The organism is Mesorhizobium sp. WSM4808 (assembly GCF_055811675.1).
The window spans coordinates 301,813-354,904 of record NZ_JBVVQX010000006.1; the positions used below are offsets into that span (position 1 = coordinate 301,813).

Annotated in this window: 55 protein-coding genes and 1 tRNA gene (1 of these 56 cut by a window edge); 20 read left to right on the top strand and 36 right to left on the bottom strand. The window is 62.6% G+C overall.

Translation table 11 applies throughout. The annotated features are described in order from the left end of the window. A protein-coding gene (locus tag AC0L2U_RS13865) for an NmrA family NAD(P)-binding protein (protein WP_127809327.1) crosses the window boundary here: on the bottom strand, positions 1-453 show its 5' portion. The gene continues 429 nt to the left of window position 1, outside the view; the window shows 453 of its 882 coding nt (coding positions 1-453); its start codon is at positions 451-453; its stop codon lies off the left edge, out of view. A 36-nt stretch (positions 454-489) separates the two neighbouring features. Next, positions 490-1,770, bottom strand: a complete 1,281-nt coding sequence (locus AC0L2U_RS13870) for a serine hydrolase domain-containing protein (protein ID WP_473602043.1) — start codon at positions 1,768-1,770, stop codon at positions 490-492. A gap of 170 nt (positions 1,771-1,940) precedes the next feature. Between AC0L2U_RS13870 and AC0L2U_RS13875 the strand changes: the two genes are divergently transcribed. Beyond that, on the top strand, positions 1,941-2,843 hold the full coding sequence (locus tag AC0L2U_RS13875) for a LysR family transcriptional regulator (protein WP_127809329.1): 903 nt from the start codon (positions 1,941-1,943) through the stop codon (positions 2,841-2,843). A 30-nt stretch (positions 2,844-2,873) separates the two neighbouring features. Here AC0L2U_RS13875 and AC0L2U_RS13880 read toward each other — a convergent pair whose 3' ends face one another. Next, the gene (locus AC0L2U_RS13880) at positions 2,874-3,329 is read right to left on the bottom strand and encodes a DUF2214 family protein (RefSeq protein WP_127809330.1); all 456 of its coding nucleotides are present in this window, start codon (positions 3,327-3,329) and stop codon (positions 2,874-2,876) included. Positions 3,330-3,528: 199 nt separating this feature from the next. Between AC0L2U_RS13880 and AC0L2U_RS13885 the strand changes: the two genes are divergently transcribed. Beyond that, on the top strand, positions 3,529-4,062 hold the full coding sequence (locus tag AC0L2U_RS13885) for a GNAT family N-acetyltransferase (protein WP_127379946.1): 534 nt from the start codon (positions 3,529-3,531) through the stop codon (positions 4,060-4,062). Between the two features lie 137 nt (positions 4,063-4,199). On the opposite strand, the gene AC0L2U_RS13890 is transcribed toward AC0L2U_RS13885, so the two are convergent. Next, positions 4,200-4,970, bottom strand: a complete 771-nt coding sequence (locus AC0L2U_RS13890) for an IclR family transcriptional regulator (protein WP_127397554.1) — start codon at positions 4,968-4,970, stop codon at positions 4,200-4,202. A 183-nt stretch (positions 4,971-5,153) separates the two neighbouring features. Here AC0L2U_RS13890 and AC0L2U_RS13895 point away from each other — a divergent pair, with 183 nt between their 5' ends. The 5 genes from AC0L2U_RS13895 to AC0L2U_RS13915 all read left to right on the top strand — a co-directional run bounded on the left by AC0L2U_RS13895 (position 5,154) and on the right by AC0L2U_RS13915 (position 10,361). Then, entirely contained in the window at positions 5,154-6,128 is a 975-nt protein-coding gene (locus tag AC0L2U_RS13895; RefSeq protein ID WP_352580998.1) for a Bug family tripartite tricarboxylate transporter substrate binding protein, read from the top strand. A 122-nt stretch (positions 6,129-6,250) separates the two neighbouring features. Further along, on the top strand, positions 6,251-6,787 hold the full coding sequence (locus tag AC0L2U_RS13900; RefSeq protein ID WP_473602044.1) for a tripartite tricarboxylate transporter TctB family protein: 537 nt from the start codon (positions 6,251-6,253) through the stop codon (positions 6,785-6,787). 4 nt (positions 6,788-6,791) lie between these two features. Further along, positions 6,792-8,315, top strand: coding sequence for a tripartite tricarboxylate transporter permease (locus AC0L2U_RS13905; RefSeq protein WP_128363061.1), 1,524 nt, complete (start codon positions 6,792-6,794; stop codon positions 8,313-8,315). A 16-nt stretch (positions 8,316-8,331) separates the two neighbouring features. After that, entirely contained in the window at positions 8,332-9,516 is a 1,185-nt protein-coding gene (locus tag AC0L2U_RS13910; protein ID WP_127396746.1) for a CaiB/BaiF CoA transferase family protein, read from the top strand. Next, complete coding sequence (locus AC0L2U_RS13915; RefSeq protein WP_128363060.1) at positions 9,513-10,361, top strand: citryl-CoA lyase; 849 nt, start codon at positions 9,513-9,515, stop codon at positions 10,359-10,361. The genes AC0L2U_RS13910 and AC0L2U_RS13915 overlap by 4 nt, the downstream gene beginning before the upstream one ends. A 4-nt stretch (positions 10,362-10,365) precedes the next feature. Here AC0L2U_RS13915 and AC0L2U_RS13920 read toward each other — a convergent pair whose 3' ends face one another. Further along, positions 10,366-10,842, bottom strand: a complete 477-nt coding sequence (locus tag AC0L2U_RS13920) for an NUDIX hydrolase (protein WP_127396748.1) — start codon at positions 10,840-10,842, stop codon at positions 10,366-10,368. A 127-nt stretch (positions 10,843-10,969) separates the two neighbouring features. Then, positions 10,970-11,278 (bottom strand): hypothetical protein, encoded by a 309-nt coding sequence (locus AC0L2U_RS13925; RefSeq protein ID WP_127270866.1) that lies wholly within the window; start codon positions 11,276-11,278, stop codon positions 10,970-10,972. A gap of 655 nt (positions 11,279-11,933) precedes the next feature. Here AC0L2U_RS13925 and AC0L2U_RS13930 point away from each other — a divergent pair. Both AC0L2U_RS13930 and AC0L2U_RS13935 read left to right on the top strand, forming a co-directional pair. Then, positions 11,934-20,009: an autotransporter outer membrane beta-barrel domain-containing protein gene (locus AC0L2U_RS13930; protein WP_473602045.1), complete on the top strand. Its 8,076-nt coding sequence runs from the start codon at positions 11,934-11,936 to the stop codon at positions 20,007-20,009. A 35-nt stretch (positions 20,010-20,044) separates the two neighbouring features. Next, positions 20,045-20,623: an invasion associated locus B family protein gene (locus AC0L2U_RS13935; RefSeq protein WP_127379941.1), complete on the top strand. Its 579-nt coding sequence runs from the start codon at positions 20,045-20,047 to the stop codon at positions 20,621-20,623. A gap of 87 nt (positions 20,624-20,710) precedes the next feature. On the opposite strand, the gene coaBC is transcribed toward AC0L2U_RS13935, so the two are convergent. The 6 genes from coaBC to ubiE all read right to left on the bottom strand — a co-directional run bounded on the left by coaBC (position 20,711) and on the right by ubiE (position 25,335). After that, a complete protein-coding gene (gene coaBC / locus AC0L2U_RS13940; protein WP_128288353.1) occupies positions 20,711-21,943 on the bottom strand; it encodes a bifunctional phosphopantothenoylcysteine decarboxylase/phosphopantothenate--cysteine ligase CoaBC in 1,233 nt (410 codons plus the stop codon). Between the two features lie 25 nt (positions 21,944-21,968). Beyond that, positions 21,969-22,370, bottom strand: coding sequence for a type II toxin-antitoxin system VapC family toxin (locus tag AC0L2U_RS13945; RefSeq protein WP_128288352.1), 402 nt, complete (start codon positions 22,368-22,370; stop codon positions 21,969-21,971). Between the two features lie 2 nt (positions 22,371-22,372). Next, complete coding sequence (locus AC0L2U_RS13950; protein WP_473602046.1) at positions 22,373-22,627, bottom strand: FitA-like ribbon-helix-helix domain-containing protein; 255 nt, start codon at positions 22,625-22,627, stop codon at positions 22,373-22,375. Positions 22,628-22,629: 2 nt separating this feature from the next. After that, the gene (locus tag AC0L2U_RS13955; protein WP_127270485.1) at positions 22,630-22,839 is read right to left on the bottom strand and encodes a FitA-like ribbon-helix-helix domain-containing protein; all 210 of its coding nucleotides are present in this window, start codon (positions 22,837-22,839) and stop codon (positions 22,630-22,632) included. Positions 22,840-22,913: 74 nt separating this feature from the next. Then, positions 22,914-24,488, bottom strand: a complete 1,575-nt coding sequence (gene ubiB, locus AC0L2U_RS13960; protein ID WP_128288351.1) for a 2-polyprenylphenol 6-hydroxylase — start codon at positions 24,486-24,488, stop codon at positions 22,914-22,916. Positions 24,489-24,558: 70 nt separating this feature from the next. Then, positions 24,559-25,335: a bifunctional demethylmenaquinone methyltransferase/2-methoxy-6-polyprenyl-1,4-benzoquinol methylase UbiE gene (gene ubiE, locus AC0L2U_RS13965; protein ID WP_127328341.1), complete on the bottom strand. Its 777-nt coding sequence runs from the start codon at positions 25,333-25,335 to the stop codon at positions 24,559-24,561. Between the two features lie 134 nt (positions 25,336-25,469). Here ubiE and AC0L2U_RS13970 point away from each other — a divergent pair, with 134 nt between their 5' ends. From AC0L2U_RS13970 to AC0L2U_RS13980, 3 genes are all read left to right on the top strand, one after another. Beyond that, positions 25,470-26,444 carry an adenosine deaminase gene (locus AC0L2U_RS13970; RefSeq protein WP_127266930.1) on the top strand — a complete coding sequence of 325 codons (975 nt, stop codon included), beginning with the start codon at positions 25,470-25,472 and terminating at the stop codon, positions 26,442-26,444. Positions 26,445-26,590: 146 nt separating this feature from the next. Then, the gene (gene upp, locus AC0L2U_RS13975; protein WP_127266929.1) at positions 26,591-27,220 is read left to right on the top strand and encodes a uracil phosphoribosyltransferase; all 630 of its coding nucleotides are present in this window, start codon (positions 26,591-26,593) and stop codon (positions 27,218-27,220) included. 225 nt (positions 27,221-27,445) lie between these two features. Then, entirely contained in the window at positions 27,446-28,009 is a 564-nt protein-coding gene (locus AC0L2U_RS13980; RefSeq protein ID WP_127809337.1) for a TIGR02281 family clan AA aspartic protease, read from the top strand. 84 nt (positions 28,010-28,093) lie between these two features. On the opposite strand, the gene deoA is transcribed toward AC0L2U_RS13980, so the two are convergent. From deoA to AC0L2U_RS14010, 6 genes are read right to left on the bottom strand one after another with little or no spacing between them, the layout of a single operon-like run. Further along, the gene (gene deoA / locus AC0L2U_RS13985; RefSeq protein WP_127809338.1) at positions 28,094-29,413 is read right to left on the bottom strand and encodes a thymidine phosphorylase; all 1,320 of its coding nucleotides are present in this window, start codon (positions 29,411-29,413) and stop codon (positions 28,094-28,096) included. Beyond that, on the bottom strand, positions 29,413-30,222 hold the full coding sequence (locus tag AC0L2U_RS13990; RefSeq protein WP_127395407.1) for a purine-nucleoside phosphorylase: 810 nt from the start codon (positions 30,220-30,222) through the stop codon (positions 29,413-29,415). The genes deoA and AC0L2U_RS13990 overlap by 1 nt, the downstream gene beginning before the upstream one ends. Positions 30,223-30,252: 30 nt before the next feature. Continuing rightward, entirely contained in the window at positions 30,253-30,645 is a 393-nt protein-coding gene (gene cdd, locus AC0L2U_RS13995) for a cytidine deaminase (RefSeq protein WP_127395406.1), read from the bottom strand. Between the two features lie 56 nt (positions 30,646-30,701). Next, entirely contained in the window at positions 30,702-31,673 is a 972-nt protein-coding gene (locus tag AC0L2U_RS14000; protein ID WP_127266924.1) for an ABC transporter permease, read from the bottom strand. A gap of 1 nt (position 31,674) precedes the next feature. Then, a complete protein-coding gene (locus tag AC0L2U_RS14005; protein WP_473602048.1) occupies positions 31,675-32,814 on the bottom strand; it encodes an ABC transporter permease in 1,140 nt (379 codons plus the stop codon). Further along, complete coding sequence (locus AC0L2U_RS14010; protein WP_473602049.1) at positions 32,811-34,343, bottom strand: ABC transporter ATP-binding protein; 1,533 nt, start codon at positions 34,341-34,343, stop codon at positions 32,811-32,813. The genes AC0L2U_RS14005 and AC0L2U_RS14010 overlap by 4 nt, the downstream gene beginning before the upstream one ends. 229 nt (positions 34,344-34,572) lie before the next feature. On the opposite strand from AC0L2U_RS14010, the gene AC0L2U_RS14015 reads away from it, so the two are divergent. Next, positions 34,573-34,779: a SlyX family protein gene (locus AC0L2U_RS14015; RefSeq protein ID WP_174800349.1), complete on the top strand. Its 207-nt coding sequence runs from the start codon at positions 34,573-34,575 to the stop codon at positions 34,777-34,779. A gap of 22 nt (positions 34,780-34,801) precedes the next feature. Continuing rightward, positions 34,802-35,209, top strand: coding sequence for a hypothetical protein (locus tag AC0L2U_RS14020; RefSeq protein ID WP_127266920.1), 408 nt, complete (start codon positions 34,802-34,804; stop codon positions 35,207-35,209). Here AC0L2U_RS14020 and AC0L2U_RS14025 read toward each other — a convergent pair. From AC0L2U_RS14025 to AC0L2U_RS14045, 5 genes are all read right to left on the bottom strand, one after another. Beyond that, positions 35,204-35,665: a GNAT family N-acetyltransferase gene (locus AC0L2U_RS14025; protein WP_127809341.1), complete on the bottom strand. Its 462-nt coding sequence runs from the start codon at positions 35,663-35,665 to the stop codon at positions 35,204-35,206. The two genes, AC0L2U_RS14020 and AC0L2U_RS14025, sit on opposite strands and share 6 nt — an antisense overlap. A gap of 115 nt (positions 35,666-35,780) precedes the next feature. After that, positions 35,781-36,770: a BMP family lipoprotein gene (locus AC0L2U_RS14030; protein ID WP_128288348.1), complete on the bottom strand. Its 990-nt coding sequence runs from the start codon at positions 36,768-36,770 to the stop codon at positions 35,781-35,783. A gap of 208 nt (positions 36,771-36,978) precedes the next feature. Then, positions 36,979-37,644: a peptide-methionine (S)-S-oxide reductase MsrA gene (msrA, locus tag AC0L2U_RS14035; protein WP_473602050.1), complete on the bottom strand. Its 666-nt coding sequence runs from the start codon at positions 37,642-37,644 to the stop codon at positions 36,979-36,981. 100 nt (positions 37,645-37,744) lie between these two features. Then, positions 37,745-38,068 carry a hypothetical protein gene (locus AC0L2U_RS14040; RefSeq protein ID WP_127266916.1) on the bottom strand — a complete coding sequence of 108 codons (324 nt, stop codon included), beginning with the start codon at positions 38,066-38,068 and terminating at the stop codon, positions 37,745-37,747. 308 nt (positions 38,069-38,376) lie between these two features. Beyond that, positions 38,377-39,081 carry a hypothetical protein gene (locus tag AC0L2U_RS14045; protein ID WP_245482561.1) on the bottom strand — a complete coding sequence of 235 codons (705 nt, stop codon included), beginning with the start codon at positions 39,079-39,081 and terminating at the stop codon, positions 38,377-38,379. 361 nt (positions 39,082-39,442) lie between these two features. On the opposite strand from AC0L2U_RS14045, the gene AC0L2U_RS14050 reads away from it, so the two are divergent. Then, a tRNA-Ser gene (locus AC0L2U_RS14050) sits at positions 39,443-39,532 on the top strand. A 99-nt stretch (positions 39,533-39,631) separates the two neighbouring features. Here the strand turns inward: AC0L2U_RS14050 and AC0L2U_RS14055 are convergent. Further along, a complete protein-coding gene (locus tag AC0L2U_RS14055; RefSeq protein ID WP_473602051.1) occupies positions 39,632-39,829 on the bottom strand; it encodes a hypothetical protein in 198 nt (65 codons plus the stop codon). Between the two features lie 80 nt (positions 39,830-39,909). On the opposite strand from AC0L2U_RS14055, the gene AC0L2U_RS14060 reads away from it, so the two are divergent. From AC0L2U_RS14060 to AC0L2U_RS14075, 4 genes are all read left to right on the top strand, one after another. Continuing rightward, positions 39,910-40,140 (top strand): helix-turn-helix domain-containing protein, encoded by a 231-nt coding sequence (locus tag AC0L2U_RS14060; protein WP_348639501.1) that lies wholly within the window; start codon positions 39,910-39,912, stop codon positions 40,138-40,140. 741 nt (positions 40,141-40,881) lie between these two features. After that, positions 40,882-41,292, top strand: coding sequence for a hypothetical protein (locus tag AC0L2U_RS14065; RefSeq protein ID WP_473602052.1), 411 nt, complete (start codon positions 40,882-40,884; stop codon positions 41,290-41,292). A gap of 49 nt (positions 41,293-41,341) precedes the next feature. Beyond that, positions 41,342-41,647: a hypothetical protein gene (locus AC0L2U_RS14070; RefSeq protein ID WP_473602053.1), complete on the top strand. Its 306-nt coding sequence runs from the start codon at positions 41,342-41,344 to the stop codon at positions 41,645-41,647. A 264-nt stretch (positions 41,648-41,911) separates the two neighbouring features. Next, positions 41,912-42,904 carry a YecA family protein gene (locus AC0L2U_RS14075; RefSeq protein WP_473602054.1) on the top strand — a complete coding sequence of 331 codons (993 nt, stop codon included), beginning with the start codon at positions 41,912-41,914 and terminating at the stop codon, positions 42,902-42,904. Positions 42,905-42,908: 4 nt separating this feature from the next. Here the strand turns inward: AC0L2U_RS14075 and AC0L2U_RS14080 are convergent, their stop codons facing one another. From AC0L2U_RS14080 to AC0L2U_RS14105, 6 genes are all read right to left on the bottom strand, one after another. Then, a complete protein-coding gene (locus AC0L2U_RS14080; protein ID WP_473602055.1) occupies positions 42,909-44,213 on the bottom strand; it encodes a hypothetical protein in 1,305 nt (434 codons plus the stop codon). Then, positions 44,210-44,446, bottom strand: coding sequence for a hypothetical protein (locus AC0L2U_RS14085; RefSeq protein ID WP_473602056.1), 237 nt, complete (start codon positions 44,444-44,446; stop codon positions 44,210-44,212). The genes AC0L2U_RS14080 and AC0L2U_RS14085 overlap by 4 nt, the downstream gene beginning before the upstream one ends. Before the next feature lie 18 nt (positions 44,447-44,464). Beyond that, positions 44,465-46,084: a terminase large subunit gene (locus AC0L2U_RS14090; protein ID WP_473602057.1), complete on the bottom strand. Its 1,620-nt coding sequence runs from the start codon at positions 46,082-46,084 to the stop codon at positions 44,465-44,467. Next, entirely contained in the window at positions 46,047-46,451 is a 405-nt protein-coding gene (locus AC0L2U_RS14095; protein WP_473602058.1) for a phage terminase small subunit P27 family, read from the bottom strand. Before AC0L2U_RS14095 ends, AC0L2U_RS14090 begins: the two co-directional genes overlap by 38 nt. Continuing rightward, positions 46,451-47,026, bottom strand: coding sequence for a head-tail connector protein (locus tag AC0L2U_RS14100; RefSeq protein ID WP_473602059.1), 576 nt, complete (start codon positions 47,024-47,026; stop codon positions 46,451-46,453). The genes AC0L2U_RS14095 and AC0L2U_RS14100 overlap by 1 nt, the downstream gene beginning before the upstream one ends. A 301-nt stretch (positions 47,027-47,327) precedes the next feature. Then, on the bottom strand, positions 47,328-47,642 hold the full coding sequence (locus AC0L2U_RS14105) for an HNH endonuclease (protein ID WP_473602060.1): 315 nt from the start codon (positions 47,640-47,642) through the stop codon (positions 47,328-47,330). 171 nt (positions 47,643-47,813) lie between these two features. On the opposite strand from AC0L2U_RS14105, the gene AC0L2U_RS14110 reads away from it, so the two are divergent. Beyond that, positions 47,814-47,936, top strand: coding sequence for a hypothetical protein (locus tag AC0L2U_RS14110; RefSeq protein WP_473602061.1), 123 nt, complete (start codon positions 47,814-47,816; stop codon positions 47,934-47,936). A gap of 270 nt (positions 47,937-48,206) precedes the next feature. Here the strand turns inward: AC0L2U_RS14110 and AC0L2U_RS14115 are convergent, their stop codons facing one another. The 6 genes from AC0L2U_RS14115 to AC0L2U_RS14140 all read right to left on the bottom strand — a co-directional run bounded on the left by AC0L2U_RS14115 (position 48,207) and on the right by AC0L2U_RS14140 (position 52,976). Beyond that, positions 48,207-48,596: a hypothetical protein gene (locus tag AC0L2U_RS14115; protein WP_128287847.1), complete on the bottom strand. Its 390-nt coding sequence runs from the start codon at positions 48,594-48,596 to the stop codon at positions 48,207-48,209. An 80-nt stretch (positions 48,597-48,676) separates the two neighbouring features. Next, complete coding sequence (locus AC0L2U_RS14120) at positions 48,677-49,846, bottom strand: phage major capsid protein (RefSeq protein ID WP_473602062.1); 1,170 nt, start codon at positions 49,844-49,846, stop codon at positions 48,677-48,679. 14 nt (positions 49,847-49,860) lie between these two features. After that, entirely contained in the window at positions 49,861-50,361 is a 501-nt protein-coding gene (locus AC0L2U_RS14125; RefSeq protein ID WP_473602063.1) for an HK97 family phage prohead protease, read from the bottom strand. Next, positions 50,361-51,554 (bottom strand): phage portal protein, encoded by a 1,194-nt coding sequence (locus AC0L2U_RS14130; RefSeq protein ID WP_473602064.1) that lies wholly within the window; start codon positions 51,552-51,554, stop codon positions 50,361-50,363. The genes AC0L2U_RS14125 and AC0L2U_RS14130 overlap by 1 nt, the downstream gene beginning before the upstream one ends. Continuing rightward, positions 51,541-51,984, bottom strand: a complete 444-nt coding sequence (locus tag AC0L2U_RS14135) for a hypothetical protein (protein WP_473602065.1) — start codon at positions 51,982-51,984, stop codon at positions 51,541-51,543. The genes AC0L2U_RS14130 and AC0L2U_RS14135 overlap by 14 nt, the downstream gene beginning before the upstream one ends. Before the next feature lie 116 nt (positions 51,985-52,100). Beyond that, entirely contained in the window at positions 52,101-52,976 is an 876-nt protein-coding gene (locus tag AC0L2U_RS14140) for a hypothetical protein (protein WP_473602066.1), read from the bottom strand. Positions 52,977-53,092: the final 116 nt, after the last annotated feature.

A 53,092-nucleotide genomic window follows, 5' to 3' on the forward strand; every position in this document is an offset into this window, starting at 1 on the left:
GTCCCAGAGCGCATTTTCCATGAACCAGCCGGGCCTCAGGAAGGTGATCGGAAGGCCGATCTCCCCCAGCGACTGTTCCATCAGCATGCGCTGGGTCAGCAGGTTCTCGTGCGGAGCATCAGCGCCGATTGTCGACAAGCAGACCACCTTGCCGGGACGCGCCTCGGCCAAAGCCGCCGCCACGGTCGCGATGACGCGCCTGGCCTCGGGAAAGCCGGGCTCCGGGTCGAACTCGGAGGGCGGCAGGATGAAGACGCCCGTGGCACCCCGAAACGCTGAAGTCAGGCTTGCCGCATCGTCCATCTCGGCCAGGGCGACGTCACAGCCCCGGGTTCTCCACTCCGCCGCCTTGGCCTTGTCGCGCAGAACGGCGCGGACGGGTAGTCCCCCGGCGAGAAGGCTGCGCGCAAGTGCGCCGCCGACCTTGCCGGTGATTCCGGTGATTGCGTACATGATGGTTCTCCAGATGTTGATGTCGATCGCCTGGGTTCAGGCAAGTCCGGCATAGAGGCCGCGCTCGAACGCGCCGTAGAGCGCGACGACCCGCTCGTCGTAGAAGGGCAGGACCTGGGTGAAGAGCGCGCCTGTGACATGCTTCACCGGATCGAGCCAGAAGTAGCAGTTGAGCAGACCTGCCCAGGAGATGCTGCCGGCGGAGCGCCCGTTCGGTCCTGCCTGCATGTTGATGTCGAAAGACAGACCCCATTTATGCGGCTGTCCCGGGAACTGGTCGAAGCTGCGGGAATAGGACGGCTGCGCCGAATGCATCTCCTGGACGTTCAGCTCGCCGATCTGGTTCTGCATCATCATGGCGACCGTCTCCGGATGCAGGATTCGCTCGCCATGCAGCGTGCCGCCGTTCAGCAGCGCCTGCAGAAAGGCCATGTAGTCGCGCGGCGTCGAGAAGGCGCCGCCGCCGCCCATGAAGAACTCCGGCCGCTGCGGCATCTCGAAGGGTGCCGGCTCCAGCCCGCCATCGGCGCGGCGGCTATGGAAGCTGGCGACACGCCGCTTCTGCTCGGTCCCGATCAGGAAGCCTGAATCCTTCATGCCGAGCGGCGCGAAAATGTTCTCGCGAAAGTAGATTTCGAGCGACTGATCAGACACCGCCTCGACCAGCTTGCCGACCCAGTCCATGCTGATGCCATATTCCCATCGCTCGCCGGGCTCGAATTCGAGTGGGGCGGTGAAGGCGGCGTTCCTACAGGTCGCGATGTCGGGCATGCCCGTCACTTTCTCGTAGCGGGTCAGAGCCTCGCTCCAGATCGAGTAGGTGCAGCCGGAGGTATGCGTCAGCAGATGGCGAACCTTGATCGCGCGCTTGGCCGGCCGCAGTCGCGGCGTTCCATCCTCGGCAAAGCCGTCGAGGATTTGTGGAGAGGCCAGTTCCGGCAGGTACTTCGACGCATCATCGTCCAGATGCAGGCGGCCCCGTTCGACCAACTGCATGCAGGCCGTCGCCGTGAACGCCTTGGTCATCGGCAGCAGCCAGAATACCGTGTCGAGCGTCATCGGTGCGCCCGTTGCGACGTTGGCCTTGCCGAAGGCACCTTCGTAGACCATGCCTTTGCGCGTCGCCGCGACGGCGATGACACCGGCTACGTCGTCGTTTGAGACGCCTGCCTGCAAGGCGGCGTCGATCGCCTTGAACTGCACTGACGAGCCGGCTGGCATTCTTTTGGCCAAGGCGGGGCTGACCGTATCGAGAGCCAGAATGGCCCCCAGCATTCCTCCGCGCTGAAGCATGGTTCTGCGTGTGATCTGGTTCATGACCAACTCCTTTCTGGATCGAGGGAAATCCGATTTTCCCGGCCGCTCGCCCGCAATGTTGCCAGGACGTCACTTGTAAGTCGTGCCATGACATGATTCACGCGCATTAGAATCAATGTTACAGTGACTCAGATTCACTATTGCTCGCCTCGGAGGCGAAGGGGAATCGAATGGTTTTCGACACGCGGCTTCTGACCGGCGTCGGGGTTCTGGCAGCGGTTGCGGAGGCTGGGAATTTCGCTCGCGCCGCGGAGATGCTCGGCCTGACGCCTTCAGGGGTAAGCCGGGCCGTCGCGCGTCTGGAGGCGCGGGTCGGCGTGCGGTTGTTCGATCGCAATCCGCGTGCAGTCACCCTCACCGAGGAAGGACGCCGCTTCCACGCACAAGTGATGCCGCTTCTTGCAGGCCTGGATGAGGCGGCTGCCGAGGCCGCGGGCGCGGCGGCGCTCGTACGCGGCCGGCTGCGCGTATCGGTGGACCCGTGGTTCGCACGCATGGTGCTCGCGGCCGGGCTGCAGCGGTTCCTCGCCCGCTATCCGCTGCTGATGCTGGATTTCTCGACCAGCAACTACCGCGAGGAGATGATGACCGGCGTGGACGTGGCGATACGCTTCGGGCCGCCCGATGCCTCATCCCTCATCATACGCAAGCTCCTGGAAACCCCGATCCTGACAGTTGCGGCGCCGGCCTATCTCGAACGGCACGGCCAGCCACAGTCGCCGCACGACCTCGTCCATCACGAGGCGCTTCTCTTCCGTGATCCTCAAACCGGCCTTCCTTTTCCATGGGAGTTTCTCCGGGGCGGGGAGATCGTCAGGGTCAAGATCTCAAGCCGCCTGGTGTTGGATGATCCTTCCGTCGCGGTCACAGCCTGCGTAGCGGGCCAAGGCATTTTCCAAAGCCTCGCCATCGGCCTTGCGCCGTTCCTGGCACGGGGAGACCTCGTGCCGATCCTGCGGGAGTGGTCGGAAGAACTTTATCCGCTCTACGCCTATCACCCATCGCGCCATCTGCCGCCGGCTAAGGTCAGAGCATTTCTGGATTTTATCCAGGAGATTGCCGCTAGTTTATAATCGAGACCACCTTGCGAATAGAGTTCGGCCTCAATAGCCGTAGCCGCGCGCCATCGCCGCGGCGAAGACCGGGATGAGCAGGAAGATGAAAGCTTCGGCGCGGATGTAAGTCTTCACGGACGCAAGCTCGGCCGCCGGTACCTGGAACGAGGCATTGCCGCTCGCCTGCCTGTTCCAGGATATGAAGCGGACGGTCGGGATGATCGACAGCAGGCCGACCATGACGAACGCCGCTATCTTGGCCCAGAACACCCAATTGTAGACGTAGAATTCCCAGCCCTTGAGGCCATAGAAGACGCGGCCGATGCCGACGACGATGATCAGCGTGGCAATGATGCCGTAATGGCGGTCGATGCCGGCGAGCCTCTTGAGCGTCGCAGCGCCCAGATCGCCGCGGATCAGGACGAATTCGGCGCCGATGATCCCCGCCAGCGAAAAAACCAGCAGATGATGGAAGATCGCAAGCACAAGATCGGTGGTGTCCATGCTCTTTCCCTGGGGTTGACGGCAGCAATGCGCGCCTGAAAGGTCGCGCTGGCAGGCGTTGAATCGGCCTGCCGTGAAAAAATAACACCGTCTCGCAAAATTCCCATAGCGGCGCCTGGATGATGGGCCGTGTTGCGCTGGCCCCTTGCGCCGCACCGGCGATTTGCTAAGCGCTGGCGATCCGTACGAGGCAGATCCCATGAACAATCCACAAGCGACCAGCGCCCCTGTCATCGAAACGAAGCGCACCATCCTGCGGGCACACCGGCTGGATGATTTCGACACCTATGCCGCGATGTGGACCGATCCCGTCGTCACCCGCTTCATCGGCGGCAAGCCGCGCACGCGCGAAGAAAGCTGGATGCGCTTCCTGCGTCACGCCGGCCTGTGGTCGCTGCTCGGCTATGGCTTCTGGGCGATTGAGGAGAAGGCGACCGGACGCTTCATCGGCGAGGCCGGGTTTCACGACCTGAAGCGCGACATGGAACCATCGATCGAAGGCATTCCCGAGGCCGGGTGGGCGCTGGTTCCGGCCGTGCACGGGGCGGGCTTCGCCACCGAGGTGGTTGGCCGCATCCTGGCGTGGAGCGAAGAGATTTTCGGGCGCGAGAAGACCGTCTGCATCATCGATCCGGAAAACGGCGCGTCGCTGAGGGTGGCTGCGAAGTGCGGTTACCGGGAAGTGGTGAAGACCACCTATCACGACACTCCGACCATCCTGCTGGCGCGGTGACCTGAGCCGCGGGCTGACAGCTGCCGGCGCCGGCATGATGGCGCCTGTCGCCAGCAATGATGACGAGGCGGGCCGCGCCAAGAACCGCTGTGGTCTGGTCAAACTGACTTGAGCGGGGCTTCCAACGAGAACGTGTTCTACGGCATGGCGTCCGCTGCCAGGCTTGCCCGCTCGAGCATGGAGGCGTCCTCGCCGAAGGCGCGGGTGGCGCGGGCCGCCGCCTCGAGCAGCGGCCGCTTCATGCGCTGCAGAAATGCCGCGTCGACGCGCGTGCTGGGTCCAGCCAGGGTCAAGGCGCCGAGCAGGACGCCTCCCGGGCCGAACACCGGCGCCGACACGCCCCCCGTCTCGGGGTCGCGGTCGCCCACGGCGAGGCAGTTGCAGGTCTTGCGGATGGTCTCGTAAGGTTCGCCCTGCTGGCCCGAAAACGCTGCGAGCACGCGGCCTCCCGAGCCGAGCAGCAAAGGCAATACGTCGCCTTCGCGTATCGTGTAGCGGATCGGGTGCTTGGATTCGACGCGGTAGAGACAGGTGCGGACGTCGCCCGAGCGAACATAGAAGGCAACGCTCTCCCAGCTTCGCTCGGAAAGATCGCGCATGATCGGCAGCAGGATATCGACCGCCACGACCGAACGCTGGTAGAGCGCACCGAGCCGAAAGGTCGCGGGTCCGACGCGGTAGCGTCCATTGTCGAGGCGCTCGAGCAATCGTCCGCGCATGAGGGAATTCGCAAGCCGCAGGATGGTGCTCTTGTAGAGGCCGGTGCGCGCCGCGATTTCGGCCAGGCTGAGCGACCGGTCATCCGTGGTGAAGGCATCGAGGATGGCAATGGCCCGATCAAGCGCGGCAACACCGTCCGCCGAGGTGCGATCTATTTCCCCATCTGCCGATTTGCTTGGCGAGTCCATGGTGGTTCCAGTTTGAAGAAAGCCGAGCGACGCGACTCTGTCGCGCCCCAAATCGTTCTGTCCAGTAGAATATCGTTTCCGTTGACAGAACTCCGTAACATCTGCTTGAAATCGATGACGGGTCTGGATGCAGGCGCGTTTTGGCGGGCACCGGAGGAGGTGTCGTGATTTGGAGGAATCCCCATGCTGAACAGACGCAGATTTTTGATGAGCACCGCAGCCGTGGGTGCCGGGCTGATGACGTCGCATCTTTCTCCCGCTTACGCCGAAGGCGCGCCCCAGATACAGCTCTTCGTGCCTGCCGCACCGGGTGGCGGCTGGGACCAGACGGCGCGCACGATCGACCAGGTGCTGCGCAGTGAAAAGCTGATCTCGGGTTCGCAGATCACCAATGTCGGCGGCGCCGGCGGCACTGTCGGGCTGCCGCAATTCATCAGCCAGTGGAACGGCAAAGGCAATTCCCTGATGGTTGCCGGCATGGTCATGGTCGGCGCCATCATTGCCAACAAGGCCGCGAACAATCTGACGCAAGTCACCCCGATCGCCCGCCTCACCGGCGAGTTCGAGGCCCTGGTCGTGCCGGCGGAGTCACCGTTCAAGACGGCCGCTGATTTCGTCGCCGCGCTCAAGGCCGATCCGACAAAGGTTCCCGTCGCCGGCGGCTCCGCCGGCGGCTCGGATCACATCTTGTTCGGCTTGATTGCCAAGACGGTCGGCGTGCCGGCGACAAACCTGTCCTACGTGCCGTTCGCCGGCGGCGGTGAGGCGTTGTCGGCGCTGCTCGGCAACCAGGTCGCGGCCGGCATCTCCGGCTTTGGCGAGTTCTCCGAGCAGGTCAAGGCGGGCGCGCTGCGGCTGCTCGCCATCTCGGCTGACAAGCGTCAGGACGGCATCGACGCACCGACGCTGAAGGAGGCCGGCATCGATGTCGAACTGTTCAACTGGCGCGGCGTCTTCGCACCGCCCGGCGTTTCCGACGCCGACAAGGCGGCGATGGTCACAATGATCGAGACCATGGCCAAGAGCGATGCATGGGCAACCGAATGCAAAAACCGCAACTGGACGCCCATCCTTTTGACTGGCGACGACTACGCAAAATTCCTCACCGAGGACACGGCCCGCATCACCGCGATCCTCAAGGATCTCGGCCTCGCCTGATGTCTTCAGGGGGCGGTTAGAGTGCCGCCCCCTTCCCATCTCGCCTGCCGCATGGACATATGATGCGGCGAAACTGCGGATGCGGCGGGCTGGAGGATGCCGGCCATCTTGGGAGGATACCGATGAGCACCAGCGACCAGCAGGCGGCGCCGTGGCGCCTTGCCGTGCCGGAATTGTTGATCGGCATCGGGCTCCTGGCCTGCGCCGGCGCCGTCGCCTGGCAGACGCTGGCAATCCCGGTGTCGCCGCTCTACTCCAAGGTCGGCCCGACCGTCTTTCCCTACCTCACCATGTTCGGCCTGGTGGTTCTTTCGCTGTTGCTCATCCTCGCTGCCTTGCGCGGCGGCTGGCAGCCGGAGGAGGAAAAGGAGACGCCGACCGACTGGAAGGCGATGGGCTTCGTCGTCATCGGCCTGCTCGCCAATCTGCTGCTCATCCGGCCGCTCGGCTTCACGATGGCATCCGTCATCATGTTCGTTCTGGTCTGCTACGGCTTCGGCAGCAAGCGCACGCTGCGTGACGCAGTGCTCGGCCTGATCCTGGCGCTGGCCGCCTATTTCGGCTTCGCCAGGGCGCTTGGCGTCAACATCGGTGCCGGTTTCATCGAGAACCAGCTGAACACGGTCATCGATGCGTTCATCACCATGTTGAGGGGCTGACGCCATGGAAACGCTCGGACATCTCGCACATGGCTTCTCGGTTGCCTTCACCCCGGTCAACCTTCTGTGGTGCCTGCTTGGCACCACACTCGGTACCGCCATCGGCGTGCTGCCCGGTCTTGGGCCGGCGCTGACCATCGCGCTGCTTTTGCCGATCACCTATCAGGTGGCGCCGGAGGCATCCTTCATCCTGTTCGCCGGCATCTACTACGGCGCCATGTATGGTGGTTCGACGACGTCGATCCTGCTCAACACGCCCGGCGAAAGCGCCACCATCGTCACTGCGTTGGAAGGCAACAGGATGGCGCGTTCCGGGCGCGGCGGCGCGGCACTCGCCACTTCGGCGATAGGCTCGTTCGTCGCCGGCACGATCGGCACGATGGGCGTCGCTTTCCTGGCGCCGGTGGTGGTCAAGTTCGCATTGGCCTTTGGTCCGGCCGAATATTTCTCTTTGATGGTGCTGGCCTTCATCACCGTTTCGGCGGTGCTCGGCTCGTCTTCCGTACGCGGCCTGACCAGCCTGTTCGCCGGCTTCGTCATCGGCATGATCGGCGTAGACCTGCAGACCGGCCAGCCACGCTTCACCTTCGGCACGAACGAACTGCTTGATGGCGTCGATGTCATCATTGCCGCGGTTGGCCTGTTTGCCGTCGGCGAGACGCTCTACATGGCCTCGCGCCGCTATGCCGGCAAGGACGAGATCGTGCCGCTGAAGGGCTCGCTCTACATGACGGCGGCCGAGTGGGGGCGTTCGTGGAAACCCTGGCTGCGCGGCGCTGCGATCGGCTTCCCGATCGGCGCCATGCCGGCCGGCGGCGCCGAAATCCCGACCTTCCTGTCCTATGCCATCGAAAAGAAGCTGTCGAAGCACAAGGAGGAGTTCGGCACCGTCGGCGCCATCGAAGGCGTTGCCGGCCCCGAGGCCGCCAACAATGCCTCCGCCGCCGGCGTGCTGGTGCCGATGCTGACGCTTGGCCTGCCGACCTCCGCGACCGCGGCGATCATGCTGTCGGCCTTCCAGAGCTACGGCATCAATCCCGGGCCGCTGCTTCTCACGACCCAGGGCGACCTCGTCTGGGGGCTGATCGCCAGCCTGTTCATCGCCAACGTGATCCTCGTCGTCCTCAACCTGCCGCTGATCGGGCTGTGGGTGCGGTTGCTGAAAATCCCGGCGCCGCAGCTTTATGCCGGCATCCTGGTGTTCGCCACGGTCGGCACCTATGGCATTTCGCAATCGCCCATCGACCTCGTCATCCTGTATCTCCTGGGGGCGGCCGGTTTCCTGATGCGGCGGTTCGATTTCCCGACCGCGCCCGTCATTATCGGCATGATCCTTGGACCGCTCGCCGAAACCCAGTTCCGCCGGGCGATGACCATTTCGAATGGCGACTGGTCGGTGTTTTACACCCACAAGCTGTCGCTGACGCTGCTGACGCTCGCCTTCATCGGCCTCGCCAGCCCGCATATCTGGGCCTTCATCGAGCATCGGCGTCGGCGAGGACCGGAGCATGTGCCCGGCGATGCCTGATCGATCCAATGATGCCATGACAGAATTGCTTTCCGGTATCCGCGTCCTCGACCTGACCAACGTCCTGGCCGGTCCCTACTGCGCCTATCAGCTGGCGCTGCTCGGCGCCGATGTGATCAAGGTCGAGGCGCCGCAAGGCGGCGACCTGGCCCGCCAGCTCGGCGGCTCGCCAAAGCTGAACAGCGCCGGCATGGGCGCATCGTTCCTGGCGCAGAACGCCGGCAAACGGTCGGTGGTGCTCGACCTCAAGCAGCAAGCCGATCGCGAGCGCTTTTTCGATCTGGTGGCCAGCGCCGACGCCCTGGTGGAGAATTTCCGCCCGGGCGTGATGGATCGGCTGGGGCTTGGTTACGAGGCGCTGAAGACGGTCCGTCCAGGCCTCGTCTATTGCGCGATATCGGGTTTCGGCCAGACCGGGCCGATGCGCGACAATCCCGCCTATGACCAGATCATCCAGGGCCTGTCGGGGATCATGAGTATCACCGGAACACCGGAAACGGCGCCGCTGCGGGTCGGCTATCCCGTGGCCGACACGCTTGGCGGACTGGTCGGCGCGTTCGCCATTACCTCGGCGCTGGTGCGGCAGAAGACGAGCGGCGAGGGTGCCTTTCTCGACGTCTCGATGCTCGAATGCACACTTTCCGCGCTTGGCTGGCCGGTTTCCAACTATTTGACCGCAGGCATCGACCCCAAGCCGATGGGCAATGAGAACATGACTGCGGCACCCTCCGGTACGTTTCGCACCGGCGACGGGCTCGTCAACATCGCCGCCAACAAGCAGGAGCAGTTCGTGGCGCTGTGCCGGCTGATCGGCCGGCCGGAACTGGCCTCCGATGTCCGCTTTGCCGAGCGCGAGACGCGCAAGCGCAACCGTGCGGCGCTTAAAGTCGAAATTGAGGACGCCCTGGCGGGCGCCTCGGCGGCTGCCTGGGAAGAGATGCTCAATCGCGCCGGCGTGCCTGCCGGCAGGGTGCTGACGATCCCGCAAGTGCTGGCCGAGCCGCAAGTGCTCGAACGCCGGGTGACCGCGAATTTTGATGATGTGGCCGGCATGGACAAGCCGCTGACCGTTCTGCGCGGCGGCTTCATGGTCGATGGCGAGGCGCCCTTGCCGACAAAGCCGCCGCCGGCGCTCGGCGAACATATGGGCGAGGTGTTCGCCGACCTGCCACCCCGCGGCAAGGCAAAGGCACGCGCATGAGCGACACGGAGAAGACGGGCCGTGAGCGCGGCGAGGAATGGTGGCAGACCGACATCATCGAGATGCGGCCTGGTGTCATCCGGCTGCGCGGCTACGAGATCCAGGATCTGATCGGCCGCGTCAGCTTCCCGGCTGTCATCTGGCTGATGCTGCGCGGCGAACTGCCCAGCGAGGACCAGGCAGAGTTGCTCGGCATTGCCTTGGGAGCCGCCGTCGACCACGGACCGCAGGCGCCATCGATCGCCATTGCGCGCATGGCCGCAACCTGCGGCGTCGGTATCAACAGCGCCATGGCCTCGGCCATCAACGTTCTCGGCGACGTGCACGGTGGCGCCGGCGAGCAGGCGCTTTCCTTCTATGGTGACATTGCCGTGGCGATCGATGCCGGGATGACGCTGAATGAAGCGGTCTCGGCGAGGCTCGACCGGTTCTTCGCCGAGGAGAAGGGCTATGTGCCGGGGCTCGGACATCGCTTCCATCCCGTCGACCCGCGCGCGCCGCGTTTGCTGGAACTGACCCGCGAATTTGCCGCACGCGGTGCCGTCAACGGACGTTTCGCCGATATTGCAGAAGCGATCGAGGCGGACGTCGCGCGACGCAAGAGGAAAAAAATACCGCTCAACATCGATGGCGCTACCGCCGTCATCTATGGCGAACTCGGTTTTCCGCCAGCGCTGACGCGAGGGCTTTTCGTGCTGTCGCGCTCGGTCGGCATCCTTGCGCATGCCTGGGAGCAGTCGCAGCAGGCCGAGCGAAACAAGGGGCCGCTGCCGCGCGAATGGCTGTGGACCTATACCGGCACGCCGGTGCGGCCGTTTCCCGAAAGCGATGAGCCCGGCGAGTGAGGCTTTACGCCTGGTCCACCTGCAAAGGCTGAGGAAGCTTCAGCGTCTTCACCAACGTTGAAAGATCCGGCTCGTCGATGAGCATGGCCGCGTCGGCTGGCGCCAGCCAGGCCCGCTGGCGTCGTTTGGCTTCCTGCCAGTCGGCCAGTTCCTCACTCACCTCGAGCAGATAGACGATGACGTCGACGCGGACAAAGCGATTGGCCAGCCGCTTCCAGTAGGAATAGGTACCCGCCGGCTGCTTCAGCGTCTTGCCGAGCACGCCGGCTTCCTCCTGCGCCTCGATGGTGGCCGCCTTGCGTCCGCTCTTGCCCTTCATCGGCCAGCCCTTGGGGACGATGAAGCGCCTGGTGGTACGCGACGTGACCAGCATGACCTCGATGCCGCCGCGCGCGGTCAGCCGAAAGGGAATAGCCGCCACCTGGCGGATCCTCTCGCCCTTCTTTGCCTTGCGTACGGCCTTTTTCTTGGTGGCTGCCATTCGTCAATCCAGTCGATGCAATGCCGCATAGCGCGACAAGGCATCGTTGCAAAACCAAAACTTTCGCATGTGCCGAAAGACACTCGAAATACCTAAGTCGGCTAAATAAATGAAAAACGCCTTGATGTCAGCGGCAATTGCTCACGGCGGTGGTGCCGATTATCTGGGTCTGGCAGCTTGGCTTGAGCTGCTGCACGACCGGGGGCGGCTGCTGAACGATCTGGCGGTCCTGGGCGCGGTACTGCTGCTGTTGCTGCTGATATTGCTGCCGTTGTATCCTGTTTTGCAGGATTTGCAGGTCGTTCTGCCGGATCAGCGCATTGTTGCCGGTAGCGGAATTGAGCGCTTGCGCGGAAGCCGGCAGGCAAACGCCCGCCAGCACTGCCGTGGCCAGCATTGCCACTGTGAAGATCGTTGATGGCCGAAGTGCCGACATTCGCTCATTCCCGCGCAAAAAACTCTGCCCACTGATATAGGACGTTTGCGCGGCGATGCCATGGCCAGCGGGTCGAGCATCACGAAATCGGGCAGTCCGATCGCTTTGTTCTGCGATTCCAGCAGTGAACCGCAGATAGTCGTCATATGACGACTATGAAACGTCAGCGGCTTTAGTCAGTGTCCGCACGTAAATTTTCGGTTTCATCCGGCATAAGTTAATGTATTCTAATTGAGTCAGAGCTCCGCAAGTGGGAACGCGGATGCTCTGTTTTAATGCATTGAACCTTATTGCGCAGTGCCGGCATCCTTATTGCAATTGCATGAGCATAGCGGTGGCGTCGCCTTAAGCAGGCATTGAGACGCGCCCCCGTAAAACGGGGGGTAAGTGCATGGCTTTGTTTTCAAAGCGTGGTGGCTTTGCCATCAAACGCGCATTCGCGGTTCCGGGTTCCGGTATCGATGCTGCCAATGCCCATGTGGCAGAGGTATCCCAGCAAGCAGGGCTTGCCCGCCAAGCGCTGCCCGGCAGTTCGCCTTGTTCGCTTCGTGCGGCGCAAGCGTGGACTTTGTTCAAACTTGGACCGGTGGCACGTGCGTAAGAAGCGTCTGGCTCGGGTCGCCGTCGCCGGCCAGGTGTGATTGCCGGACGGTTGATGGTCCTCCTCGGCGCCACCGCGCTGGTGGGTTTTCCGCCGATACCGGCGGCGCATGCTCAGTTCGTCATAGACGAGAACGGCCCGGATGCTCCGGACAGGGGACCTGGTGGCTTTGACGCAGATGGCGATAATGGCGATCCCGGCGGATCGATTACAAATGCGACCCCTGGAGCCGTAAACAACGCTCCGCAGATAAACGTCAACGCATCTGGATTTGTCGGCACTGCCAATGGCGGCGATGGCGGCGACGGCGGCGAAGGCCTGGCTGGAACGCCCATTGAAACCAATGGTGGTGAGGGCGGCAATGGCGGCGTGGGTGGATCCGTCGACATTCTCAACAACGCTGTGATGTCGACCATCGGCACGGGACATCATGGCTTCGAAGCTTCTGCGGTCGGTGGCAATGGCGGCAGTGGCGGCGGCGCCCTGCCGGCGATCGCGAACCTCGGCGGCGACGCCGGAAGCGGCAATACCGGCGGCAACGCCAACGCGGTTGCGTCTGGCACCAGCGACATCATGACGACGGGCGACTTCTCCTACGGCATTTTCTCCAATGCCAGCGGCGGCAATGGCGGCCAGGGCGGTGACAACATCGTCAGTCTCGGCGTCGATGCTGGTGACGGCGGTGATGGCGCTTCCGGCGGCACCGCATCGGCAAGCAACGCCGGCAAGGTGGAAACATCGGGATTGGCCTCTTATGGCATGCTGGTGCGGTCGGCAGGTGGTGTGGGTGGCAATGGCGCCGATGGCGTCGGGGTCGTCAGCGGCGGCGGCAATGGCGGCGGCGCCACTTTGGGCGGAAATGCCACGGGCAGCAATTCGGGCGGCATCATAACGCATGGTGATTTCGCCAGCGGCATGGCCGTACAGTCGGTCGGCGGCGGCGGTGGTGGCGGCGGCGACGCCTTCGGCCTGTTCGGCGGCGGTGGCACCGGCGGCGCGGGCAATGATGGCGCCAATGCAACCGGTACCAACACCGGCAACATCACCACCAATGGCCGGGGTGCTATTGGCATGCTGGTCGAATCGATCGGTGGCGGCGGCGGCGATGGCGGCGGCGCAGCCGGCATCGTGTCGATCGGCGGCACAGCCGGCGGCGGCGGCAAAGGCGGGACTGTCATCGCCAATGTCGGCGGCACGATAACAACTGGCGCTGACGGCAGCGGCGACGGCGCGCATGGCGTTCTGGCTCAGTCGGTCGGTGGTGGTGGCGGCAATGGCGGCTTTGCCCTGTCGGTCGCCCCGGCAGTCGCTGTCGCGATCGGCGGCGGCGGCGGAACCGGCGGCAATGCCGGAGCCGTCAACGTCAACCAGGCCGCGACCGGTCCGACGGTCGACACCAACGGTCGTTCGGCCATCGGCATCCTCGCACAGTCTGTGGGTGGCGGCGGCGGCAATGGCGGTGGCGCCTTTGCGCTTGGCGGCATCGTGTCTGTTTCGGTGGGCGGCAGCGGCAGCGCGGCCGGCAACGGAGACGAGGTCACCTACAACATCGCAAACGCCAAGGTCACGACGCGCGGCACCGATTCCATCGGCATCCTCGCCCAGTCGGTGGGCGGCGGCGGCGGCAATGGCGGCTTCGCTCTCGGTGGCGCGGGTCTCGTGGCTGTAGGCGTCGGCGGCTCGGCTGGTTCAGGCGGCTTCGCCAGGAAGGTCGACGTCACCACCGGCGGCTCGGTCGAAACCCTGCAGGACCGGTCGGCAGGCATCGTCGTCCAATCGCTTGGCGGCGGCGGCGGCAATGGCGGCTTTGTCGTGGAAGGCGCCCTCTTCGGAGCGAGCGTTGGAATCGGCGGCAAGGGCAGCGGCGGCGGCGATGGCGGCGACGTGTTCTTCCGCACCGCCAATGGCGGCCAGCAATCGATCATCACGCGCGGCACCGACTCGATCGGCCTCGTCGTACAGTCGGTCGGCGGCGGTGGCGGCAATGGCGGCTTCGTCGGCACGTTTGGCGCGATCGCCAATCTGGGCATCGGTGGTGGCGGCGGCGCGGCAGGCGCGGGCAAGGCGGTCGATGCGACCTATAATGGTTCGGTCGAGACCTTCAAGGAAAGGTCGGCCGGTATCATCGTGCAATCGATCGGCGGCGGCGGCGGCAATGGCGGCGGCGTCATCGGTGTCGGCCTTGGCTTGACCGTCGGCATCGGCGGCAGTGGCGCCGGCGGCGGCGCCGCGGGCAAGGTCGTCTACAACTCCACCACCACGAATATCACAACCCACGGCGCCGACTCCGCTGGCCTGATCGTTCAATCGATAGGCGGCGGCGGTGGCAATGGCGGCTTTTCCTTCAATGGCGCTATCGCTGCGACGATCGGCATCGGCGGCAAAGGCGGAGCGGCCGGCGAGGCCGAGACGGTCAGGGCCACAATTGGTGGCGGCTTGATCCATACGATCGGCGATCGCTCGACGGGTATTGTCGCGCAATCCATCGGCGGTGGCGGCGGCACGGGCGGCGGTTCCGCAGGACTGAACCTGGGCCTCGGCATCGGGATCGGTGGCAAGGGCGCCGGCGGTGGCGGCGGCAACACCGTTGATGTCATCAACGGCGCCGTCGTGCAGACCGAAGGTATTCAGTCGCACGGCATCATGGCGCAGTCGGTCGGCGGTGGCGGCGGCTCCGGAGGCTTTGCGGTGACGGTTGGCGGACCTTCCTTCTCGCTGGGCGGCAATGGCAGTTCCGGTGGTGGCAGCCAGAAAGTCTATGTCGAAAATACGGCTCGGATCGCCACTGACAGGGACCTCTCGATCGGCATCTTCGCGCAGTCGGTCGGTGGTTCAGGTGGTGACGGAGGCTTGGCGGGCGCCGGTGGTGCCTTTGCGGCTGTCGCTGTCGGTGGCCAGGGCGGCGCTGGCGGGGCAGGTGGCCAGGTCGAGGTCAAAAACACAGCAAACATAACCACCAAAGGCGCGCTCGCGCACGGCATCCTGGCGCAATCGGTCGGCGGCGGCGGCGGCAATGGCGGCAGCGCCGGTGCGGTCGCGGTCGGTATATTCGGTGCGGCTGGCGTCGCGATCGGCGGCGGCGGCGGCGATGCGAACCTGAGCGATCAGGTTACCGTCACCCACAAGGGCGACATCCACGTCGGCGGCGCGGGCGCGAAGGCCATCCTGGCGCAATCGGTCGGCGGTAGCGGCGGTAATGGCGGCAATGCCTATTCCGGAGCCTTCAGCGCCGGTTTCTACGCATCGGCAGCTGTCGGCGTTTCGGTTGGCAGCGAGGGCGGCGATGGCGGCCCTGGCGGCAAGGTTACGGTCAGGGCGGACGGCAACATCATCGCCGACACCGACGCGGTCGGCTCGGGCGGCATCGTGGCACAGTCGATTGGCGGCGGCGGCGGCAATGGCGGCCGTGCGGCCACGATGGCCGGCTCGGTCAGCAACGGCGTCAATGTCAGCCTCGGCGTTACGGTCGGCGGCTGGGGCGGCGACGGTGGCAGGAGCGACCTGGTGATCGTCGATACCGGCCTCAGCGGCGGCGGCAGCATCGTCACCAAGGTTTACCAGGCTGGCGGCATTCTTGCCCAGTCGGTTGCCGGCAGCGGCGGCAATGGCGGCGATTCCTGGGCGGCGGCTGGCGGTTACGGCGTCAATGTCAGTGTTAACGCGACCGTCAGCATCGGCGGTGGCGGCGGCGACGGCAATGTCAGCGACGATGTGCTCGTCCACAATGCCATGACGGTGCAGACGGATGGCGACATGAGCGCGGCGATCCTTGCGCAGTCGATCGGCGGCGGCGGCGGCAATGGCGGCTCGACCAACGGTGCGACCGCCGATCTGGGCGGCGGCCAAGGCGTCAACGTTGCGGCCAACGTGACCGTCGGAGGCGGGGGCGGCACCGGCAATATCTCCGGCGCGGTCGACGTGATCAACACCGGCAATTTGACGACCAAGGGCGATTTCTCCTCAGGCATCGTCGCGCAATCGCTGGGCGGCGGCGGCGGCATGGGCGGATCGAGCAACGCCAAGGCGTTCCACCTTGGCGGCACCAGCGAGACGAGTGTCACCGTCAATGTCGGCATTGGCGGTTCGGGCGGCTCCGGCAACGATGCGGCGTTGTTCCGCCTGGATGACGGCAACAACGTCATCGGCGCCGGCGTGCATGTCGACAATTCCGGGGTAATCCGGACCCAGAGCTTCAATTCCATCGGTATCCTGGCGATGTCGGTCGGCGGCGGCGGCGGCGGCGGCGCGGCTTCGACCGACGAGGAGATCGTTGGCGGAGGCAGCGAAGGCGAGACGTCCGTCGGCATCGGCGCGGCGATCGGCCTCGCCGCGGGTGGTGCCGGCAATGGCGGCACGGTCTCTGTTACCAACCGGAGCCTGATCGTGACCGACGGCGCCGATTCGTATGGTATCAGCGCCAACTCGATCGGCGGCGGTGGTGGTGTCGGCGGCTCGGCGACATCGGGCGTATTGGGTAAATATGCGATCGGTGGGGCGCTTGGCGGGGCAGGCGGCGGCGGTGGCAGCGCTTTCCAAGTCGACGTCTTCAATCTCGCCACGGCCGGCATCTGGACCCAGCAGGAGCGTTCCATCGGCATCTTCGCACAGTCGGTGGGTGGCGGCGGTGGCGCCGGTGGCGCCGGCGAAAGCACCGGTCACACCGATGAATCGGAAGTCAGTGTCAACCTGTCACTGGGCGGGTCCGGCAACGTTGGCGGTAACGGTGGCAAGGTCAATGTCGAAAACAGCGGCTGGATCCAGACCGAGAAGGCCTATTCGCACGGCATACTGGCGCAGTCGATCGGCGGCAGCGGCGGCGTCGGCGGCGCTTCGGGCACCTCGGCCAAGGACTCCAATGTGGCCATAACCTTGAGCCTCGGCGGCGCCGGCGGCACCGGCGGCAAGAGTGGCGAAACCGTTCATGTGACTAATTTCGGGTCGGGCGAGATCCTGACCAAGGGCGATAATTCGCACGGCATCTTCGCGCAATCGGTGGGCGGTGGCGGTGGCGCGGCGGGCGCCGGCTCGACCGAGACAGGCAGCGCGGAAACGTCGGTGACGCTGGCGATCGGCGGGCTGGGCGGTGGGGGCAGCAGCGGTGGCGACGTAATCGTCGACAATCATGGCAAGATCACCACGCTCGGCTATCTTTCGCACGGCATTTTCGCGCAATCGGTAGGCGGTGGCGGCGGTGCTTCGGGTGCCGCGGCCAACGCTTCGGAGGCCATGACGATCGGCGGCGCGATTTCTCTGCCGAGCGGCGACGGCTCCAATGGCGGCCATGTCACGGTCAACAATGACGGCATCATCGAAACCTGGAAGGATGGAGCGCTCGGCATTTTCGCCCAGTCCGTCGGCGGCGGCGGCGGTTATGGCGGCGTGGTATCGGCCGACACGGCGGGAGACGAGTCGGTTGCGCTGCAGCTTGGCGGCTTCGGCGGCAATGGCGGCAATGGCGGCAAGGTCGATGTCACGGTTTCCGGCACCATCATCACCCATGGCGAGCGCGCGCATGGCGTGGTCGCGCAATCGGTCGGCGGCGGTGGCGGCTATGGCGGCGACGCCAAGGGCAAGAGCTCGAATGCGTTGGCCATTGGCGGTCTCGGCGGCAATGGCGGCGATGGCGGCGATGTTACCGTCATCCGCACCGGCACGATCACGACGACGGGCAAGGATTCCATCGCCATCATCGCGCAGTCGGTCGGTGGCGGCGGCGGCATCGGTGGTGCCGGTTTCGGCCGCTTTGGCGCCGACGACGACGGCGGCGGGCCAAACGCCATCGGCTTCAACACGCCTGGTGGCACCAAGGGCACCGGCGGCAAGGTAACCATCATCCAGTCCGGCGCCATTGAGACCGATGGCGACCGTGGCCACGGCGTCGTTGCCCAGGCGGTGGGCGGTGGCGGTGGCGCCGGCGGCATGGATTCGCTGGCCATGGGCCAGTCGGCGGCCGGCTCGCAAGGTGGTATCGGCGACGCTGCGGCGTCGGCCGCTAGCACGGACAGCCAGGTCTGGGTCAAGGGCGCAAGTTCGTATGCGATGTTCGGCCAGAGCGCGACAGGCGACGGCAATGCCCATGCGGTCGATCTGACGGCGGGTGACAGCCTGTTCGCGCAAGGTGCGGATTCCGTGGCTGTCTATGGCGAGAGCACGGCCAAGGGCGCCAAGGGCAACATCACCATCAACCTGAATGGCCAGTACACGATCGGCGGTGCCGGAACCGGCGTGGCGGCGATGCTTGTCGGGGGCGCAGACAACACGTTGAACAACCACAGCCTGCTCTATGCGATGGGGGCAACGCCGAGTTTCACCATCCAGGCGTCGCAATTTCAGGCATTCCAAGCCTTCCTGTTGGCGCCCGGTCCCGTCGTGCCGACGAATGCGATCCTGGAATCGCTTCTGGACGATTTCAGCCCACTGGCTATCACCGGCACATCGGGCGATGACCATGTGGAGAATTCGAAGATTGCCGACACGCTCGGACGGGTGATCGGCAACATGGACCTCGGCGGCGGCACGAACAGCTTCCACAATATCGCCGACGCCTCGATGGTCGGCCTCAAGACCATCGATCTCGGCGGCGGCAAGTTCACCAATGACGGGCTGTTTACCAACCAGGGCATCGGCGTCGTGGCCAAAGTGGATGTCACGGGCGGCTTCACGCAGATATTCTCGGGCGACTTCGTCACCGACGTCGATCTCAACAACCAGATCACGGATGCCCTGGCACTAACGGTGGCCGGAGACTTCGATGGTGAGGCGCCGTTGAATTTCCTGTCGATCGACAAATTGTTCGCCGAATATGTGCTGGCCACCGGATCGGCGATGACCGATTCCGGCATCACGCCCACGACGCTGCATCCGGCGGTCGGCTTCAATTTCCTGACCAAGGTGGTCGGCGGAACGGATCTGGTTCTCTATGCCGACAATCCGACTTTCCTGGAGTTGGCACAGGATCCTAACTCCGGCACGACCGATCCCGGCGTCTTCCAGATGGCGCAGTATCTCGATGATGTCGAGGCTTCTTCGAGCCCAGACAATCCGATGGCGCTGTTGATCAACATGCTGCGCTTCCTGCCCGATGAAATGGAGCTCGGCTCGGCCCTGACGCGGCTGACGCCGCACTATGCCGTGCACACATTCGAGATGATCAACCGCTCCACGGACATCATGCTGGAGGCGGCGCGCGAATGCACCGGCGTTCCCGCCTACAAGGATCCCGACGGACGCTGTGTCTGGGCGTCGATCAGTCCGCAAGCCGAGTACAGCCGCGACGCTGGGGCCGGCACCACCAGCCGAGACGACGTCATGAAGACGATGTCGCTTGGCGGCATTGGCGAGGTCAGCCAGCACTGGTCGCTCGGCGCAACGATAGGCCGGACCGAATTCGACTCGAAGATCGATTTCAACGGCGAATTGCTGTCGGCCACGACAGGCGAATCCTGGCAGGCGTATGCGCTGGCGAAATATGCCGACAAGAACTACTTCATCGACTTCGCAGTCGGCGGCGGCACCGGCTCCTTCAAGGGCGAGCGCGATACGCATCTCGATCAGGTGGCCTTCATTCCGGGCGAAACGCTGATCGGCGATTATCTGCCGGAGGCATTGCTGCCTGGCATCGGCAACAGTGTCACCTACACGCAGAAAACCGCCCAGTTCGGCGGTTCGGCGCGGCTCGGCATAACGCAGGAGATGGGTGTTTTCTACCTGCAGCCGACCCTGCAGTTCGACGCGCGCTGGCTGCGTGTTTCCGGCAAGGAAGTGGGCTCGGTTGCCGCCTTCAACTTCGACGGCAGCGCCAACATGTATTATTCGGCGACGCCGGCTTTCGAGATCGGTACCGACATTGCACTCAGCGACATTGCCAGCCTTCGCGTCTACGGCAAGGCTGGCGTGGAGTTTTCCGACAAGGAGTGGGAAATCGAAGGTCGCTTCGCGGCGGCGGAGAATCTGCCTGGCAACCCCGCATTGCACTTGACGGAGGCCGTCGATTCGCCGCTCTATCGGGTCGGCGCCGGCCTTGAGCTGAACGGCGTCAATGGCGTCGGCATGTCCGTCAGATATAATGGCGCCTTCGGCGAAACGGTTAAACAGAACGCGATCAGCGCGTCTCTCAAGGTCAGTTTCTAGCTGGTCCGAGGCGGAGCCGGGCGGGAGGGATCTTGATGAGGAAGTACGCGTATTTCGTGGCGATGCTGGGTGTTGCCTGCACCGTCGGCGTGGCGGCCGTGGCGGCGCAAACCAAGAGCGACAAGGCGGTCGCGGCACCCGCTGCCGCGGATGCGCCGCAGTTGCCCGGCGGCGCGTCGGCACTGTCTGAAACCCACGGCGACTGGACGGTCAATTGCCAGATATCGGGCACGGCCAAGACCTGCAGCCTGTCGCATCAGCAATTCAACAAGCAAAGCAATCAGCGGCTGCTGGCGATCGAGCTGTCGAGCAAGACCGGCGAGGATGCCACGGGCACGCTTGCGTTGCCGTTCGGCCTGGCGCTGGCCAAGGGGGTCAGCCTGACCATCGACGATCAGAAGCTGGACGGCAGCCTGGCGTTCAACACCTGCCAGGTCGTCGGCTGTCTGGTGCCGGTGGTGTTCGATGCGACTGTCACGCCGCTGCTGAAATCAGGCACCACACTGAAGATCGACGCTTTCGCGGCAGATACCGGACAAGCGGTGAACTTTTCCATTCCGCTCAACGGCTTCGCCGGCGCGCTTGCCCGGACCGCGCAGCTTTTGACCAATTGAGGTAGAGCCGCAGGACTTAAAGCGCTGCCTGAATGTCGTCTCGCGGCAGGGCAGTGCGTCACTGCCTCAGAACGTCTCTGCGTCGGTTCAAACGATGATGGTTTTAAGCCTTTCGGCGATCAAGGCGGCGAGCCGCGCCGCCACATCGTCCTTGCTCATCTCCGGCCATTCCTCGACGCCAGCCTTTGACACGATCCGCACCCGGTTGCGATCGCCGCCCATCACGCCCGAAGAACCGACGCCGCTTCCCTGCGACACGTCGTTGGCGACGATGAGATCGGCGCCTTTTTTCTTGAGTTTGGCCTCGGCGTTGCTCAGGAGATCCTGCGTCTCGGCGGCGAAGCCGATAACCAGGCCGGGTCGCTGGCTGTGATGGCCGACGCCGGCGAGAATGTCGGGATTTTCGACCATGCGCAGCACCGGCGGCCCTTCGCCGGCGACCTTTTTGATCTTCTCACCGGCTGAATTCTCGGTTCGCCAGTCGGCAACGGCGGCGACGAACACCGCCGCGTCGGCAGGCAGGAGCTGTTCCACCGCGTCGCGCATCTCCTGCGCACGTTCGACATGGATGGTCTTCACGCCAGCCGGATCGGCAATGTCGACTGGGCCGGAAACGAGGCGCACATCGGCGCCGAGCCTGGCCAGTGCTGCCGCTATGGCATGGCCCTGCTTGCCGGACGAACGGTTGGCGATGTAGCGCACCGGGTCGATGGGCTCATGCGTGGGGCCGGAGGTGACGATGATCCTGCGCCCCGACAGCGGCTTCGGGCCGACGTCGAGCAGTGCCTCGATCGCGGCGACGATCTCCAGCGGCTCGGCCATGCGGCCTTCGCCCGCTTCATTGCTTTCGGCCATCTCGCCCCTGGCCGGACCGACGAAAGTGACGCGGTCCTTCTGCAGCGTCGCGCGGTTGCGGCGGGTAGCCGGATGCGCCCACATTCTGGGGTTCATGGCCGGCGCCATCAACACCGGCTTGTCGGTGGCGATGAGCACGGTGGAGGCCAGATCGTTGGCGTGGCCATTGGCGAGCTTGGCCATCAGGTCGGCGGTGGCGGGCGCCACCACCAGCAGATCGGCCTCTCGCGACAGCCTGATGTGGCCGACATCGTGCTCGTCCTGGCGGTCGAACAGTTCGGTAAAGACATGGTCGGCGGAGAGCGCGCCGGCCGACAGCGTGGTGATGAATTCCTGCGCGGCCGATGTCATGACCACCCGAACCGCGGCCCCGCGCTCGCGCAGCCGGCGGATGAGATCCAACGCCTTGTAGGCGGCGATGCCGCCGCCGATGATGAGCAGGATGCGCTTGCCGGAGAGGCTCATGCCCAAGACCAGTTCTTATCGAGTGTCATGCCGGCTTCAGCGCCGGTTCGATATCGGTATGGATGAAATCATTGCCCTTGAAAAGCAGCGGCAGGTTTCGCGTCCTGGCGAGGGCGTAGGAAAAACAGTCGCCCATGTTGAGTTTGGCGGGATGGCCAGCGCCGCGGCCATAGAGGGCATAGGCTTCAATGCCGGCCTGTGCATGTTCGGCAGTGAGAGCGACGATCGTGACTTTCAGTCTTTCTAGAAGGCCTCTCAACTCAGCTGTGCCGGCCGCCCCATAACGTCCGACGACGACCGTGCCACATTCCATCAGGGTCGCGGCGCTCATAAACATCAGCTGATTTCCGGAGAGGCGCTGGGCTATCACCGGTGCATCAGGCTCCTGCTTGAGGATGGCCAAAATCGCGGAGGTGTCGATCACCACAGTCAGTCCTCCTCGATGAAGGACCAGAGCTCATCCGTTAGTTTTTTCTGGTCGAAGTCCACTTTTCGCAATCGTCGACCGAATTCGAGGATTTCCTCTGCCGTGACGACATCGTCGTCGTGCTTGTTGACTGCCGCTACATCCTCCAACAACAGGGTTCTTGCCTCCTGCTCCATTGACACGCCATGTCTGGCGGCCTGCTCGCGCAGCCTTTGCTTCAAATCCTCGTCGAGATTGCGGATCGTCAGGGTGCCCATGGCTATTCCTGCATTCTTGCGATTGATTGATCCTTGGGTTTTTCCCCAGATGCCAAACCCGTTCGGTCGAACCCTTTTGTGGTCGGCAGCCCAACGGATGCGGCGAGCACGTCCCGCGCTTCCTGCTCCATGGAAACGCCCCGCGCGGCGCCGCGCTCGCGTAGCCGCCGCATGACATGGTCTTCCAGATTGCGGACGGTAATCCTCGCCATATGCACACTCCTACGTAGAATATAGCGATCTCGATTTCCGACTGCAATGACAGCATTGCTGTCATTGCCTGCACTCAGATGATCTTCCAGGCGATATAGACCAGCGTCAGCGCAATTACCCAGAGTGCCCAGCGGCCGGAGCGGCTGTAGCGCGCCTCGGCCTTGCCGATGGCGTCGGCGGTGGTCTCGTCGAAGCGCAGGCCGTGCTCGGCCATCAGGTCGATCTCGCGCGACAGCCGGTCGGTGCGCGCCGCAAGCTCGGGAATCTGGCGGGCCAGGGTCAGCAGCGCCCGGGCGCCGTCACGCGCATCGATCATCATGCCACGCGGCCCAAGATTGCCTGATATCCAGTCGCCGACCACCGGCTCGGCCGTCTTCCACATGTTGAAGGCCGGGTCGAGCGTGCGCGCCACGCCCTCGACCACCACCATGGTCTTCTGCAACAGGATCAATTCGGGCCGCGTCGCCATGTCGAAGAGTTCGGTGACCTCGAACAGCAGCGTCAGAAGCTTGGCCATCGAGATGGTCTCGGCCGGCTGGCCATGGATCGGCTCCCCGATCGCCCGGATCGCCTGCGCGAAGGCTGCGACATTGTGCTGGCGCGGCACATAGCCGGCCTCGAAATGGACCTCGGCGACACGCAGATAGTCGCGCGTGATGAAGCCGTAGAGAATTTCGGCGAGGAAGCGGCGCTCCTTCTTGCCGAGCCTGCCGGCAATGCCGAGATCGACGGCAACGATGGTGCCGTTTGCCTCGACGAACAAATTGCCCGGATGCATGTCGGCATGGAAGAAGCCGTCGCGCAGGGTGTGGCGCAGGAACGACTGGATGAGGTTGGCTGCGATCGCCTTCAAATCGTGGCCGGCGGCTTCCAGGCCGGCAATGTCGTTCATCTTGACGCCGTCGACCCACTCCATGGTCAAGACGTCGCGGCCGGTGCGCTCCCAGTCGACGGACGGCACGCGAAAGCCGGGGTCGTCCCTGGTGCTTTCGCCGAGTTCCGAGAGAGCCGCCGCCTCGAGGCGAAGATCCATCTCGATCTTGGTGGTCTGCGCCAGCGTCTGGGTGACCTCGACCGGCCGCAGCCGGCGGGACGAGGGGATGTATTTCTCCTGCAGGCGAGCGGCGAGGAAATAGCTTTCGAGATCCTGGAAGAAGCGGCGGCGCACGCCGGGCCGGATCACCTTGACCGCCACCTTGGTGGCAATGCCGTCATGGACAGCGTCGGCGGCATGGACCTGGGCGATGGAGGCGGCGGCGACCGGGTCGCCGAATTGCGTATAGAGATCGCCGATCTTGCGCCCGAGCGAAGCCTCGATCGCCACGATGGCCTCGGCCCGGGGGAAGGTGTGCATCTTGTCCTGCAACGTGGCGAGATCGAGCGCCATGTCGTTGCCGACGACGTCGGGCCGTGTCGCCAGGAACTGGCCGAGCTTTACATAAGACGGACCGAGCCGGACGACCGCCTTGGCCAGCCGGTCGCTGCGCTCATAGGCCAGCGCGCGGCGGCGGGTGAACAGCCGCGCCATCCGCCATCCGAACTTCGGCAGGCCGGACAGTTCCTCACCCGGCAGAGCGGCGACGACACCCTCGCGGACCAGCACCCAGCCGGCCCTTACGAGCCGGAATCCTGCACTGACATTGCTCATGGCAGCGCCAATCCTGCCGGCTCTTTGAACCGGCATAGCACGCGTCGGTTGTGAGAAATGCGGCCCGGCCTCAAAGCTTCCAGCCCGAATGAAGTGCTGCAATACCGCCGGAGTAGTTGCGGAAGGAAACGCGGTCGAAGCCGGCGCGGGAAATCATCGTCGCGAAATTCTGCTGATTGGGAAACCTGGCGATCGATTCGACCAGATAGGAATAGGGTTCGCCGTCGCCAGTGACCATCTTGCCGATCTTTGGAATGGCGTTGAACGACCAGGCTTCGTAGGCCTTGTCGAGAAGCGGCATCTCGACCTCGGAAAACTCCAGGCACAGGAAGCGCCCGCCGGGCTTCAGCACGCGAAACGCTTCGCCCAAGGCCACTTCGATGCGCGGTACGTTGCGGATGCCGAAAGCGATGGTGTAGGCATCGAATGTGGCATCAGGGAAGGGCAGTTCCTCGGCATTGGCCTCGACGAAATCGGTGTTGCCGGACAGGCCCTTCTTTTCGGCCCGGTCGCGGCCGACGGCCAGCATCGAGCCATTGATGTCGAGCACGGTGGCATGGGCATTGCCGTGGCTGGCATCGACGATGCGGAAGGCGATGTCGCCGGTGCCGCCGGCAACGTCCAGCACGCGCCAGCCGATCCTTTTGGGAGGATTGAGCCAGGTGACCATGGCGTCCTTCCACAGCCGGTGCAGGCCGGCCGACATCAGATCGTTCATCAGGTCATAGCGGTTGGCGACCTTGTGGAAAACATCGTTGACCAGGGACTGCTTGTCGCCAGCCCCTACACGCTTGAAACCATAGGAGGTTTCCATGCCGCCCGCGGCCGTGGTTCTCTCAACTGACATTTTTTTGATCCGTCATAAAACCGGCGGGACCATAGCCGATCGATGGTGCGGGCGCTATTGTTTAAGGCGCGGTGTTCAGCCGCGCTTCCAGGTGGCGGGTTTTCGAGACCTGGACGGACCGACGGGATGGTTGAATGCCTTTGAAAGCGGAACTGCACTGCCACATCGAAGGGGCAGCGGCGCCCGAACTCGTCATCCGCCAGGCGCAGAAATACGGCAAGGACACCTCGCCCTATATCCAGAACGGTTCCTTCGTCTGGCATGATTTCACCTCCTTCCTGGCGGCTTATGATTTTTCCGCCGATCTGTTCCGGACCGAGGAGGACTATGCGCGGCTGGCCGACCATTATCTGACCAGTCTCGCTCGCGACGGCGCCATCTATTCCGAGGTGTTCACCTCGCCGGACCACGCGAAAAAGGCCGGCCTGTCGCCCAAGGCCTATACCGATGCGCTCGGCGAAGGCATGGCCCGCGCCAAGGCCAAGACCGGCATCGAGGGCCGCATGATCGTCACCGGCGTGCGCCATGTCGGCGTCGAGTCGATCGAGCAGGCGGCGCGCTTTGCGGCGCGCTGCGGGCATCCGCTGGTCACCGGTTTCGGCGTCGCCGGCGATGAGCGCATCGGCGATATGGAGGACTATGTCAGGGCTTTCGAGATCGCCCGCGAGGCCGGGCTCGGCATCACCATCCACGCCGGCGAATTGACGGGCTGGGAGACCGTCCAGGCGGCGCTCGATCATATCCGTCCGTCCCGCATCGGCCATGGCGTGCGCGCCATCGAGAACCCGGACCTCGTCCGGCGCATCGCCGACGAGGGCGTCGTGCTGGAATGCTGCCCCGGTTCCAACATCGCGCTCAAGGTGTTCGACAGTTTCGCCGATCATCCATTTCCGGCCCTGCAGGCGGCCGGCTGCAAGGTGACGCTCAATTCCGACGATCCGCCCTATTTCTGGACCTCGCTGAAGCGGGAATACGACATTGCCGCCGAGCATTTCTCGATGAACGAAAAGGCGCTGGCCGCCGTCACCCGCACCGCCATCGAAGCCGCTTTCGTCGATAGAAAGACGAAGACCGCGCTTCTTGCCCGGTTGAACAGCGCGGCACGCTGATTTCCGCCGACAAAGCTGTGGTCGGTGCGGGCCAAGCGGTTCCTTGGCCGGCGCATTGCCGCTAGGGTTCGCTCAGGCAGCTTGAAGCGCGGCGCGTCCGAAAGGGCCATGCGCGCATTTTCGGGCGCAGGCATCAGGAGAACACCATGCAGGGCGTCACCGTCGTCGACCACCCGCTTGTCCAGCACAAGCTGACCATCATGCGCAAGAAGGAAACCTCGACGGCCGGCTTTCGCCGGCTGCTGCGCGAAATCTCGCTGCTGCTCGGATACGAGGTCACCCGCAACCTCGAACTGACGACGACGACCATCGAGACGCCGATGGAAACCATGGAAGCGCCGACGCTTGAGGGCAAGAAGCTGGTCTTTGCCTCCGTGCTGCGCGCCGGCAACGGCTTGCTGGAAGGCCTGCTCGACCTGGTTCCGGCGGCCCGCGTCGCCCATGTCGGTCTCTACCGCGATCACGAAACGCTGGAAGCGGTCGAATATTTCTTCAAGGCGCCGAGCGATCTCGCCGACCGGCTGGTGATCGTCGTCGATCCGATGCTGGCCACCGCCAATTCGGCGATCGCGGCGATCGACAAGCTGAAAGAGCGCGGCGCCACCAACATCCGTTTCCTTTGCCTGCTGGCGGCGCCCGAAGGCATCGAACGCTTTCTCAAGGCGCATCCGGACGTTCCCGTCTTCACCGCTTCGATCGACCGCCAGCTCAACGAGAAGGGCTACATTATGCCCGGCCTCGGCGACGCCGGCGACCGCATGTACGGGACCAAGTAATACCAGGCAAAGTCACCTGGTGCGATTTACCAAATGTTTACGCAAAGGCGCGGTTTTGGCGCGCGTTAAAGCGGCAAACACCATCCGGGTCTAACGATCGGCTGTCACTACGGCGCCGCGCGTCCATTTCGGACGCGCAAAGGACGCTGTAGCACTTTGATATGCGCGTGAGCCTTTCCGAAAATCGATCCCGATTTCCGGGGGGTCATGCGGCGAGGCCGATCCATGCTGCGCAAACTTCTGATCCTCGCCGTTTTCGCCGGTTCATCGGCATCGATACCGATTGTGTATCAGTCCAATCCGCAACTCGTCGAAAACCTGCTGAGGTCGGCGGTGCCGGGCAAACAAGCGGTCGAAGCCCAACCGGGCGTCAATCTGGCATCGGTCCCCAACAAGCCCGCGGCACCGCTGCCGATGGGCCGCAAGGTGGTCGTCGCGGCAGACGAGCGCGGACACTTTTCATCGGGCTTCAAGCTCAATGGACGTCAGGTCGACGGCATGGTCGACACCGGCGCGACATTGGTCGCCATCAACATGTCGACGGCACGCCGAATCGGCTTGTCGCTGAATGCTTCGGACTTCAGCCACGAGGTCAACACGGCCAACGGCACCATCAAGGCGGCCGTGGCCATGATCGACCGCCTGCAGATCGGCAACATCACGGTCAATGACGTCCAGACCATCGTGCTCGACGACAGGGCGCTGCGCACCAATCTGATCGGCATGAGCTTTCTCAACCGGCTCGACAAATACCAGGTCGAGAACGGCACGCTGCTGCTCGTCCAGTAAGGCTATTCGTTTTCCGCAATTTCCAAGGGAAAGCGCTATGCGCTTTCCCGGGAAAACCGGTCCACCACTTTTCCTGGAATTGCTTCAACCGCGCGGCAGAATCCGCCGGATGACCGACTTGTCGGCGGGCGGCTTCGAGGCGCCGACCGTATAGGCCGAAAGCACGGTAGCCGCGGCGGCCTCGGCATCGGCCGATGAGCGGGCATGGATCAGCGCCAGCGTCTCGCCGGCCCCAACCTCCGCACCGACCGGCAACAGCCTGGTGATGCCGACCGCGGGGTCGATCTTGTCGTCCGGCCGCGTGCGTCCACCTCCCAGGCCGACCACGGCGAGCCCGATATCGCGGGTGGCGATGCCGGTGACGAAGCCGTTTGCGGTCGCCTTGACGGCAAATTCGATCGCCGCCGCCGGCAGATACTTTTCCGGTTTCTCGATGAAATCGGCGGGGCCGCCAAGCGCGGCCACCATGCGTGCGAAGGTGGCGGCGGCGCGGCCGCTGGCGAGTGTCTCGGTGGCGCGCCGCATGCCATCCTGGTTGGACGACACCAGCCCGGCCGACTGCAGCATTTCGGCGGCCAGCGCCAGCGTCACGTCCTCGAGCCGACGGTCACGATACCGGCCGGTGAGGAAATCAACGGCGTTGCGCACCTCGACGGCGTTGCCGGCGGCCGACGCCAATGGCTCGTTCATGCCGGTGATCAACGCCGAAGCCTTTAGTCCGGCGCCGTTGGCGATCTCAACCAGGCTGTTGGCGAGTGCGGTGGCGTCGCGCGATTTTTCCATGAAGGCGCCGTTGCCGACCTTGACGTCGAGCACCAGCGATTGCAGCCCGGCCGCCAGCTTCTTCGACAGGATCGAAGCGGTGATCAGCGGCACCGATTCGACCGTGCCGGAGACGTCGCGGATCGCATAGAGCCGTCGATCGGCGGGCGCGAGGTCGGCGGTCTGGCCGATGATGGCACAGCCTGTTTCGAGCACCGCCTTGCGAAACAGCGCGACGTCGGGCTGGCTGATGTAGCCGGGGACGGCGTCCATCTTGTCCAGCGTGCCGCCGGTGTGGCCGAGGCCGCGGCCCGAGATCATCGGTACATAGGCGCCGCAGGCGGCGACGATCGGCGCCAGCATCAGCGAGACATTGTCGCCGACGCCGCCGGTCGAATGCTTGTCGGTGACCGGGCCGGGCAGGTCCGACCAGTCGAGCACATCGCCGGAATCGCGCATCGCCAGCGTGAGCGCCACGGCCTCGTCGCGGTTCATGCCGTTGAAGAACACCGCCATGGCGAAGGCGCCGGCCTGGCCATCGGTGACGGCGCCCGACGTCACGCCCGCGACGAAGCCGGCGATCTCCTCTTCCGACAGCCTGAGGCCATCGCGCTTGCGGCGGATGATTTCCTGGGGAAGCATCAGGTCTCCAGCAGTCCGTCGTGGAACACGCGCTGCAGGATCGTTGCGAGCCGCGCGCCGCCTACCGGTGCCATGTCCTTGGTCTCCTGGTGCGATAGCTCGGCCCCGGTCATGCCGGCCGCCAAATTGGTGATGACCGAACAGGCGGCGACGCGCAGTCCTAGGAAGCGGGCGAGAATGACCTCCGGTACGGTCGACATGCCGACCGCATTGGCGCCCATGATGCGCGCCATGCGGATCTCGGCCGGCGTTTCGAAGCATGGGCCGGAGAACCACATATAGACGCCCTTGTGCAGGGTGGTGCCGGTCGCATTTGCCGCCCGCTCGATGGCCTGGCGGATGCCGGCATCATAGGCTTCAGTCAGGCCGACGAAACGCCGGTCGCTTGGTTCGCCGATCAGCGGATTGGTGCCCGAGAAATTGATGTGGTCCGATATCAGCATCACCGAGCCCGGCGGCATGTCCGGATCGACCGAACCGGCGGCATTGGTGAGGATCAGTTTCGTGATGCCGATGCCGGCAAGCACTTCCAGCACCGGCCGCATCGCCGCGGCAACGCCGTGCTCGTAGTAATGGGCGCGGCCCGACAGCATCAGCACCGGCACGCCGGCAAACAGCCCCGCCACCACCTCGCCGGCATGCCCGGTGACACCGCTTCTGGGAAAACCGGGCAGGTCGGCATAGGAGATGCGGATCGGGCCCTCGATCTGGTCGACCAGACCGCCGAGGCCCGAACCGAGCACCAGTGCCGTGGCGGGCGCCAAGCCGTCCAGCCTTTCGACGAGATGATCCAGGGTTTTTTCCGTCATCGCTGCCAGCTGTCCATTTGAGCCCGTTGTTCATTTCAAAATATCGCCGCGGAAACCGTAAGGCAGCATGTCGCCCATGGTCACGGTCTCGGCCACACCTGCATTGTCGCAGAGATAGAGCTTTGTTTCCGGCTGGCAGAATTCGGCCAGCCGCTGCCGGCAGCCGCCGCAAGGCGAGCATTTCGCCATGCGTTCGGCGATGACGGCGATTTCCACGATCTTGCCGCCGCCGCCCATGATGTAGTGGCCGAGCGCCGTGGTCTCGGCGCACCAGCCTTCCGGATAGGAGGCGACTTCGATGTTGGCGCCGGTAAAGACGCGCCCGTCCTCGGTGCGCAAGGCAGCGCCGACCGGAAACTTAGAATAGGGCGCGTAGGCCTTGGCCATGGCGGCCTTGGCGGCCTCGAACAGATCATGCGACATTCAGGTGTTCTCTCCGATGATCGTGTTCAAAACCCGGCGCAAAGCCGACCCGTCGCTCAACGTTCCTTGACATAAGGCACGCCGCCGGCGCGTGGCGGGATTGCCTTGCCGATGAAGCCGGCGAGCAGGATGACGGTGAGGATGTAGGGCAGCGCCTGCATGAACTGCGCCGGCACCTTGCCGATGATGGGCAGCGGTGATCCCTGCAGGCGGATCGACGCCGCGTCCAGGAAGCCGAACAGAAGGCAGGCGAACATGGCGTTGACCGGCTTCCACTTGGCAAAGATCAAGGCTGCCAGCGCGATATAGCCCTTGCCGGCGGTCATGTCCTTCACGAAGCCGCCATTTTGCACCATCGACAGGTAGGCGCCGGCAATGCCGGTGAGGATGCCGGTGCAGATCAGCGCCCTGTAGCGCAGCCAGGCGACCGATATGCCGGCAGTATCGACGGCGGCCGGGTTCTCGCCTACGGCGCGCAGCCTGAGGCCAAAACGGGTGCGAAACAGCACCCACCAGGTGAACGGCACCATCAGGAAGGCAAGATAGACCAGGATCGAGTGGCCCGACAGGAGCTCGGCATAGATCGGTCCGATGATCGGAACGCCGCGGATGGCCTCGGCGCCCGGCAAGGTGATGGCCTCGAAGCGCTCGCCCGGTTGCAGCGCCGGCGTGCGCCCGCCCTGCTGGAACCAGGCCTGGCCGAGGATGATGGTCGAGCCGGCGGCGATGAAATTGATCGCCACGCCGGAGACGATCTGGTTGCCGCGATGGGTGATCGAGGCAAAGCCGTGGATCATGGCAAAGGCGACCGAGATCAGGATGGCCATGCCGAGGCCGAGAAAGGCCGAATGGAACACGGAAGCGGCGGCCGCGCCGGCGAAGGCGCCGACCAGCATCTTGCCTTCGAGACCGATGTCGAAGATGCCGGCGCGTTCCGAATAGAGGCCGGCGAGGCAGGCAAGCAGCAGCGGCACCGAAAGGCGGATGGTGGAGTCCAGTGTCTGGATGATCGCGTTGAACACATCCATCTCAGGCACCTTTCCCCTTGACCGCTTCCATGCCCACCGATCGCGGACTGAACGAGGCGAACAGCGCCTGGATGTAGGGCCGGAACATGTGCTCGAGGGCACCGGCAAACAGGATCACCAGGCCTTGAATGATGACGATCATGTCGCGGCTGATCGCCGGCATCTCGAAGGCGAGTTCGGCGCCGCCCTGGTAGAGCATGCCGAACAGGATCGCCGCCAGCACGATGCCGACAGGGTGCAGGCGGCCCATCAGCGCCACGGCGATGCCGACGAAGCCGGCGCCGGAAACGAAGTCGATGGCGACATTGTGCTGATCGCCCATCACCGGATTGAGTGCCATCATGCCGGCCAGCCCGCCCGAGATCATCATGGCGGTGATGATGATGCGGGTTTCGGAGATGCCGGCATAGCGTGCCGCTTTCGGGCTGTGACCGTAGGTGCGCATTTCATAGCCGAGCTTGGTGCGCCAGATCAGCAGCCAGACCAGGAAGGCCATGAGCAGCGCCAGCAGGAAGGTGACATTGAGCGGCGCCGAACGGATCTTGGCGCCGAACAGCTCGATGATCCAGTTGAGCTTGGGCAATTCCGCGCCGGCGAGGAAGTTACGCGTCTGCGGCGCTTGCGAGGCGGCTGGCTTCAACGGGCCGACCAGCAGGTAAACCATGATCGAGGCGGCGATGAAGTTGAACATGATGGTGGTGATGACGATGTGCGAGCCACGCTTGGCCTGCAGATAGGCCGGGATGAGCGCCCACAATGCGCCGACCGCCGCCGCGGCAATGATCGCCAGCGGGAAGGTCAGCCACCATGGCAGTGTGCTGTCGAAGCTCAGGCAGACGATGGCGATGCCGAGGCCGGCGATGTAGGCCTGCCCTTCGGTGCCGATGTTGAACAGGCCGCAATGCGCGGCCACCGCCACCGAAAGCCCGGTGAAGATGAAGGTGGTGGCATAAAAGAGGGTGAAGGCGATGCCTGTGCCTTTGCCGAAGGCGCCCTCGACCAGGATGACGGCTGCGCGCAACGGATTCTCGCCGACCAGAAGCACGACGAAGCCGGCGACGACGAAGGCGACGAACAGATTGATCAGCGGGATCAGGCCATAGTCGGCCCAGGCCGGCAGTTTGGCGTAAGGCGCGCTCAAAGTGCTGCCTCCTGGTGCTCGATGCCAGCCATCAGCAGGCCGAGTTCGCCCTCGGTCGCTTCGGGACCGCGCTCGCCGACGATGCGGCCGGCAAACATCACCAGGATACGGTCGGACAGCGAACGGATCTCGTCCAGCTCGACCGACACCACCAGCACCGCCTTGCCCTGGTCGCGCATGGCGATCAGGCGCTTGTGGATGAATTCGATGGCGCCGACATCGACGCCGCGTGTCGGCTGGCCAACGATCAGAACACCAGGGTCCTGTTCCATCTCCCGCGCCAGCACGATCTTCTGCTGGTTGCCGCCGGAGAAATTGGCGGTCTTCAGCCGGCAGTCGGCCGGGCGGATGTCGTATTTGGCGATCTTGTCCCTGGCATCGTTGCGGATGGCATCGATGTTGAGGAACGGCCCCTTCAAATAGCGGGGATCATCGTGATAGCCGAGGATCGAATTCTCGTTCTCCTCGAAGGCCAGCACCAGGCCGACGTGATGGCGGTCCTCCGGCACATGCGCCAGGCCGCGGTCGCGCAGTTCGCCCGGGTCGGCCGCACCGGTCAGGTCGATCGGCTTGCCGTCGAGCATGACCGAGCCGGACACCGCACGCCTGATGCCGGAAATCGCCTCGAGCAGTTCGGATTGTCCGTTGCCGGCGACACCGGCGATGCCGACGATCTCGCCGGCCCTGATATCGAAGGAGATGTCGTCGACCATGGTTACGCCGCGCGTATCCTTCACCGTCAGGTTCTTGACCGCGAGCTTGACGGCGCCGGCCTCGGCCTCGCCCTTTTCGACCCGCAAGAGCACGCGCCGCCCGACCATCAGCTCGGCCAGTTCCTCGACAGTGGTCTTCCTGGTTTCGCGCGTCGCCACCATCGTGCCCTGGCGCATCACCGACACGGTGTCGGTGATGGCCATGATCTCGCGCAATTTGTGGGTGATCAGCACCACCGTCTTGCCCTGGTCTTTCAATTGCCCGAGGATGCGGAACAGGTGGTCGGCCTCGGCCGGCGTCAGCACGCCCGTCGGCTCGTCGAGGATCAGGATCTCGGCGCCGCGATAGAGCGCCTTCAGGATCTCCACCCGCTGCTGCAGGCCGACCGGCAGCTCCTCGATGATCGCATCGGGATCGACTTCCAGCCCGTATTCGCGCTCAAGCCGCTCCAGTTCGGAGCGTGCCTTGGCGATGCTCTTCTTCAAGAGCGCATCGCTTTTGGCGCCGAGGATGACGTTCTCCAGCACCGTGAAATTGTCGACCAGCATGAAGTGCTGATGCACCATGCCGATGCCGAGCGCGATGGCGTCATTGGGGGTCTTGATCGAGGCCGGCTGGCCGCCAACGCGGATTTCGCCGCTGTCGGCCTGGTAGAAGCCGTAGAGGATCGACATCAGCGTCGACTTGCCAGCTCCGTTCTCGCCGACAATGCCGTGGATCGTGCCGCGACCGATCTCAAGATTGATGTCCCGGTTGGCGCGCACCGCACCAAAACTCTTGTTGATGCCGATCAACTCGATTGCGGCTTGCGCCATGCAGCCTGTCCCACTCTTATTTTTTTATCGCTTGGTCAAAACGCCTAGCATGACGCTCCGCCCGTGCCAATTGGCGGAGCCGGTTCACTCTCGACAAATCCCGGTGCGCTTGTCAATTTGCAACGTGGCCGGGGCCTTCACATTCGCTAGTATGACGGCGCCGAAATTCGCATCACGGCGCAAGACATCGCGGTGAACGACATCGCGGTGAGACTGGGGAATTCACATGATCACGCCCGCCGACCGGCTGACGACGCTGGAAATACGCGCCGCCGAGCAGGAGAAGACCATCGAGGAACTGTCCGGCCAGATCGCCGAGCAGTGGAAGGTGATCGAGCGCATGCAGCGCAAGCTCGACGCGCTGACGGATCGCTTCCTGGCGCTGGAGGAGCAGACAGGAGATGAAGTGCCGGTAACCAAGCCACCGCACTGGTGAGGAAAAAGGGAAGGTGCACGCCTTGGTCAGTGAAAGCGATCGCATCGCGCGGGCCGGCGAATATGTGCTCGGTCTTATGAACGACAAAGACCGCGAACGGGCCGAACGTGACCTGGAGGTCGATCCCGCCTTCCGCGACGCGGTCGCGCGACTTGCCGAGCAGATGTATTTCTTCGACCGTTACGGAAAACGCGACCTGCTGCCTGGCAGGCATTGGGAACTGGTTACCCAACGCCTAGCCGAGTTACCTCAGATGCGCAGCGTCGAGCTCGGCGGCAATGAGGTCAAACCGCGCACGGTGATCCGAAGCCTGTCCCGGCCACCATACGGCATTGGCGTGCACGCGCTTGGCGGCCGGCGCGGAGTTGTCGTTGCCGCCGGGCTGATGGTGGCGTTCGCGCTGGGCTGTCTCGTCGCGAAGCTGCTATAGGCGAGGCCGGCGCGACATCAGCGCCATCTTCTCGCCGTCCGAGCCGCTTATCTCAACGGTATTCCAGCCGAGAGCCGCGTAGAAATCACGCGCATCCCATGTGTAGAGATGGAGCATCTCGACGCCCCGTGACGCCGCATGGGCTTCCGTTGCCTTGACCAACGCGGTGGCGATGCCTCGGCGTCGATACCTTGCATCGACGACCAACCCGGCCAGCCATGGCGTCAGATCATGTACGGGCTCCAGCTCGTGGCGGACCAGCAGGCATGTCCCGACCGGGGTGTCGCCGATCCGGGCAACGAATGCCGCCTCGAAGCCGTCACCGGCGATCAAGCCACGAAGCCCTGCCGCATCTTCCCCGAGCGTCCTTCCGGTTCCCTCGAAAAACGTGGCCAGGCGCAGCTGGGCTACCGCTGCTACGTCGTGCTCGCCCATGGGTGCGATCTTTGGCTGCATCTGTATCCCGAAACGGTGGCCGGCACGGAGCGAACGTTTCGCTCGATCCGGTAAAGACAAAACCGCCGGGCTGGCGCCCGGCGGTTTGCAGGTCATGTCTGTGTGTTCGTGCCGCTCAATAGGGGCAAGCGTTGTCAGCTGTATAGTCGTGCACTTCGGTCTTGCCGGCAATGATGTCGGCCTTGGCCTTTTCGACGGCCGCCTTCATCACGTCCGTCACCAGCGCCTTGTTGTTGTCGTCCATGGCGTAGTCGACGCCGCCTTCCTTGAGGCCCAGATTCTCGACTCCGCCCTTGAAGGTGCCGTTCTTGCCGTCCATGAAGGCGGTGTAGACGGCGACGTCGACGCGCTTCAGCATCGAGGTCAGCACCTTGCCCGGCTGCAGGCCGTTCTGGTTGGAATCGACGCCGATGCCGAGCTTGCCGGCATCTGCCGCCGCCTGCAGCACGCCGACGCCGGTGCCGCCTGCCGCGGCGTAGATCACGTCGGAGCCCTGGTCGATCTGCGTCTTGGCGATCTCGCCGCCCTTGGCCGGATCGTTCCAGGCAGCCGGCGTGTCGCCGGTCATGTTCTGGATGACATCAGTCGCACCCGCCGACTTGGCGCCGCCGACATAGCCGCATTCGAACTTGCGGATCAGCGGGATATCCATGCCGCCAACGAAGGAGACCTTCTTGGACTTAGAGGCCATCGCCGCCAGGATGCCGACGAGGTAGGAGCCCTCCTGTTCCTTGAACTTCAGCGACCGCACGTTCGGCAGATCGACCTGGTCGTCGATGATGGCGAAGTTCAGGTCGGGGTATTCGGCGGCGACCTTGGTCAGCGCGTCCGTCCAGGCAAAGCCCGCCATAACGATCGGGTTGCGGCCGTCCTCGGCGAAGCGGCGCAGCGCCTGCTCACGCTGCGAGGCATTGGAGACCTCGAATTCGACGTAGGCCGTGCCGGTTTCCGTCTTGAATTTCTCGGCGCCGTTGTAGGCAGCCTCGTTGAAGGATTTGTCGAACTTGCCGCCGAGATCATAGAGGATGGCCGGCTGGACATCCGCGGCGAAAGCCGGAAGAACCATTGCGGTTGCGGCCAGGAGGCCGAGAACGATACGTTTCATGTGATCCACACCCTGTCGGTTATTTTTTCCGTTATGCACCGCATGCCGGCCCGGTTCTCCGGCAGGCATACGACGTCAGCCAGGAGTGTACTCCCTCCCGCTCGGCGGCAATCTGGCATGGTCCGAAACAAAATTCACGCGGAATTTTGACCTTTTGGAAAAGCTTGGTGCGGACAAGCCGCACCGCAGCTTGTCCTTGCGCCAAGTGTCAGGCGGAGGCAGCGGCAGGGATGGCGCAAGCGACGCCGGTGCCTTTGAGGTTGCACGTGCCGTAAGGGTTCTTCGCCAGATATTGCTGGTGATCGGCTTCTGCGAAGTAGAATTCGGCCGCCGGCGCGATCTCGGTGGTGATCCTGCCGTGGCCGGCACCGCGCAGCGAGGTCTCATACGCATCGCGCGAGGCGCTCGCCGCCCGCAATTGCGCCTCGTCGCTCGTGTAGATCGCGGAGCGATAGGTGGTGCCGACATCATTGCCCTGGCGCATGCCCTGCGTGGGGTCGTGCCTTTCCCAGAACAGCTTCAGAAGCCCAGCATAGGAGACGATCTCGGGGTCATGGACCACCAGCACCACTTCGGCATGGCCGGTAAGCCCGGTGCAGGTCTCCTGATAGGTCGGATTGGGCGTGAAGCCGCCGGCATAGCCGGCGGCCGTGACCCAGACGCCTTCGATCTGCCAGAACAGCCGCTCCGCACCCCAGAAGCAGCCCAGTCCGAACATCGCCGTCTCCAGCCTCTCGGGATAAGGACCCTTGAGCGATCTTTTCAAGACCTTGTGCCTGGATGCGGTCGGGATCGCCCTGGCGCGGCCCGGCAGGGCCTCGGAGGGCTTCGGCAGATTGAGCTTCTTGTTCAGCATGTCGCTGAGAAAGAACATGCGCGGCTCCTCTCCGGGTGAAACGCAAGAAGCCGCATGACGGCGGCTTTGTTTGAGCATCGGATTCCCAAAACCGGCAACCGCTTTTGGGTCCGATGCTCTAGGTGGCGGCGAACTGCCCAGCACGCGGTGGCCGCCTGTAGCCTATCGCATAGAGCAGGAAAGCCAGCACCGCGAACACGGCGAAGCCCGGCTGGTTCAGCACCCAGGCGACGGCGCCGTCCCACAGCAGCGGGCTGGCCTTGGTTCGGATGAAGGTTTCGAAGGCGGCCCTCGTGTCGGGCGAGACCGCCAGCCAACTGGTGTTGAGCGGGGTCAGCACCAGCACGGAGGCCGCCACGGTGCGTGTCGCGTCGAGCACCGCCATGATGACGGAAATCGACAGCGCGATCATTGCGGCAAGACGAAAGACGAAGCGAAACATCAGAACCCTCCTCCGGGCTGGTCCCCTCCCGAGGGGCCTTTCAGAGATAGAATGCGCATGGCTGGATCGCAATCGCCATACGCGAATTTGCAGACTCCAAACTCAGGTCAACAGAAGGCCGGACGACAGTCGGTCGGGTAGCTTTTCATTGACATGTGAGGGCAGCTATGCTAACAATTTCGACATGGTGCTGACTTGCGCCGACGACCCGCCGCACAGGCGGGTTTTTGCGTTTGGTGCCTCGCAAACCGACGTGCCGGCCAAGTCTTCAAAGACCGGGTGAACCCGGATTCGTTGCTCTGCGCGAATTATGCGGCCGGCTTCCTTTTGCGCCGATGGACACGCCAGACGGCGAAAACGCCGCCGCCAATGGCGCCGATCACCAGGCCGGCCAAGCCGGTGAACACGGCGAAATAGCCGCAGGCGCCCTCGAAACAGCTCATCTTGGTGGCATCAGCGATCACCGAGCCGATGGCGAATCCGCCCACGGCGCCGATGACCGCGCCCAGGACGATGCCGAGCAGCGCGGCGACGACCGAGACGAAGACAGGCGGGCTTTCGGTTTCCGGATTGACATAAACGGCATCGGCTTCGGATCCACGGCGCAGCAGATAGATGCAGAGGAACCCGATGGCGATTTGAGCAGCGGTGATGGCAAGCGCCTGGCCCGAAAAGACGAAATCCGAAATCGTCAGTGCACAGGCCTGCCAGGCCACCAGCCAGATGATTGTGGCGACCTGCCAGATGGTGAACTGGCGCGGGAAACGGGCCGAGCGGCCGAAGGCGAGGCCGAGCAGGTAAAGCCCCCACAGGATGGTGACGATGTCGACGGCGAGCCCGCCATAGACAAGGTAAAACACGCTGTCTGGCAGGCCGGTGGCGCCGACCGCGGGCCAGACGGAGATCAGGCCGTAGACCGACCACGCCATGACGAAGACGAGCCAGCCCACCGGCACGAAGGAAAGCCCGCTGTCCGGCCGCCTGACTGGCGTCTGTCCATTGCTCGATGTCATGTGCGCACGATGCCCCCGCAAAGCCTCGGCACCCGACAGGCAACTTCGGGGGAAGTCAAGGGCGGCCGGCCCGGCGGTCGTGCCTGTGCACACCATTGCAGCGGCGGCGCCCGTAAAAACGGGCATGCCGGCCGCGTTGTGAAACACTGTGTGGCCGGCAAAGCGAATAGACTGCCGTTATGGCTTGGCATTCGGCGCCGGATCGACTAGATGAGCCCCGCGCCTGTTGCTTCGACGGCTCAGGTGCGGGGAAGGGCGTTCGCTGGTTGGCGGCGCCGACGGCGGAAGTTCCGCCTTGCCCCAAGGGAGGTGCATCTCCCCAATCCGCGCGGCAAAACCGGCCGACGCGACATGCATGGACGGAGAGGTGGCCGAGTGGTTGAAGGCGCACGCCTGGAAAGTGTGTTTACGGGAGACCGTAACGCGGGTTCGAATCCCGCTCTCTCCGCCATCCTGTATTGAAATCGTTATATAAAATTGCGTTTTCGAATTGCAACATAACCAACAACATAAAGCCCGCCGAAGCGGGCTTCTGTTTTTCGGCTTGGGCTTAGTTGGCCACCAGCACTTCACCCAAAATCGTGAGATACGGCACATCGCAGTCATCCTGACGGAGGACGCCATATAACTCCCCCAACCGGCCAGCCTTGTGGCGCGTCATCACCAGCGCCGGCATCGACTGGTCTCTGTGCGTGACCATTTGGCCGACGTTGAATTTCCAGCTCTCATTAACTGCGTGGGTGTTCATGGTTCGCTCCTCGTTGCGCTTGAGTCCAATGTCGGACATAATGTTCAACGTACACTTCAATGTCAACAAGGAATACAACGTTGGACATAAAGTCGATTTCGCCGGGGCAGTGTAGGGCTGCCCGTGCCCTGTTGGATATGGATCAGAACACGTTGGCTGCAGCGGCCGACGTTTCGCGCGGTGTCATCATTGATTTCGAAAAGGAGAGGCGGGTGCCGGGCAGAAACAACCTAGCAGCTATCCGCGCAGCTCTTGAGGCTGCGGGCGTCGAATTCATCGATCATTCTGGCGTGAGGATAGCCAGCAACTAAAAAGGCCGACGCCCACCGATGCGCCGGCCCACACTCGCCTATAGACGTGATCAAGCGCCTACAATCGATGTGCCAAACTATTTCGGAATGGATAAAATTGCAAAGCTGCGGTTCGTCTATGCGGCGAGCTCAAGACGCCCGGTCGCAGCCACGAATTGCGGTGCAACCCTTCGGAGAGCCGACCCGACAATTATTCTACGCTGACCAAGGCACGAGCCACTGACCAGTTCGACTTCATACACGTCCGGACCTGAGCCTCCGCTTCGCCTCGCGGTATGCGCACGGAACGTTACGAGCCCTGGAAACTGTCCGCTGGCGTGTTCAACAAGGTCACCTAGATTAAATAGAAAATTGTCGTTTGCAGATCGGGCACTTCTCCTGCCGAATGAGATTCGCATTGTATTTCATCTTCTATTCGAGTGTGGTTGAAGAAAACCGCCATCGGCTTTCGGCCGCCTCAATGATCCTGGCTGGCTATTACCGCAACATCGATTTATTAATTTCCACAACCTAAACTGTTAAAGGCGTTTTCGCCTAAACTGCCATTGCCGATTATGCGAAAGCGCCTATTTGTACTCGGGAATATTTCGGCTGGACTCCAAGTTTATTTTATGGAACCCATATCAGCAGCAAACACATGCGGCGCCGGCCATCCTTCTTTTCCTGAAATCGTGATGCGCGCCCTTGCGGGGGCAAAGCTTGCGCTGCATCCTTCGCACAACGTCAGGGGGGCGTCGACGTATGGGCGAACGAGCAAGGATTGCAGCCGTCGCTGTCGTCGCGATCGGCTTTGTTTGGATGTTCAAGGCACGCCCTGACGGAGGCTCTGCGGACAGCATCGCTGCTTCAGGCGTCAATACTGCAGTCTACGAGGGCTGCGCCAAGATTAATGCAAAAGCCGTGCTTGCGTCATGGGATAACACGATAGACAGCATTAGACGCATCGAGGCCAACGATTTCAGCGGACCTGGAATATTCGTACACGTTTCGACCGAAGGCTGGAAGGCTGCGGGTCACGACGGGCAACTGAGCATCGCCATCGCTGCGTATTGCGATGGCGCCGACGCGCATGGCAAGGGCGTGGCCCTCATAAAGGGAAGCTTAAACGAGAACCTCGGTGGCGTGGTTGACGGCAACTACACGAGCCACTGATACATTAGCAATCCCTTGACTAAGCCTTGGCCCGCCCCAGACTCTGCCTATGGCAAGGGGCATCAAGATTGGCGACGAGGTGGCAATCATGGCCACGGTGCGAAGGCGGGTCACGGAGGATCGCGTCAGCGTCACGATACCAAGCTATGGCTTCCCACATTCGATTGTCGACCCGACGACCAAGGTGAAGAAGGGCCAACCCATCGAGTTGATCGGCGACGTTACGAGGATCGACGGGGACAAGGTGACCGTCGATCTCGGCGGGCCGGTGACAGTGAAGGACGATGTCGTCCGTCTGGTGAGCGCCTATGTCCCGCCCAAGCGAAAGATCCCGCTTGTCGATAAGCCAACATAGCAGGCGGGCCAGGCGTGCGAGCGCAAGGAGGGGCCGGCGTTTCATGAACAAGGCATTTCCCAAGATGGTGGTCGAACTGTTTTCCATGACGCCACCCAGCATAGAGCCGAAGCGTTGAGCCCGACCGCTCGAAGCAGTAATGTTGCCAGGTGTTCACCGGAGCGCCGCCGCTTGCGCAACATGGCAGCGCGAAAAGAAGGACTGGCTTGGTTCTGAGGGTCGGCGGCAATGACGTTAGTTCTAGCGCTTCTCACGACATCGAAGATGGAATGGATCGTAGCGTCCGATCGCCGGCTTACGGCAAATGGCCAATTGGTCGACGACGATTTCAACAAAGCGATTTTTGCCGCGAACCATCATTTCAAATGCCATGTGGCGTTCACGGGTCTTGCGCGGGCGAGTCGATGGGACACCCAGCTTTTCCTCGAGAAAGAGACAGAAAAGCTGGTCCAACTAGGCCTCAGGCCAGATGAGTTCACGAGCCGTCTATGTGACGCTCTAAACGAGCAGTCGATTAAGCATCCCAATTTCAGAGCACTCAGCGACAAAAACAAGGCCCTGACAGTCGTCATTAACGGTTTCGACTACCGAGCGGATATCCTCGGGCGCACCGTCGCAATTCCTTTTTTGGCAATTATCGAAAACGCCCCGGTGAGCGACCTCAAAGGAGTAAAGCGCACCTATCGACACGAGATCAAAGTGCCTCGCGGCAGGGGATTCGGCGCGTGGGGATCGGAGGAAGGCATCCGAAACACGGATGTAAGCATAATCGAGTCCTTTCTGGAAAAGGATAAGCCGCTCCTCGTTTTGAGGGAACTGGCGATCGAGCGGATGAGGCTAGCCGCCGAACGATTGGAAGAAGCGGCAGCCGCCATCGTAGTGCGCAAAGGCCAGAAAGCCCCAATCGGTGCGATTGGCCCCGATTTTTCGTCTGTAATTTTACGTGCGTTTGAGGGCGCGGACTACCAGCATCACACGCTGAAAGACACTGCCGTCTTTTCGCCGACGTTCATTTCCGGGGGGGCGATATTTAAAGACATGAAAATATGGGGCGGCGACCTGCCTATTTTTAAAGCGCCTCCAATGTTCCGTCGCGGCTCCAACTGTCCGTGCGGAAGCGGGGTGCAATTTCGTCATTGTCATGGGCGCAGAAAAGGTATGGGAATTCCGACTCAGCCTGCGGGGGATCCACCTTGGTGGAAGGACGTTTACGAGGGTGGAAAGCCCGGATCAGGGATGACGAAAGCCTATCGCTGAGACTTCATGTCAGCGTCACCTTCGGATCGATGTAGAACGTCGATGACGCTTTCGCGACTTTGACACGGACGAAAATCCAGCCCTTTTGCTGTGCGGTAAACGCCTTCGATAATTCGAACTTGGTGGTGCTTCCTCCCCACGTGCCGCTACCGGCGGTCTGGCCAGCGGCTGATGCGAGGACGTCGGCTTTGCTGTCGTTGACAAACGACGCAAGCGGCGAAGCCGCGTCGCCGAGATATTCGACTTCAAGCCAGATTTCATCATCATTGGGGACCGCGCCGCCGCCCCAGATACCTTGCACTGTTGCCGTGACGGATGAGCCCGTGACGTCATTCCAAATACCGATCGGAAGGCTTTCAAATGGAAGATGGAAAGATGCATTCGCCGTGGTGACGATCTTCTGAGCCAGCGGCGTCGTCCCGTCCGACGCGCCCCCAGTTCGAACTACGGTCGTTTCCTCGATCTGCGAGCCTGGATAGGTGTAGCGACCATGCCTATAGTTAGTGCCGTCGCTGGCACAGCGGATGAGTTCGACTTCCGCCGTTCCGTGAGAGCTGGGCGCCGAAGGCGGCGTGACGGATGCGTTCAGTTTGCAATCCACAAAACGTGCTCGCACCGCAGTACCTGATACCGGGCTGACCAAAACCTTCCCCGACCCGACGGCACTGAAGTCGACCCCGTGACATTCGACGTGCGCACCACGGGCTGCGGTAAATGAAAATAGGGTTGTCGGAGCCTGCCCAGGAAGAGGGTTAGCCGTGTTTTCCCAGCGAAAGTCACAGTTCACCAATATGCCAGCTGCAACACTGGAGAAGTTGGCGACAGTATTGTCGAACACACAGAAGCAGGCGCCGTTGCCTGCCGTTCCCAGCGAAATGCTTCCTGTGCTGATCAGGTTGATGCGGCCGTTCTTGAAAACCTGCGACGTCGATGCCCCTCCGTTCGTGACGAAGTTGGGGGCGCCGGATGACCCAACATTGAAAATTGCGCCGTAGACAAAGCAGGAGCCGGCGATTGTGATCGAGCCAGCAGCGGTCGTTGAGATTTGCCCGGTTGTGGCAAGGTCTGCCGAAACTGGCGGGACGGACCCCGCGTGATTGACGCAGAGGATACGGCAGGGATTGGCAAGAGTGCCGGGGCTCGTCAGTGTGATAGAACCACTCGTGCTCTCGGCGTGATCTTCCGAAACATAGAACGTGTCGCCGGCCGCCTTGCCCGATAGTGCGGCGGCCAACGTCAGGTAGGCGTTTGCCCAATCGGCACCTGTTGCGGCGCCAGCAGCGCCCGAGCGAACATAATAGTTTGTCATTGTGATAAACGAGCTCCAAGGCCGATCATGCCGTAGGTCATGCCCCAGGCATCGGCGATCTGTTCAGGGGTGGTTGCGACGTCGGGTTGTTTCTCGACGCGCTCGGCGGCCGGTGCCGCGTCAGTTGGGAAAAACCCTCTCGGCACTCTGCAGCCGTCTTCATCTAGTACGTTCGTGGCCGGTGGCTGAGCACGGTTGTGCGGTCGCGCCGAGGCGCGTTGGGTGGTGGTCATTTGTGGGGTTCCTAATGCCTAGAAGTGGAAGGCCGACTCGTCGGCGGTTTCGTACATGGACAGCCCGCTTGCGCCCGCCACAGCGCGTCCGCAGCTCATGATGGCACTGACGGCCGGGTCGATACGGTCGGCGGCACGAGCTTTGTTTGGTCGCCTGTTGCCAGACTGGTCGGACATCATCACAACGTTGCCGATTGCCCACCGGAGACACGGGTTACCGTCGTGTACAACGTGACGCGTAAGCATCAACTGCTCAAAGTCATCGACAGGCTTAGCGTAGTTGGCGAGTGTCTGCGGGAAGGCCGCAACCGGGATGCCATCTGCTTCGAGGTTTTCCATGATTTCGCGGGCTAGATACTGATCGAACGCGACTTCCTGAACGTCCAGAAGACCGCACAAGCGGCGTATGTGCTCTTCGATAATGCCGCGGTCGACGATGTCACCAGGACAGGCCGTGAGGTAGCCCTGTTCCGCCCATAGTTGGTACGGTGCACTGTCGTTATCGGCTCGCCTTCGTATGCCCTCCTCGGGCGCGAACGACTGCACGTGCAGCGCATAGCGACCGTCTTCTAGTTCTATGCAGGCCGCAACGGCTGCGAGGTCGGTACGCTTGGCAAGGTCGGCGGAAAGCCAGGCATGCTTACCGCGCAGCGCCTCTAGATCCACTTCGCTAACGCATTGATCCCATATGCCAAGATCCCACTCAGGATTGGCTGCACCATCTTGCCAGATGTTGAGGTGCAACTGCTGGAACATGGCGCGATCGGCTGGCCGGTGTTCGGCTTCCCGCACCATCTGCCGCATACCGTCAACGTCAGGGTATGACGGGGTGCATGACAGGCCGGGATTGACCCGATGCCACACTGACTCGTCGCGCCAGTCTTCGTCTTTGTCGGCCTCGAACAAGATCGGCAGGAACGCATCGTCTTCGATGGCGCCGGATGCCACTTGCCGCGCATAGCTGTACATATCGTAAGCGATGTTTTCGCGGCCTATGCCGGCTGTGGTGGTCACCACAAGCAGCGAGCCTGGTGTCTTCACCAAGCCGGTTTTAATCGCGTCCCAAAGGTCACGCTTCTTCCAGGCATGTAGCTCGTCAACGAGCGCAAAGACAGGCGTCCTGCCGTGAGCAGTGGCAGCATCAGCCGACATCGCTCTATAGAACGCGCCGCTCCTACGATGCGTTATGCGGTTCTTTGTATCCTGAATCTGAAACGCTTCTTCAAGGCGAGGATGCGCCCGAATGATGCCGGTCATTTCCTCGAGCGCGATACGGGATTGATCGCGGTCGACGGCCGCCGATACGACCTGGCTACGCGGGATGCGCTCTGGTCCCAAGCCTACGAGACAGAGAGCGCTTCCAAGCGTTGTCTTGCGATTGCCGCGCGGGATTAGCGCAAAGACTGTCTTGATTCGACGTGTGCCGTCCGGCTTTGTGTCGCCGTAGACGCGGCGGATGATGCGCTCTTGCCAGCGGTCCAACTGGAAAGCATTTCCCGGAAGATTTGATTTTGGGTGGCGGAGCGCTTTGACGAAACGGACTGCACGCTCACCTTTGCCGTGCGGGTCGGGTATTGGGCTGTCATCGAAGATCCACGCATTAGATGTCCCCCAAGTCGTCGGCGTCGTCGTTTCCAATGGCGCCTCCTTTGTTTTTGCTTCTTGACGCTGGCGCCAAACCAAGAGCGTCTGCGAGGCGCGCGAGCGTCGAGTGGTATTCCTTCAAGAGAGTGGTTTCGGGTCGGCGCTTGGTCTCACCTGACGGCGAGACCATCGTTAATCCGTGCTCGGCAATCGCTACCTCGCAGGCGCCGATGTGGTCCACGACGCGGCAGTAGGCGTCCACAAGAGGCAGCTCATGATCAGCAATCTTTCGCTGCTCCACCAGCACGCCGAGCACCTTCCGCCATTCTCTAGTAGCGCGTGCAGGCATATCCTTTGGTGGTGGCGGCACCCTCGATAGTGCGCCGTCGAGCGCCGTAACTGTCGCCTTTCGTCCACGCATCAGAAGGACCACTCCCGGTACTCTGACAGGATGTCACCGACTCCGTATGGAATTGCGGCTGCCTTATCGCCGTGTGACGAAGCCTCCCGGCATTCGTATTCTTGGGCAGCGATCTGAAGGATGGCTTCCCGCAATGGCATCGGGACGTCTTCTGCTGCGTCGCCGTAACCAGCAATGAAGCGAACGCGGACAGCGTTGATGGTTGGTGTTGTTGCCGGCCAGCCGACATCACCCGGTGCAATCCAACCCGGATCGCTTGCGGTATCCACGGCATATTGGTCGGTTGCGAGCGTCGTTTCCAAGCCCGAAGTTGCGTCGACATACTTGACGTACGTCACAGCCTGAAGCGGTCCTTTGGGGATCTGCATCGGCCCGCGCTGGAAGGCATCCAGAACCAGATCATAGGTGGTCGAAATAAGCGGCTTGCCGACGAAGCGCTCCACGTACTGGCGTGCCGCCAGGCCCTTTGCCACGAGCAAGCTGTCGTCGTCGCTATGGTCGACGCGGACATGCGCCTTAAGCTCCGCAAGCGTGATCGGCTCGACAGACGGCGCCGTGACAATGACTAATGCCATAGGTCCAAATTCCTATTTTCGATTTATTGCGAACTGTGTGGGGGCGAGTGGTTAGGGAGGAGTCGACAAAAGTTGCCGACCTGGTGGGGGCGTGTCATTGTCGGCCCGGCAAAAGGGAGGCGATGATGGAGCTAGAAGAGATCAAGCGTAAGATGCAGCGTGCTTCGCGTGAACTATCTGCTGTAGTGTCAGGCGAATTGGCAGCAGCTAGAAGCGCTGCTTCACATGACGACGGCCAGAAGGCGAAGCGTCGTATCGATGACGCAATCTCAAAGGTTGAAAGCATAGCGAGATCGTTGCGCTAACGCCCGAACCCACCCTCACTGCGTATGTTCTTTCTGCTGTTGCAGCCACGGTTATAGGGCTGCCAGTTGGTGCGATCCCAGAACAGTACCATGTCGCCTTTCGGCGCCTTGATATGATCGACCATGTTGGCTGGCCTGCCGCAGCCACAGGCGCATAGCGGGGCGCCTAGGGCGGCCAGGAAGGCTCGGCTCTCGCGCTGCCACTCCGCAGTATAGCCACGCTCGGAGGTGCTGCCACGCTTGGCGTCGTTGGCTGCCTGGCGTGTCTTGGCGTTGCGCTGTTGGCACGGGCATTTGACGCCCTTTGGCATGCTATAGCCGCACGCGCATATGACGTTGGGCATCGTTTTCTTTCGTCGGAATTATGGTATGGTGTGGGTGTTGGCGCGTCTGCCGGAATGAGCCGGTTAAGGCGTGTGCCAATGCACCAGAAAAAATGGTGATGCTGATGAAGCAAACTGTAAATAGAAGGAGAAACAACCATGGAGGGCTTCGACCTCGGTGATTTTATTCGCGCGTTGAGCAACGTAATTTTTATTGCTCGACAGACTTGGGCACTTTTCAACAAGGAAGGAGAAGAAAAGAAAAAGCGACGAAAGCGTTAGTCAATTTAGAATACCGGGAGGTTGGCGAAAGCCACCTCCCTTTTTATTTTGAAAGCGGATGGCAGCGTCCTGCATGCCACCCGCTAATTGACCCTTAGCCGACGCTCATGGTGTGACCCATGAGGAAAGGAGGCGCGGCTGGTATCTGGACCTTCATGGATTGAACGGATCGTTGAAGACCTTGGCGGGCCGCATCCATGAGTTCGCTGTCGGGCAGGCCCGTGAGCTACGTGCGTAGCGGTGCCCTCAAATGTCCCCCGCCGGATGGGGTTAGGCTACGGGCTTGCTGTAGGCTCTGCCTTTGATAGCAACAGCGCCGGCCGCAATCGACGTGCCTGAGTTCTTGGTTGCCACGATACGGGCATACCTTTTGAACCCGATATAACTGATCTTGAACGCGCCATCCGCAGTGAGCGGGTTGACGAGGCTCGAGCCTATCAGGGCCGAAGCCGCAGCGTCAGTAAAGTCGCCGTCAGTCGTAGTGTCGGATTCCTGCACTGTGATGGTGAAGTTGCCGGAAGAGGCAATGGCGCCAGTAACGACAGTGAACATGACACTGTCGAAGCCTAGCAAGTCGATTGCGTTGCCCTTGATAGTGGCAGCCTGCACGGCAGGCGAAAGGGCATTAACAGCCCCAAGGTTGTGAGCTAGATCGCGCATGTGCGCTCCTATGATTTGAAGGGAAATGGGCGGCCACTGGTCTGGGACCGCCCTAACTGCATTGCGCAGGCGATGTAGTTTTACGAGGTCGCGCAGCGGATTTTGCGTAGTGCTTCGGCCAAAACCATACCGGCGCCAACGCGGCGGCGCGCATGGAAGCGCACCAAACCAGAGGTGGCCTGGCTGTACGGGTCGCGCATGATGGACAGGTTGAGCCTGTCATAAATGCGGAACGCGGAATCGAAGTCACCAAGAACGATCGGCTCCGCAGCGGCGCCAACATCATCCATCGTTGGGTCTTCGATAACCGGACGGCCAAGGATCGTTTCCGGAGTCGAAGCGCTAAGGCCCGGCGCCCACAGGTATGCGCCCGTGCTGCCGTCTTTCAATTTCCTCACGGCCGCCAACGTCGATCCGTTCATCATCCAAACCGCTCGGTTGCGGTAGTAAGCGGAAAGCTCATAGAAGGCGTCGATGAGCGTGTCGGCTGGTGCAGTGCCAAGCGTCGAAGCGTTGCCGGTGAAGCTGTATGCAACGCCAGACGTCGCCATAACACCAAGCGGCTTCTTAACGCCGTCGCCGTCCATAAAGGCAGCGGCTTCGAGGCGCCCGAACTCTTCGGCAAGATCAAAAGCAACTTCGCTCTCGACGTTAACGGCAGCGTCCTCAAGCAGGCGCGTCGAAACGTCGACGTAACAAGCCATTTCGTGAATTGGCACTTCAAGCTGGCCGTAAGCCGACTCTGTGCTGGTGCGGGTCTCGGTTTCACCAACCCAATAGCCGGTCGGACGGCCGGTGCGCTTAGGCAACAGAACCGAACTGCTAGCCGTGCTGCCAACGCGAGCCGCCTGGCGGATAGGCGAACGCTCTACAATGCCCTTGATGACTTCCGTAGTGAACTCGGCTGTGGCGAAATAGCCACCGCTCGTGTCGTCCGCAATTCGGAGGGATTTGGTCTCTTCGGCGACCATCGACTCCTTGCCGCGGCGCAAATAGCTAACGAAAGCCTTGCGCTCTTCGGTCGGCTCGTTGTCGTTGGCACCCTTGAGAAAGGTAGGGCGATTGAGCTTGGTTTCGACGGCGGCCAGACGGTCGACAAGCTTGGTGTTGTCGTTCGCAGCCGTCTTGGTCTCGACTGCCTTAAGGCGGTCATCAACCGACTTCTGCAAATCGGCGAGTGCCTTAGTAACGATGGTGTCAACGTTTTCGTCTTCGCCCTTGGTGACAAGGGCGTTGTTTGCATTACGCATGTTTGGAATATTCCCTAGTTTCGGATCGCTGCAGCGAGCCTGTTAATTGCGGCGGCAAGTTCAAGCGCGCGCACCGCCGACTTTGCGCTGGTAACCCGAGCGCCGGGATGCATGGGAATCGCAACGAGCGATGCCTCGAGCAATTCAAGTGAACTTATGAGGCGTCCACCGCCCTTACGGGGCATCGCCTTCTTGGTGATAAAGCCGATGGATAGACCGCGGACTGCACCGGCCCTAACTAGGCTGCGCACTTCGTCGGCGCGACGCACCTCACCGACTAGGAGTCTGCCTTTAAGGCGCAATCCGTCCGTGGCTTCCGTCGCTTCAGTCCACGCTCCAACAGGATCGTCAGGGTCGTGGCCAAACAGCATAGGGAGCGGCAAGGCAGCGTTAGCAAATGCCCCCTTTTCGATAACGTCGCCGACACGGTCGGGTGTTGCGAACGGCCAAGCCAGCCCTTCAATCTCGCCAGCATCGCCGGCAAGAAACTTAGTTTCGAAGAATAGGCGCTCCATTAGGCGGCTGCCTTTACAGGTTGATTGTCGTTTGCCGGCTTGACGCCGCTGACATTGGGATTGGCGAATTCATTGCCGGCCGAATAAGGCGGCATGCCCTCCCACTCGCGAGCTTCGTTTGGATTGATGACGCGGCTGGTAATTAAGGACGAGTAGGCTGTTGCGCGTTCGCCTAGGTCGGCACGGGTGAGGTCATCACGTTCGAACCAGATACGGAACGTCTTACGATCGCCTGGCGCGATGAGCGCCCTGGTAAGCGCGGCCTCGAGTGACCGCAGCCACGGCTCTAGCGAGAACACCAAGAACTCGCGTGTCGCCTGCGTCATGTTCGACCATGTCTGCCGCGACATTTCGTAAAGCATACCCGGCGGTACCCGGAACGCGCGTGCCACCTCTTGGACTTGGAAGGTCCGAAGCTCTTGGAATTGGCTGTCGACGCTGGAGAAGGACAAGGCCTTCCATTCTGCGCCATCCCACGTAATCGCCGTACCGGCGCCGTTACCGGATCCACCGAAAGCGGCGTTCCAGCCGGCCTTGATTTTGGCCAGTGCCGTGTCGCCAAGTTTAACGCCGGTAGGAAACTGGAGCACACCAGCCGGCCTGGCGCCGCTGGTGAATAGCTTCGCTGCATGTTGCTCCATCTTGTGAGCGACGCCGATTGCTTCAGCCGCCATATTCAACGGGCTTTTGGCAAATGGTCCCGTAAGGTGAATGATGTCACTGGCCGTAACCGCCTTACCTGACAGGCGGTATGTCGGCTCGCCGGTATCGGCGTACTCAACCGAGATGACATGGTCGCGATAGTGGATAATCTCGACAGGCTTGCCCTCGACGCGGTTGACCCACGCCAAGCCGCCAGCATCGCGAGTCAGCGCCTCGGCAACAAGGTCGCGGATGGTTTCGAAGCCTGAAGACCATGGGCAGGCATCGCCGCGAAGGAGCCACCATGCTGGATGTTCCTCGTCGTCAACCCACGCGTCGCCGTCCTTCCGCTGTACGCGGACGTCGAGCGTCGCTGCTGCTTCGGACAGCACGCGCACCGCGGCGGACACTGCCGGCACGGTAAGCGCCACGCTGGCCGATACAGCTGCCGTACCGGTCACGGTGGCGCCAAGGATGGCCAACAGCTCCTCGTCAGGGGCAGCTAGGGATTTCTGCTCGACGGCGGGTTGGCGGGATTTAAACGGCCACAAGGGCGCCTCCATAAATTTCGGCGCAGCGCGCGATAATGTCGGCAGAGATGGTGCCGATCGGAATGAGGATTTTCGATTTGTCGACGGCTAGCCGCTCAACGTCGCGGTCGGATATGATGCGGCCGGATGCTGACGAAACAGACATGACGTCGACCACCAGCACTGCATCGTCTGGCGGCGGGTGCTGCAGGTGTTCGAACGCTTGCGCGATTGCGGTCAGCCAATTGCGGCCGGCGCGCTCCAGCTCGTAGCCGACGCGAAGAATGCAAATGTCCTGCGGGCTGAACCAGCGGCGACTTTTGCGGCGCTCGCTGAAGAGAACTTCTGCGTCACGAATGCGGTGCACCCATGCGTCTAGTGTGCCGCGCCGAAGTCCGGCCAAGGCAGCGGCTTCCGCGACACTGAAGTCGCGGGCTGTCCATTCGGCCATGTCCGGCCTCCTTATGTCGATAAGATTGAATTTTGGGCAAAGAAAAAGGCGACGCAAAAGCGCCGCCCAACAATATTCTCATACATATACGCTACAACGCGCCACGATCTGGCACGTTATGCGGCGATACTTGTCTTCCCGTTGTTGTCATTCATCGCAACGAGCATCTTGGCGGTATCGAGCAAGGCACGTTTGGCTGCGCGATCCGCGTACTGCGGGCCATACCCCAGCCGCACGCCGAGGGACTTCAACGAACCGCCCGCAGCCATTTCGTCCAACACTTCCCTGGCTTCACCTCTGGGCTTTTCTGGTGCGTCCCATACTCCCACCGTGCCGGAGTTCGTTCCCTGCTTCGGACGCGAGATGCCACCGAAGAAGTAGGCCCCCTTGGCCGTGACTGTCGGATGCCTCGTAATCGGTGGTGCGCTTGCCATAAGGCGGGCGAGTTCGGCGCGGTTATCTTCGACTCCGGGAAGTGGGTCGTAGGCCGCACCGTTGCCACCTGCACCAGTAGGCAGGCATGCCACGCGTTCCAGCCCTACCGCGTCACCGGGAAGTGGCGTTGTCGGCCGGACCTTCATATATCTAGCGGCGCTGCGCTTGCTCTTGCCGTTGCCCCTCACGTCGTCCTTCGGCTTGAGCTTCTTTCCTGCCCTGGTCTGCCCCCATTCTCTGAGTGCGCCTCTGTAGAAAATTAGGTCGCCAAGAAACTGCCATTCATCGTCGCGATAGGTCTTGCCCGCTAGGCGTCGATAGCCCTTTCCGACATGCCGACCGCCATTACGCACATAGACACGGAAAGCATCGCTGGCCGCTCGCATCAGCTCGCCGACAGTCGGACGCATTTCGCGATCGAGTTCGTCTGCGTTCGCGCCGCCGTCAGGTTTCGTGTCCACAAGCGCTCGCGCAACTGCCTGGACAGAGTCCACGTCGTTTTTCCTAAGCCAGTTCAATAGCGGAAGAGTTCCACGATATCTGATTGTCTGGTTCATGCTGCTCGCCCTTGTTTTCTTTGCTTTGGCTTGTGTGGAAAACCGGAAGGGGTTTCCAGCCCCTTCTAGGGTGTTCCACCCTGCTGGGGGTATAAGGGGGGGTGGAAGAACAGGGG

Excerpts from the sequence above, each read along its gene's own strand:
- AC0L2U_RS14055 (WP_473602051.1), bottom strand. The coding sequence starts at position 39,829 with ATGAACACCCACGCAGTTAATGAGAGCTGGAAATTCAACGTCGGCCAA.
- AC0L2U_RS13990 (WP_127395407.1), bottom strand. The coding sequence starts at position 30,222 with ATGACGGAAAAAACCCTGGATCATCTCGTCGAAAGGCTGGACGGCTTG.
- AC0L2U_RS14115 (WP_128287847.1), bottom strand. The coding sequence starts at position 48,596 with ATGCGCGATCTAGCTCACAACCTTGGGGCTGTTAATGCCCTTTCGCCT.
- upp (WP_127266929.1), top strand. The coding sequence starts at position 26,591 with ATGCAGGGCGTCACCGTCGTCGACCACCCGCTTGTCCAGCACAAGCTG.
- AC0L2U_RS13900 (WP_473602044.1), top strand. The coding sequence starts at position 6,251 with ATGAGCACCAGCGACCAGCAGGCGGCGCCGTGGCGCCTTGCCGTGCCG.
- cdd (WP_127395406.1), bottom strand. The coding sequence starts at position 30,645 with ATGTCGCATGATCTGTTCGAGGCCGCCAAGGCCGCCATGGCCAAGGCC.
- AC0L2U_RS13930 (WP_473602045.1), top strand. The coding sequence starts at position 11,934 with ATGGTCCTCCTCGGCGCCACCGCGCTGGTGGGTTTTCCGCCGATACCG.
- AC0L2U_RS13915 (WP_128363060.1), top strand. The coding sequence starts at position 9,513 with ATGAGCGACACGGAGAAGACGGGCCGTGAGCGCGGCGAGGAATGGTGG.
- AC0L2U_RS14000 (WP_127266924.1), bottom strand. The coding sequence starts at position 31,673 with ATGGATGTGTTCAACGCGATCATCCAGACACTGGACTCCACCATCCGC.
- deoA (WP_127809338.1), bottom strand. The coding sequence starts at position 29,413 with ATGCTTCCCCAGGAAATCATCCGCCGCAAGCGCGATGGCCTCAGGCTG.
- AC0L2U_RS13955 (WP_127270485.1), bottom strand. The coding sequence starts at position 22,839 with ATGGCGAGGATTACCGTCCGCAATCTGGAAGACCATGTCATGCGGCGG.
- AC0L2U_RS13870 (WP_473602043.1), bottom strand. The coding sequence starts at position 1,770 with ATGAACCAGATCACACGCAGAACCATGCTTCAGCGCGGAGGAATGCTG.
- AC0L2U_RS13910 (WP_127396746.1), top strand. The coding sequence starts at position 8,332 with ATGACAGAATTGCTTTCCGGTATCCGCGTCCTCGACCTGACCAACGTC.
- AC0L2U_RS13895 (WP_352580998.1), top strand. The coding sequence starts at position 5,154 with ATGCTGAACAGACGCAGATTTTTGATGAGCACCGCAGCCGTGGGTGCC.
- AC0L2U_RS13970 (WP_127266930.1), top strand. The coding sequence starts at position 25,470 with ATGCCTTTGAAAGCGGAACTGCACTGCCACATCGAAGGGGCAGCGGCG.
- AC0L2U_RS13880 (WP_127809330.1), bottom strand. The coding sequence starts at position 3,329 with ATGGACACCACCGATCTTGTGCTTGCGATCTTCCATCATCTGCTGGTT.
- AC0L2U_RS14095 (WP_473602058.1), bottom strand. The coding sequence starts at position 46,451 with ATGCGTGGACGAAAGGCGACAGTTACGGCGCTCGACGGCGCACTATCG.
- AC0L2U_RS13925 (WP_127270866.1), bottom strand. The coding sequence starts at position 11,278 with ATGTCGGCACTTCGGCCATCAACGATCTTCACAGTGGCAATGCTGGCC.
- AC0L2U_RS14040 (WP_127266916.1), bottom strand. The coding sequence starts at position 38,068 with ATGTTTCGCTTCGTCTTTCGTCTTGCCGCAATGATCGCGCTGTCGATT.
- AC0L2U_RS13905 (WP_128363061.1), top strand. The coding sequence starts at position 6,792 with ATGGAAACGCTCGGACATCTCGCACATGGCTTCTCGGTTGCCTTCACC.
- AC0L2U_RS14030 (WP_128288348.1), bottom strand. The coding sequence starts at position 36,770 with ATGAAACGTATCGTTCTCGGCCTCCTGGCCGCAACCGCAATGGTTCTT.
- AC0L2U_RS14070 (WP_473602053.1), top strand. The coding sequence starts at position 41,342 with ATGGCAAGGGGCATCAAGATTGGCGACGAGGTGGCAATCATGGCCACG.
- AC0L2U_RS14135 (WP_473602065.1), bottom strand. The coding sequence starts at position 51,984 with ATGGCCGAATGGACAGCCCGCGACTTCAGTGTCGCGGAAGCCGCTGCC.
- AC0L2U_RS14010 (WP_473602049.1), bottom strand. The coding sequence starts at position 34,343 with ATGGCGCAAGCCGCAATCGAGTTGATCGGCATCAACAAGAGTTTTGGT.
- AC0L2U_RS13890 (WP_127397554.1), bottom strand. The coding sequence starts at position 4,970 with ATGGACTCGCCAAGCAAATCGGCAGATGGGGAAATAGATCGCACCTCG.
- AC0L2U_RS14045 (WP_245482561.1), bottom strand. The coding sequence starts at position 39,081 with ATGACATCGAGCAATGGACAGACGCCAGTCAGGCGGCCGGACAGCGGG.
- AC0L2U_RS14025 (WP_127809341.1), bottom strand. The coding sequence starts at position 35,665 with ATGCAGCCAAAGATCGCACCCATGGGCGAGCACGACGTAGCAGCGGTA.
- AC0L2U_RS14080 (WP_473602055.1), bottom strand. The coding sequence starts at position 44,213 with ATGACAAACTATTATGTTCGCTCGGGCGCTGCTGGCGCCGCAACAGGT.
- AC0L2U_RS13980 (WP_127809337.1), top strand. The coding sequence starts at position 27,446 with ATGCTGCGCAAACTTCTGATCCTCGCCGTTTTCGCCGGTTCATCGGCA.
- AC0L2U_RS13935 (WP_127379941.1), top strand. The coding sequence starts at position 20,045 with ATGAGGAAGTACGCGTATTTCGTGGCGATGCTGGGTGTTGCCTGCACC.
- AC0L2U_RS14065 (WP_473602052.1), top strand. The coding sequence starts at position 40,882 with ATGGGCGAACGAGCAAGGATTGCAGCCGTCGCTGTCGTCGCGATCGGC.
- AC0L2U_RS14085 (WP_473602056.1), bottom strand. The coding sequence starts at position 44,446 with ATGACCACCACCCAACGCGCCTCGGCGCGACCGCACAACCGTGCTCAG.
- AC0L2U_RS14140 (WP_473602066.1), bottom strand. The coding sequence starts at position 52,976 with ATGAACCAGACAATCAGATATCGTGGAACTCTTCCGCTATTGAACTGG.
- coaBC (WP_128288353.1), bottom strand. The coding sequence starts at position 21,943 with ATGAGCCTCTCCGGCAAGCGCATCCTGCTCATCATCGGCGGCGGCATC.
- AC0L2U_RS13920 (WP_127396748.1), bottom strand. The coding sequence starts at position 10,842 with ATGGCAGCCACCAAGAAAAAGGCCGTACGCAAGGCAAAGAAGGGCGAG.
- AC0L2U_RS13875 (WP_127809329.1), top strand. The coding sequence starts at position 1,941 with ATGGTTTTCGACACGCGGCTTCTGACCGGCGTCGGGGTTCTGGCAGCG.
- ubiE (WP_127328341.1), bottom strand. The coding sequence starts at position 25,335 with ATGTCAGTTGAGAGAACCACGGCCGCGGGCGGCATGGAAACCTCCTAT.
- AC0L2U_RS13885 (WP_127379946.1), top strand. The coding sequence starts at position 3,529 with ATGAACAATCCACAAGCGACCAGCGCCCCTGTCATCGAAACGAAGCGC.
- msrA (WP_473602050.1), bottom strand. The coding sequence starts at position 37,644 with ATGTTCTTTCTCAGCGACATGCTGAACAAGAAGCTCAATCTGCCGAAG.
- AC0L2U_RS14120 (WP_473602062.1), bottom strand. The coding sequence starts at position 49,846 with ATGCGTAATGCAAACAACGCCCTTGTCACCAAGGGCGAAGACGAAAAC.
- AC0L2U_RS14075 (WP_473602054.1), top strand. The coding sequence starts at position 41,912 with ATGGAATGGATCGTAGCGTCCGATCGCCGGCTTACGGCAAATGGCCAA.
- AC0L2U_RS13950 (WP_473602046.1), bottom strand. The coding sequence starts at position 22,627 with ATGGGCACCCTGACGATCCGCAATCTCGACGAGGATTTGAAGCAAAGG.
- AC0L2U_RS14110 (WP_473602061.1), top strand. The coding sequence starts at position 47,814 with ATGGAGGGCTTCGACCTCGGTGATTTTATTCGCGCGTTGAGCAACGTA.
- AC0L2U_RS14105 (WP_473602060.1), bottom strand. The coding sequence starts at position 47,642 with ATGCCAAAGGGCGTCAAATGCCCGTGCCAACAGCGCAACGCCAAGACA.
- AC0L2U_RS14100 (WP_473602059.1), bottom strand. The coding sequence starts at position 47,026 with ATGGCATTAGTCATTGTCACGGCGCCGTCTGTCGAGCCGATCACGCTT.
- AC0L2U_RS14125 (WP_473602063.1), bottom strand. The coding sequence starts at position 50,361 with ATGGAGCGCCTATTCTTCGAAACTAAGTTTCTTGCCGGCGATGCTGGC.
- ubiB (WP_128288351.1), bottom strand. The coding sequence starts at position 24,488 with ATGAGCAATGTCAGTGCAGGATTCCGGCTCGTAAGGGCCGGCTGGGTG.